The sequence below is a fragment of the Nostoc sp. genome (assembly GCF_036917635.1).
In the GTDB taxonomy this organism is placed as follows: Bacteria; Cyanobacteriota; Cyanobacteriia; order Cyanobacteriales; family Nostocaceae; genus Nostoc.
Map to the genome: position 1 here is coordinate 57,672 of NZ_JBALCW010000101.1, position 52,369 is coordinate 110,040.

General features: G+C 39.7%; 35 protein-coding genes and 1 pseudogene. 17 read left to right on the forward strand and 19 right to left on the reverse strand.

Translation table 11 applies throughout. From position 1 onward, the window contains the following. Positions 1–292: 292 nt before the first annotated feature. The 3 genes from V7K32_RS25305 to V7K32_RS25315 form a co-directional block, all read right to left on the reverse strand. Complete coding sequence (locus V7K32_RS25305) at positions 293–1,126, reverse strand: O-methyltransferase (protein ID WP_334997126.1); 834 nt, start codon at positions 1,124–1,126, stop codon at positions 293–295. Between the two features lie 4 nt (positions 1,127–1,130). After that, positions 1,131–2,360, reverse strand: coding sequence for a sedoheptulose 7-phosphate cyclase (locus tag V7K32_RS25310; protein ID WP_334997128.1), 1,230 nt, complete (start codon positions 2,358–2,360; stop codon positions 1,131–1,133). Between the two features lie 1,299 nt (positions 2,361–3,659). Beyond that, positions 3,660–3,812, reverse strand: coding sequence for a hypothetical protein (locus tag V7K32_RS25315; RefSeq protein WP_334997194.1), 153 nt, complete (start codon positions 3,810–3,812; stop codon positions 3,660–3,662). Positions 3,813–4,352: 540 nt separating this feature from the next. Here V7K32_RS25315 and V7K32_RS25320 point away from each other — a divergent pair. Next, the gene (locus tag V7K32_RS25320) at positions 4,353–5,180 is read left to right on the forward strand and encodes an ABC transporter permease subunit (RefSeq protein ID WP_334997130.1); all 828 of its coding nucleotides are present in this window, start codon (positions 4,353–4,355) and stop codon (positions 5,178–5,180) included. 118 nt (positions 5,181–5,298) lie between these two features. Continuing rightward, positions 5,299–6,066, forward strand: coding sequence for an ATP-binding cassette domain-containing protein (locus tag V7K32_RS25325; RefSeq protein WP_334997132.1), 768 nt, complete (start codon positions 5,299–5,301; stop codon positions 6,064–6,066). A gap of 338 nt (positions 6,067–6,404) precedes the next feature. Here the strand turns inward: V7K32_RS25325 and V7K32_RS25330 are convergent, their stop codons facing one another. The 3 genes from V7K32_RS25330 to V7K32_RS25340 all read right to left on the reverse strand — a co-directional run bounded on the left by V7K32_RS25330 (position 6,405) and on the right by V7K32_RS25340 (position 7,840). Beyond that, positions 6,405–7,223 (reverse strand): carbonic anhydrase, encoded by an 819-nt coding sequence (locus V7K32_RS25330; protein WP_334997134.1) that lies wholly within the window; start codon positions 7,221–7,223, stop codon positions 6,405–6,407. Between the two features lie 284 nt (positions 7,224–7,507). Then, positions 7,508–7,693, reverse strand: coding sequence for a hypothetical protein (locus tag V7K32_RS25335; protein WP_334997136.1), 186 nt, complete (start codon positions 7,691–7,693; stop codon positions 7,508–7,510). A 9-nt stretch (positions 7,694–7,702) separates the two neighbouring features. Then, positions 7,703–7,840 carry a hypothetical protein gene (locus V7K32_RS25340; RefSeq protein WP_334997138.1) on the reverse strand — a complete coding sequence of 46 codons (138 nt, stop codon included), beginning with the start codon at positions 7,838–7,840 and terminating at the stop codon, positions 7,703–7,705. Between the two features lie 599 nt (positions 7,841–8,439). Here V7K32_RS25340 and V7K32_RS25345 point away from each other — a divergent pair. Then, on the forward strand, positions 8,440–8,691 hold the full coding sequence (locus tag V7K32_RS25345) for a hypothetical protein (RefSeq protein ID WP_334997140.1): 252 nt from the start codon (positions 8,440–8,442) through the stop codon (positions 8,689–8,691). Between the two features lie 344 nt (positions 8,692–9,035). Next, complete coding sequence (locus tag V7K32_RS25350) at positions 9,036–12,302, forward strand: beta strand repeat-containing protein (RefSeq protein ID WP_334997142.1); 3,267 nt, start codon at positions 9,036–9,038, stop codon at positions 12,300–12,302. A 543-nt stretch (positions 12,303–12,845) separates the two neighbouring features. Here the strand turns inward: V7K32_RS25350 and V7K32_RS25355 are convergent. Together V7K32_RS25355 and V7K32_RS25360 are read right to left on the reverse strand one after the other, a co-directional pair. Continuing rightward, the gene (locus V7K32_RS25355) at positions 12,846–13,493 is read right to left on the reverse strand and encodes a response regulator transcription factor (protein ID WP_334997143.1); all 648 of its coding nucleotides are present in this window, start codon (positions 13,491–13,493) and stop codon (positions 12,846–12,848) included. Further along, entirely contained in the window at positions 13,471–14,706 is a 1,236-nt protein-coding gene (locus V7K32_RS25360) for a sensor histidine kinase (protein ID WP_334997145.1), read from the reverse strand. Before V7K32_RS25360 ends, V7K32_RS25355 begins: the two co-directional genes overlap by 23 nt. Before the next feature lie 470 nt (positions 14,707–15,176). On the opposite strand from V7K32_RS25360, the gene V7K32_RS25365 reads away from it, so the two are divergent. From V7K32_RS25365 to V7K32_RS25400, 8 genes and pseudogenes are all read left to right on the forward strand, one after another. After that, positions 15,177–15,557 (forward strand): hypothetical protein, encoded by a 381-nt coding sequence (locus V7K32_RS25365; RefSeq protein ID WP_334997147.1) that lies wholly within the window; start codon positions 15,177–15,179, stop codon positions 15,555–15,557. 154 nt (positions 15,558–15,711) lie between these two features. Then, positions 15,712–16,992: a S41 family peptidase gene (locus tag V7K32_RS25370; protein ID WP_334997149.1), complete on the forward strand. Its 1,281-nt coding sequence runs from the start codon at positions 15,712–15,714 to the stop codon at positions 16,990–16,992. 153 nt (positions 16,993–17,145) lie between these two features. Next, positions 17,146–18,126: an RNA polymerase sigma factor, RpoD/SigA family gene (locus tag V7K32_RS25375; RefSeq protein WP_334997151.1), complete on the forward strand. Its 981-nt coding sequence runs from the start codon at positions 17,146–17,148 to the stop codon at positions 18,124–18,126. Between the two features lie 371 nt (positions 18,127–18,497). Continuing rightward, entirely contained in the window at positions 18,498–20,030 is a 1,533-nt protein-coding gene (locus V7K32_RS25380) for an efflux RND transporter periplasmic adaptor subunit (RefSeq protein ID WP_334997153.1), read from the forward strand. Beyond that, positions 20,027–23,149: an efflux RND transporter permease subunit gene (locus tag V7K32_RS25385; protein WP_334997155.1), complete on the forward strand. Its 3,123-nt coding sequence runs from the start codon at positions 20,027–20,029 to the stop codon at positions 23,147–23,149. The genes V7K32_RS25380 and V7K32_RS25385 overlap by 4 nt, the downstream gene beginning before the upstream one ends. A gap of 180 nt (positions 23,150–23,329) precedes the next feature. Further along, on the forward strand, positions 23,330–24,310 hold the full coding sequence (locus tag V7K32_RS25390) for a HEAT repeat domain-containing protein (RefSeq protein ID WP_334997156.1): 981 nt from the start codon (positions 23,330–23,332) through the stop codon (positions 24,308–24,310). 189 nt (positions 24,311–24,499) lie between these two features. Further along, complete coding sequence (locus tag V7K32_RS25395; protein WP_334997158.1) at positions 24,500–27,622, forward strand: efflux RND transporter permease subunit; 3,123 nt, start codon at positions 24,500–24,502, stop codon at positions 27,620–27,622. A gap of 256 nt (positions 27,623–27,878) precedes the next feature. Then, positions 27,879–28,125: pseudogene (locus V7K32_RS25400) on the forward strand (ABC transporter permease); the annotation flags it as partial. Between the two features lie 220 nt (positions 28,126–28,345). On the opposite strand, the gene V7K32_RS25405 reads toward V7K32_RS25400, so the two are convergent. The 11 genes from V7K32_RS25405 to V7K32_RS25455 form a co-directional block, all read right to left on the reverse strand. Continuing rightward, positions 28,346–29,446 carry an ABC transporter ATP-binding protein gene (locus V7K32_RS25405; RefSeq protein ID WP_334997160.1) on the reverse strand — a complete coding sequence of 367 codons (1,101 nt, stop codon included), beginning with the start codon at positions 29,444–29,446 and terminating at the stop codon, positions 28,346–28,348. Positions 29,447–29,623: 177 nt separating this feature from the next. Beyond that, complete coding sequence (locus V7K32_RS25410) at positions 29,624–30,508, reverse strand: carbohydrate ABC transporter permease (RefSeq protein ID WP_334997162.1); 885 nt, start codon at positions 30,506–30,508, stop codon at positions 29,624–29,626. A 3-nt stretch (positions 30,509–30,511) separates the two neighbouring features. Further along, a complete protein-coding gene (locus tag V7K32_RS25415) occupies positions 30,512–31,423 on the reverse strand; it encodes a carbohydrate ABC transporter permease (RefSeq protein WP_334997164.1) in 912 nt (303 codons plus the stop codon). Positions 31,424–31,447: 24 nt separating this feature from the next. Next, entirely contained in the window at positions 31,448–32,812 is a 1,365-nt protein-coding gene (locus tag V7K32_RS25420; RefSeq protein WP_334997166.1) for an ABC transporter substrate-binding protein, read from the reverse strand. Between the two features lie 376 nt (positions 32,813–33,188). Beyond that, complete coding sequence (locus V7K32_RS25425) at positions 33,189–35,381, reverse strand: AAA-like domain-containing protein (protein ID WP_334997168.1); 2,193 nt, start codon at positions 35,379–35,381, stop codon at positions 33,189–33,191. A 184-nt stretch (positions 35,382–35,565) separates the two neighbouring features. Next, complete coding sequence (locus tag V7K32_RS25430; protein ID WP_334997170.1) at positions 35,566–35,973, reverse strand: response regulator; 408 nt, start codon at positions 35,971–35,973, stop codon at positions 35,566–35,568. A gap of 171 nt (positions 35,974–36,144) precedes the next feature. After that, entirely contained in the window at positions 36,145–41,616 is a 5,472-nt protein-coding gene (locus tag V7K32_RS25435) for an AAA family ATPase (protein WP_334997172.1), read from the reverse strand. 169 nt (positions 41,617–41,785) lie between these two features. Further along, on the reverse strand, positions 41,786–42,886 hold the full coding sequence (locus V7K32_RS25440) for an amidohydrolase family protein (protein WP_334997174.1): 1,101 nt from the start codon (positions 42,884–42,886) through the stop codon (positions 41,786–41,788). Between the two features lie 286 nt (positions 42,887–43,172). After that, positions 43,173–45,443, reverse strand: a complete 2,271-nt coding sequence (locus tag V7K32_RS25445; RefSeq protein ID WP_334997176.1) for a TOMM precursor leader peptide-binding protein — start codon at positions 45,441–45,443, stop codon at positions 43,173–43,175. Positions 45,444–45,836: 393 nt separating this feature from the next. Continuing rightward, the gene (locus V7K32_RS25450; RefSeq protein ID WP_334997178.1) at positions 45,837–46,724 is read right to left on the reverse strand and encodes a hypothetical protein; all 888 of its coding nucleotides are present in this window, start codon (positions 46,722–46,724) and stop codon (positions 45,837–45,839) included. Positions 46,725–47,423: 699 nt separating this feature from the next. Next, positions 47,424–48,791, reverse strand: coding sequence for an AAA-like domain-containing protein (locus V7K32_RS25455; protein ID WP_334997180.1), 1,368 nt, complete (start codon positions 48,789–48,791; stop codon positions 47,424–47,426). A 556-nt stretch (positions 48,792–49,347) separates the two neighbouring features. Between V7K32_RS25455 and V7K32_RS25460 the strand changes: the two genes are divergently transcribed. The 5 genes from V7K32_RS25460 (at position 49,348) to V7K32_RS25480 (ending at position 52,209) form a co-directional block, all read left to right on the forward strand. Continuing rightward, a complete protein-coding gene (locus tag V7K32_RS25460; protein ID WP_334997182.1) occupies positions 49,348–49,629 on the forward strand; it encodes a hypothetical protein in 282 nt (93 codons plus the stop codon). Positions 49,630–49,795: 166 nt separating this feature from the next. Then, the gene (locus V7K32_RS25465; protein WP_334997184.1) at positions 49,796–50,017 is read left to right on the forward strand and encodes a hypothetical protein; all 222 of its coding nucleotides are present in this window, start codon (positions 49,796–49,798) and stop codon (positions 50,015–50,017) included. A 105-nt stretch (positions 50,018–50,122) separates the two neighbouring features. Continuing rightward, positions 50,123–50,659, forward strand: coding sequence for a helix-turn-helix domain-containing protein (locus V7K32_RS25470; RefSeq protein WP_334997186.1), 537 nt, complete (start codon positions 50,123–50,125; stop codon positions 50,657–50,659). 506 nt (positions 50,660–51,165) lie between these two features. Next, the gene (locus tag V7K32_RS25475; RefSeq protein WP_334997188.1) at positions 51,166–51,351 is read left to right on the forward strand and encodes a LysM peptidoglycan-binding domain-containing protein; all 186 of its coding nucleotides are present in this window, start codon (positions 51,166–51,168) and stop codon (positions 51,349–51,351) included. Positions 51,352–51,702: 351 nt separating this feature from the next. Continuing rightward, entirely contained in the window at positions 51,703–52,209 is a 507-nt protein-coding gene (locus V7K32_RS25480; protein WP_334997190.1) for a 3D domain-containing protein, read from the forward strand. The last annotated feature ends 160 nt before the right edge of the window (positions 52,210–52,369 follow it).

Sequence of the window (52,369 nt, forward strand, 5' to 3'; positions counted from 1 at the left end):
ATCTTCTTAAATACTGTTGTATTTTATATAACAACTGGATTAAAAAAAAATAGCTTGGGGGAGATGAAAAAGCAAGCGAAAATTATTCCTTCTTATCTTCTTCATCCCTTTGATATCATGTCCGCTTGATTGTTTATTAAACCAGGAGTTCCCCAAAGAGCCAAAGCTATGCTTTGTCTCCCCTCCCGAAAAGCTCTTAGGGGTTGGGGGTGGGGTTATTTTATTATGGGTAATTTGGCGGACTTGATATGAAGTCTAAGCCAAGGCTTAGACTTCTCTGCTCATCTCTCAATTACACAACGCGTCTAATCAGGGTTACACCATCTCGGATGGGTAAGAGAACTTGCTCGACACGAGGATCGGCGGCGACAACACGGTTGAACTGAGCGATCGCTTCACCGTTGGCGGTGCGTTGTTCTGGTGGTAAGTAAACTTCTCCCTGCAATAAAGTATTATCCACGCAGATTAACCCGTCAAGAGCCAGTAAGTTATGATCCAAAATGGTCTGGAAGTACTCTACATACTCCTTTTTATCGGCATCAATGAAGATTAGATCAAATACTTCTTTTCTGGCTACTAGCTTGTGGAGTGTCTCTAGGGCAGGTGCTACTTCTACGACAATTTTTTCGCCGTGGGGAGACTCACTAAAGCAACTAACAGCAAATTCAGCGACATAGGGATCTACTTCGCAACCGATGAGTTGCCCATCACTTGGCAATGCTTCTGCCATTGCCAAGGCTGAATAGCCTGTGAACATTCCTACTTCTAGAATGCGCTTTGCCTTAGTGATATGAACAAACATTTTTAATGTCTGTCCTTCAAGATGTCCTGAGAGCATTTCTTGCTCTAGCTGACGCACTGTTTCACCATCACTGAAGCGTTTGCTCCAGTCTTCAATGCTAGTTTTTTGCGCCAATGCTGTCAATGCGCTCGATTCCGGTGTGGTGCAATCATCCAAGTAGGGATCTAAACCCGCCGCTAATTGAACTCCCTGGCGCAGAGAATCTAATATCTCCACAGGAATGTTGTTCTCTTGTGCTAATTTGAGAGTTTCCTGTAGCTGGGCTACTAAGATGCTGTGTGGCGTTATTGGTCTAGCTGTTTCTCGTCGTAAAACACTGGTCATGTCTTCACACCCCCAAGAGCTTGGCTTCTTGATTTTCAATGTATGCGTCAACCCCTTCTCCGCCACGAGGGTATTTAGCACAAAGATGTTTGTGTTCAACTAAGGCAGCATCAAGTTCTTCACGGGTCAAATCATTGACAAAGAAGCACTCACCAATAGGACAAGGCATGGCTGCACGTTGTTTACCATCTCGTGTCAAGCTAATAGACTGGGTAGCATACCAGAGCAAATCTCCATCTAATAGAGGATGATCGAGTGATAAACCGATACGACTCATCAAGTCTAGGATGCGATCGCGCTCCCCTGTTGGAATATAGCCCCGTTGTGCTGCAATGGTTGCAGACAAAGCCATATCTATATTCACCGCGTGACCATGATAAAGGGGTATGTGAGGTGCTAATTCTAGGGTAGGACTCCAAGTGTGACCGTAGGCAATGACGCGATCGAGGTCTATTTCATGCAAGTTAGGAGTCTCTAACTCCAGCATGGTTTTGATAGCTTCGTAGTTGAGTTTATGGGCAATCTCTTTGATTTCCGGTGTACCATTCACATGTCCAAAGTGAGTCGAAAGCAGTTCTTCGCCATATTCGTATAGCAGTTCAAAGACTTCAGAGTTTGAAACTACCGCAATTTTCACCAACTCTGCCATCCCATTACGAACTTGAGCCGTTGGCAAGGTTTTCAAAAATGAGAAATCGAGGATCACTTTTAAAGGTGCATGATATGCTCCTAAGCGATTTTTTTCCTTACGATGATTAACTGCAACCTTAATTGCTACACCTGCATCGATTAAACCAATCAACGTGGTAGGAATGCGGATGTAGTTACTCTTGCGACGGTAAGAAGCGCAAGCAAACCCAGCTACGTCAGTAATTAGACCACCACCAACGACTAAGACTGGTTCCTTACGAACTAAACCAAAGTCGGAAAAAGCGTCAATAATTTTTTCAAAAGTTGCAAGGGTTTTAGCTGGCTCTGTAATAATGATGGAAAATACTGTCAGTTCAATGTCATAGTGTCTAAAATATGACCTGATCTGTTCGCCATAAAGTTCATGGACATTGGCATCAATTACAGTCAGACAGCGACCAAATTTCGCATAGCTATCTGCTATTTCTCTGTTTTTAATATCAAATGCACCGTTCACATAGACAAGACTAAAATCGATTTTTTCGTACCCTTGCACGTGAAACGCAGCTTCGGTAGCTTCAAATGATGCTTGAACTTTATTCATGTGTGTTGACCTTATTCCAATTAAAAAGTTGTGAGACGGTAATAATTACGATTTACCCTCATGGATGCCAGCAAGAATTAATGCTCTTTATCCTTTAAGATTAAAGACAGTACAAAATTAGCTTTCTGTAAAAAGCTAACGTTTATTGCTGACTGGCAATGTTTTTAAACAACACCATTCATTTGAGTAAATTCTATAGATGGGTTAACCTTTAATTCGGTATAACCTCAAACTAGTCAAATAGCCCCATTCCCAATATAGTGGCATAATATTTGCCTGTTTCTTCCGGGGATTATTAACTTTCAACTTGGGAAATTCATCTTAATTCAGATTTATTCCACTATATTTAAATCTAGTGGTTTTCCAACTGTACGATTTTGCAAAAATTCTAGTCTACAAAACTGATTATATCGTCCATCTCCAAGCTTCAATTTGAGATTACAACCCTGATTAATTGTTAGTCCGCTGTTTTTTAACATTAGTATCAAACCTCGTATCACTAAACTCGCTACATTCTATTTAGTTTAGAATGACAGTGGATTTTTAGGAAGTTTATTTGAACCTTTTTTAACTCCCCTATGTTTGTCTGTCGCAAATTTCCCAATGTTAAACTTTGCATAACTCATATTTTACTAAACTACTTATATTGTCTATTTCCAGCTTAACATTTGAAATTACAGACATGATTAATCCTCTGCTCCCTGTTTTTTTCGATTAGTCTCAAACCCTAAAATGGTTAAAAACAAACATGATTCACTTCATTCTATTGAGAATAACCGTAGAATACCTCACTCAGTTAAGTTACTGTTCAGTATTCAACACACCTACCTCAGTAACTCCTGAAAATTCAGATATTAATTAAATGTATCTGAGTTACTAGTAACAAAAATTTATATTTAATAAGGAACGGTTGTGTGTGTTAAAAGCTTCTAAATTTGCTTTAATTGCCTTTTTAGTCCTAATTTAAGCTAAAAAAGCTTAAATTACCAACTAGTTACTAGTTGTTAACTTAAAACACAATACAAATCATAACATTAGAATAATACAAATCATAACATATGTAAATAGATTTAAGTCAATCCACCATGCGAAGTGTACTGGCTAACAAAAAAAATTTAAAAAAGTATGTCTAAAGATAGATATTTTCTACAGCAGGCATATCTCATATCTAAGGCACTTAGAGAATGTTTTAAAAATGGTTGGCTGTAATTTTAAGCACCGGTTGATCCCCCCTAACCCCGCTTTTTAAGGGGGAACCGAAGTCAAGGTCCCCCAATTTATCGGGGAGCCACTGCGGTCTCAATACTGTTCGGTTAAGGGGAAATAGGTGGTGGAGTCAAGAAGAATAAGTTCGCGTATAATATTATGAACATCAGTGTCAATTATCGGATAATCGAGGCTTGCTTTAATTGCCGCAGAACGGGAAGTTTTTAATCTGCTATATTCAGTCATGTTTTTTCCTTGAATAAATGAAAATTTTTCATCCTGTCTTCAGCAGTAATTGCGGCTGAAATACCGAATATATCTGAGCAAATAACAACATCCGAATTAGGGACTTCCGACAAATAAATTACCCAATCTTGTGGGGTATTTTTTTATTGGAAGTCCCTTATCCCTAGCTTGTATCTAATTACTAAGCCCAAACATAATGATGTCAACGAGCCGATTTGGGTGGGTTCTCTTTGCACTACCTTTACTTTCTAGTGAACTCACAGGAAAATCCTATAGCCCAAGCTGAAAAAGGAATATTCCCCACTCCCTATTCTTGGGAGTTGCTTTTTAGTTAATTTCGTGTAAAACTATCTTTAATCTACGGTAAGGTGCTAGATATATAGTATTTTAAAGAAGAAATACCCCAACTATTTGGGTTTGTTCTTCATTACTTTCTGTCCCTGTCTCCGTAAAACAAACATAGATAACGCCAAAGCTATTCAGTCCTATTGACGAAATAGCCTTTAATGAGAACTTCATAAAACAACTAATTGGTAACTTATGACTATTACTCTGAAAAAGACTAAAAACAGCGAAAAATCCCTAGAAGCAATATTCAACAACAAATACGCAGATAAAATCATCCCTTGGATAGTACCTTTTATAGTGCTACTACTTTGGGAAATTGCTTCTAGAACTGGTTTACTTTCCAGCAGAATTCTTCCAGCACCAAGTAGCGTAGTTTTTACGGCATTTAAGTTAGCTTCAACTGGAGAGCTTTTCCGACACATGGGAATCAGTGCCGCACGCGCTATATCTGGTTTTATCGTTGGCGGCGGAATTGGCTTTATTTTAGGATTACTCACTGGGTTTTCTCGCATTGCAGAACAATTGTTAGATAGTTCCTTGCAAATGCTGCGTACTATTCCCAACTTGGCATTAATTCCTCTAGTAATTTTATGGTTTGCGATTGGCGATCAAGCTAGATTATTTCTAGTTTCCATAGGTGTATTTTTCCCAATTTACCTTAATACCTATCATGGAATTCGTAATGGAGATCCCCAACTAATTGAAATGGGCAGAGTTTATGGCTTAAAAACATCGCAGATTTTGTGGCAAATTGTTTTTCCAGGAGCTTTATCTTCAATTTTGATTGGTGTCCGCTTTTCTTTGGGTATTATGTGGCTATCGTTAATTGTAGCCGAACAAATTGCAGCAGATTCTGGCATTGGTTATATGGCAATGAACGCCCGTGAGTTCATGCAAACAGATATTGTGGTGTTAAGTATTGTCATTTATGCACTGTTAGGTAAACTAGCAAATTCTATCGCCAAACTTCTAGAAAACAAATTCTTATCATGGAATCCAAATTACACATCTGCTGGGTAAAAGTTTACATCAAAATTTAAATATATGTTTAGTTTTTGCGTTCATTTATTATTTGCAAAAACCTCAAATAACTTCCTGCTTTAATAACTCAAAAATCATTAAACAAAGGAAAAAACACATGGGTTCAACTATACAAGGTTCACAACTCAATATTTTGGATTTAAGCAAAGTTTTTGGAAATAAAACTGTCTTAAAGTCATTAAATTTAGAAGTAGCACCAGGAGAATTTATTGCGATTGTGGGACGTAGTGGTTGCGGTAAAAGTACTTTACTGCGCCTAGTGTCTGGGTTAGATAAACCCACTACAGGGGGCATATTATTAGATGGAGAACCACTGCGTAAGCTTAGTCATTCTGTAAGAGTGATGTTTCAAGACCCCCGGTTACTACCTTGGAAAAGTGTAATAGATAATGTGGGTCTGGGTTTGCAAGAAAATTGGCGTGCAAAAGCTGCGCGGGTATTAGAACAAGTAGGGCTTAAAGATAGAGCTGGTGAATGGCCTTACGTCTTATCTGGAGGGCAACGACAACGAGTAGCATTAGCCAGAGCCTTAGTGAGTCAACCACAACTATTACTACTTGATGAGCCTTTAGGAGCATTGGATGCGTTAACTCGCTTAGAAATGCAACATTTAATCGAGGATTTGTGGCAACAGAGAGGCTTTACGGCGTTCTTGGTTACCCATGATGTAGAAGAAGCTGTGGCGCTGGCAGACAGAGTAATAGTAATTGAAGAAGGACGGGTTGCTTTAGATTTACCTGTAAGATTGTCGCGTCCACGAGACAGAGCTAGTGAAGTATTTGTAAATATCAGAGAAGCAGTACTAGAACAAGTTATGAATAATGAAGGTACTCACGCTCATCAATTATTGCAAATGAGTCATTAATACTCTTGCTCAAAAGAAAATCTCAAACTTACTGAAGGGAAAAAAGTCTAGTGTATAAATATTTAGATAAGTTGTAGCTATCCGCTTATAGAACGAAAACACTTTGTGAACTACTGAAAGTCAGTTATTTGACAGGCAACCGAGGGTTGCCTCTAACTTCCTCTTTCTTAATCATAATTATTACGATCACACTTCTGGCGTCTGTTACTCCTAGTCAAGCAACTTCTACCCTTAAAGGATGTTTGAAAAGGTTTGGGCGAATAGAATAGAACCCAGGTAAGTAACATATTAGACTTTTCAAACAACCTCTTACAAGGCATTTTCCGTACTCTAGATTTTTACTTTGTTGTCGAGCCTCGATAAATTCGCTCCATTTGCTCTGGAGAAAGCACTGTCATTGGAAACCATTCATGTGTAGAAATAGGGAGTTCCTGGGAAGATTCAAACGGTCGTTGTTGAGTTTTAGTGAAATGTATTTCCACATTGCTATTTACAGTTGGGCTAAGTAATGTCTCATCCATCTCCGATGGGAAAAGCTGATTTTGTGGCAAGACATAGGCGTGCTTTTGTGGATCGTATCCCAAAATTTCTCCTGTCTCAATTTGATAAATCCAAGCATAAATATTTAGTTGCCCTTGGTGGAGCTTAGAGTGAATCACCGGATAAGTGCGTAAATTTTCGATTTGGGTGAGTACATTCTCAGCAATAATTATTTCTAAGAGTTCTTCCCCTTCGTAGTGGCTATAATTGTCTTTCACCAGTCGTCGGGTTGCCTCTGCATATTTGAGCCAGTCATGTACAAGCGGCATTTCTACCCGCAAGCTGTCTAACTTCATTAACCCTTTCATAGCACCACAATGCGAGTGACCACAGACAATAATTTGCTGAATACCTAATGCTTGAACAGCATACTCAATTGTTGCCCCTTCACCGCCATTAGTCGCACCAAATGGTGGAATAATGTTGCCTGCATTGCGGATAACAAACAATTCGCCTAACCCGGCTTGTGTAATCAGGTTTGGATCGATACGCGAATCTGAACAAGTAATAAATAGCACTCTGGGTTTTTGACCATGAGAAAGTTGTTCAAACAGTTCTTCATTAGCAGAAAAATAACTACTTTTGAATTCGCGCAAACCTTTAATCAATTTTTTCATAGAAGCACCTAAATCAACAAGTAATACTTGAAACTTTTCGTAGAAATTGAGTTTTCAAATTAAGGAAGTAGGGACGGGTTAATAATATCTGTAAACAGATTGACGTAATTGATAGGCTTTTGCTATTGCACCTAAGGCTTAGTTAAAGGGTGAGATTTATTCTTGTATTGTTTAAGCAATCTTCCTATACCGCTCACTACAAACTAATCTCAATATTTTTTACATTACTTAATCTAGTTTGATTTATTTTCACCGACTTACTTGTGCCTAATTTGTGTAAACTATTAAACATCACATCTGGCAACACACATAAGCGACAAGGCTGCAAGTAGAGAATTAGGATTGATCCCAGAGCATAATTGAGCCAAACGATAGTTCTTGTCAGATTTACCATAATTGCCAAGCAATTCTTCTGCACCAACCGTATGATTATGGGGATAAACCTTGATGCCAAAGCCAAGCGGCTCCAAAATTTTATACTAAAGCTCTGGCGTTACTCCATCCCCAGGTCGGTGATGAACCTCTGTTGCTAATCCCCAAGTTTGCTCTGCGGCTGTTGTATGACCTCCTCGTTTGATTAGCCGATATAGCCATAAGCGTAAATTCCATAACCACAAACCTAATCCTTAGAAGTTCCAAGCACTCAACTGAGGTCTGTAATCTGTGATTGAAATGCCGCTGTTTTTAGGTAGTATTAACAACATATTTACTTTTAAGTTTTCAAAAATCTGTCTTCAGATAGATTAATTACCCTTGTTCCGGGTACTTGCAGTAAGAAAGACTAAGTATAACAAATCCATTCTCAGTTTGAACTCATACCAAATCTATGTGAGCCTGCATAGAGGAATTCCCTTGCTTGGCATGGAGTTGACGTTTGTTTAATTCAGTGTATTTTAAAAAGTTAGTATAAAAAAATACACTCGTTCAGCATTTAAAACTTCAAAATAATTTTTGCACTCACTACTCCTCCCACATCAATCGCTTCTCGAAAATCAAATATGAAGTTTTGTTAAACAATGCATAACTTTTACACAACAGACTGAGTAAGTAAGTAAGTGTGAAGTTGAGGAGCTTTAGAAGCTTAATTATTTCGTAACCTTCTAGACCCTAGATGCTGAATTCTTTGATTTCCAGAATTGACTCATAGAACTCGCGTTATTTAATACATCACAAAATCAGTTCATACATCTATTAGTCTGAAAGGAAAGCAAAATTCATGGAATCTCAAAAATTAGAGTCAATAGTTATTGATTTGCAAAGGCTACAGCAGTTACAAGACGATAAATCTCAAAAATTAAAGTCAATAATTATTGTTTCACAAAGGCTACAGCAGTTACAAAATAATATTAATAAAGAAATTATTGAGCTACTGAATAGCTCTAATGTGAGTAAGAGATTCGACAAATCCAGTATATCAGGACAGAAAAGCCTGAAAGTTGAGTGTTCACTCAACTTAATTCAATTTTAAGCTAGAGATAGAGCCATTAAAGCTTGCTTTTTTAATGCTTGTTCACTGATTGATACTGAACAAGAACAATTAAAAAAGCCTAAAAGGAGCGATTTTCTTGAAGGTACACCCTGATGATTCTATCTAGTGATTAAGACTTAAATAGTTTGAGATATAAGAATCAGTGCTATTGAAAAGGTTTTTCATAGGGTGAATCTTTGACGAATATTATTATTTCTCACTTTTGAGGTATAAAGTATGCCGAAAACGTCAAACTTCGGCGAGTTTTTTGTATCCAAAAACAGCACTTAACTAAAGGTTGAGAACTGAAGTTACTGAAAAAACGGTTTAGTCAGGTAAAAATTATGGCAAATATCATTGGAACCAAGGGTAATGATACCCTAGTGGGCAGCGAATTAGCGGACACGATTAATGGTCTTGCAGGCAACGATATCATCACAGCTACTGATGGTAACGACACATTAACTGGTGGTGGTGGCAAAGATCAGTTTAAATTCGTTAGCATATTCAACGGCACCGATACCATCACCGATTTCGGTGGCGTCGGTAAAGGAACAAACCCGACTTCCGCAGTCATTGCCGAAGTGGACACCCTAAAATTCGAGGGCTATGACTTCTTTCGTCCCGAAAATTTGCTGCTTACCCAGAATGGCAACAATTTGGAAATTGCGTTTGAAGGGGTAGGTGAAACCACAGTCATTCTGCAAAACTTCAAATTAGAAAACTTAGAGAATCAGAAAGCTTCTGGAGCCAAACCAGAGATTGGTAATATCCTGTTTAATGGGCAAAGTAGTATCACCGACAGCTTTGATGTCTTTGATGCCAACTCCACTGAAACTAAGCTGGGCATCAAAAATACGGTAACCTTCCTTAATGACCTATCCAACAACATTACGGGTTTAGACGACTCAAATGATGTGGTTAATGGTCAGGGCGGTAATGACAAAATCGACGGCAAAAGTGGCAACGACTTGCTGCGGGGTGGTACGGGCAATGATACTCTCATTGGTGGTGCGGGGAAGGATACCCTCATTGGTGGTACGGGCAATAACTCCCTCGTTGGTGGTACTGGTGACGATGTATTGAATGCTGAGGATTCAACAGGCAATAGCACCCTTAACGGTGGTGCTGGTAACGATTACTTGAGTGTTGAGGGTTCAACAGGCAATAACCTGCTTTCTGGTGAGGATGGCGATGACAGCTTTTCTTTGAGGGCTTCATCTACTGCCCCCTCTTTCTTAGTAACTCAAACCGTAGATGGAGGGAAAGGGGATGATTTTTTACAAGCGTATTATACCAATGCTACGGGGAGAATGACTTCCACATTCAATGCAACCACTAACATTGGTTCGATTACAGCAGGCACGAATCAGGTTAACTACAAAAATATCGAGCGATTAGATATTAGAGGTACTATCTACAATGACTTGATTGTGGGGACTAATGGCGACGATTTTCTCTGTGGGGGCAGTAGTGGCAATGATCCAAGTTATGGTAATGATACGATTTTTGGCGGTAAAGGTAACGATGACTTGAGTGTTGATTATTCAACAAGCAATAACATCCTTAATGGTGGTGTTGGTAACGATCAATTGAGTGCTACCTCTTCAAAAGGTAATAACCTACTCTCTGGAGGCGATGGCAATGATAATCTCTCCACTTCTGGGACTCACATCGACTACGACGGGGGAAATACCAATGCCGCCTCTGGCAATAACACCCTCAACGGTGGTGTTGGTGACGATAGTTTAAATGCTAACTATTCAACAGGCGATAATCTACTTTCTGGAGGCGATGGCAATGATTATCTTAGTACCTCTAGCTCCGCTTCCGACAGGTACGCATTTGCCACCTCTGGCAATAACACCCTCGACGGTGGTGCTGGTGACGATAGTTTAAATGCTAACTATTCAACAGGCGATAACCTGTTGTTTGGAGGCGATGGCAATGATTCTCTCTTTGTCTCTAGCTACTACGACTACTCTGGAAAGTCTGATGGTGGCTTTGGCAATAACCTACTCTCTGGAGGCGATGGCAATGATTCCTTCTCTTTGCTTCTATATACTTCCCCCTCTGACTTGGTAACTCAAACAGTAGATGGAGGGACAGGTGACGATTTATTGAAAGTCTCGTATATCTATGGTACTGGGGGAATTACTTCGACATTCGATGCTGCTACTAACACTGGCTCGATTACAGCAGGCACGAATCAGGTTAATTACAAAAATATCGAAGGATTAAATATCTCTGATACAGCCTACGATGACTTGATTGTGGGCAGCAGTGGCAATGATACAATAGATGGGAGCGGTAGTGGAAATGATACAATAGATGGGGGCGCTGGTGACGATTACTTATCGTTCTCTTACTATAGTGCAACCCAGAGCATGACTTCGACATTCGATGCTGCTACTAACACTGGCTCGATTACAGTAGGCACGAGTCACGTTACTTACAAGAATATCGAAGGATTAAATATTTATGGTACAGCCTACGATGACTTGATTGTGGGCACCAATGGCAACGATTCGCTCCACGGGGGTAATAGCGGCAACGATACCATCGATGGAGGCATAGGTGACGATTTGTTGTCGTTGTATAATTATACTACTAGCGACGGAATTACTTCGACATTCGATGTTGCTACTAACACTGGCTCGATTACAGTAGGCACGAGTCACGTTACTTACAAGAATATCGAAGAATTAAATATCTCAGGTACACAGTACGATGATTATATAGTGGGGAGCAATGGTAACGATACGATAAATGGGGCAGCTGGAAATAATACGATTTTCGGCGGTGCAGGTAAGGATTACTTGAGTGCTGATTATTCAAATGGTAATAATCTGCTTTCTGGCGACGATGGAAATGATTCTCTGAGCATCTCTGGCTCCTACAACGACTACCGAGGCGAGTTTTCTCTTGATGCTGTCTCTGGCAATAACACCCTCAATGGTGGCGCTGGTGATGATAACTTAGTTACTAACTATTCATCAGGGAATAACCTACTCTCTGGGGGCGATGGAAATGATTCTCTTAATGCCTCTGGTTCAGCCTCCTTATACTCCTCATACGGAGTTTATACTGTCTCTGGCAATAACACGCTCGACGGTGGTGCTGGTAACGATCGCTTGAGTGTTGACTATTCAACAGGCAATAATCTCCTCATTGGTGGCGATGATAATGATACTCTCACAGCTTCTGGCGCTTCTGGTAAGAACACACTCATGGGTGGTAATGGCAATGATATCCTCATAGGTGGCAAAGGTAATGATAGCCTAATTGGAGGAGCTGGTACTGATACCTTTGCTTTCAATAGTTACAATAATGGAGGTGTTGACAGTATTTCTGACTTCAACGCCACTAATGAACTGATTCAGGTGTCGGCTGCTGGTTTTGGTAGCGACTTATCACCAGGTTCACTCAAAGCTACTCAGTTTACCCTTGGAACATCTGCAACCACTAACACTCAGCGATTTATCTACAACAGCGCTACAGGTGGATTGTTCTTTGACCTTGATGGGAGTGCGTCTCGGTTTACTCAGGTACAATTTGCACAAATATCTGGTGGAGTGACACTAACCGAAAAGAATTTTGTGGTTGTTTAATCGGAATTAGCGCTCTGCCATTACCAACTGCTACGGTTTGCGAGGTATTATTTTTAGTGACAATTTAGGAACTGGGGGATACACAATCTACATACCCCCTTGTTTTTTGTCTTTGTCTATGCAAATCTAATAATATTATACGGCAGCTTTACCGATTTAACGTATAATTTTCCCCGTGCAAAAATAAAGTTTCATCCTCTTGAACGTTGAGAACCGTAGTTCTTGCCCTCACCCTAAATCCCTCTCCCAAATCTGGGGGAGGGAGTTTGAAATTCTGGCTCCCCGAATCCCAGATTTGGGATTCGGGGTTGGGGGATGAGGGCAAATCCTTTTGATCATGGAAGAACTATAGGTTTCAAGATAAGTAGGTCGGCGAGAAAAAACAAAACTATGTAACGAAAAGTAAAATCTCTGTATTTGGCTCGTAGTTGCGCTGTAGCGAAGACAGCGCAACTACAAACCAGTGATGATTATTTGCACCGACTTACTTAGACGTGGTTTATTTGTCTTTCTATGAATACATATTCCTTGCCCAAGCAGACTCTATTTAAGTCCACCAAACAAGGAATGAGCAAACAAAGCGGCTTGAGTGCGATCGCGTAAACTCAACCGACTCAGAATATTAGTAACATAATTCTTAACAGTATTTTCTGAAAGAAACAGTGATTCAGCAATTTCACGGTTATTGGCTCCACAAGCAATTAACCGCAATACATCTAATTCTCTGGGTGTGAGTTGCGCCAATTCTGGAGGAGTTTGCACAGACGAAACAGGTGCGGCAATAGGCGTGAGTGCTTTTTCAAACAATCCTGGACCGAGTAGGGTTTGTCCCTTGTAGACGGAGAGAATTGCCAACATTAATTCATCTGGTTCGGTGTCCTTGAGTAAATAGCCCTTTGCACCCAGCCGCATCGCCTGGAAAACATACTCATCATCATCGAAGGTGGTGAGGACGAGAACCTTAATATCAGGATATTGTTGAGCGATCGCTTTTGTTGTGGCAACTCCATCCATTACGGGCATTCGGATATCCATTAGCACAATATCGGGTTGCAGTAAGGCAATCTGTTCGAGCGCCCGTTGCCCATTCTCCGCCTCACCGATTACCTGCATCTGGTCATTCGACTCAAGCATACTCTTAAGTCCCTGGCGAATCAGATGCTGATCGTCAACTAATAAAATCTGAATCATAAGCTAGCTTTGGTAGTGGCAAAGAAACAGAAATACAGCAACCGGTTCCTAGTTGACTGTGGACATTTAATTGACCGCCCAGTGCAACCGACCGTTCTCGCATCCCTTGTAACCCAAAGCCGGTTGTATTTTGAGTGGGGTTAAACCCTTTTCCATTATCTTCGATTGACAAATGAATCATTCCAGCGTGAGCCAGTAGTCTCACGGTGACACTCGTTGCATTAGCATGTTTGCAAATATTTGTCAAGGATTCTTGCACAATTCGGTATAGGGCGGTGTTTACTTCTGTTGGTAAAATGTACGGTAGATCAATTTTACAGGACGGTTCAATACTTGTGGTTTGCTGAAAATCTGTCAGTAGCTTTTCAATGGCTGATTTGAGAGATTGCCCTTGCAAAGGATTTGAACGTAATACAGAAAGCGATCGCCGAATTTCTAGCAGTGCCTCAGCCCCCAATTCTTTCGCCTGTTTGAGAAATGTCAAGGCTTTATCATTATTTGATTGCCAGAACAACAGAGTATTATTAATCTGAATGGTTTGGGCGGCGAGAGTGTGTCCTAACCCATCATGAATTTCGCGGGCAATTCGGTTGCGTTCCTGCAAGGTTGCCTGATCTTCAATCCGTAGCGCATACTGGCACAGTTGTTGATTGGTTCTCTCTAATTGTTGATGGGCAATTTCTAACTGCTCTCGACTTTGGCGCTCTGCAAGCAGGGCATTAATTAACAATAAAGCGAATACTAACGTTAAGCTAAACAATAATATATTACTTAATCGCCAATCCCAGGACATGGCGATCATTTTATCTCGCATAAAATTCTCAGGTTCAATTGGTCTTGACAAAAGCAGTGTTCCATGAGAAAGCAGAGATAAAATCAAGACAACCAACTGTCCCGATAGCTTAAATATCAGACAACTCCGCATCACCAGTACCAGACACAGCAGCAAAACGGAGCGAGGAGATAAGCTATGTTGAATCGCTGGTAGCCAAATTAAACCGAATTCCAAGGCTGTATAAAGTAATTTTTTTTCCAGCCTAACCATTGGTAGCCTTAACCCCATCAAGCTAAAAATTGCGATCGCTACAACTCGTAGCAGCAACGACCAGCACAACTGAAACGGCAGCAGAACTTCCATGAACACTGCCGTGGCTAAGAACAGCCACTCTAGGTAAAGCAACAGACGGAAAGATGGGTAGATCAAGCGAACCATAGAATTACAACTCAATGGTCTTTGTAACAAAACCATAGGTATTTTCCCAATTTTAGAGGTAAATAGGTGGAGAAGACAGAAGGCTTAGAGATGGGCGCTGTTGAGATGAAACTCTCTTTTCTATATAGCGAATCTGTCTTTAGTATTGGTAGAGCCGTTCCGACTAATTAATTGTTTCTAAATTAGGAAAAAAGTCACAATAATTTAAGTACTTTTTTACTGGTAAGGTTAGGAATTATAGCTCATGTGTAAACTAACTCTAGCTTTTAAGATTAGCTTGTGTGAGTAAAACAGCGACTTTTTAAACATTTTATAAACAGTTAAGTAGGTAGACGTAATTAAACATAAGAAAAAACCTCACCCTCAATCCCTCTAGTTCGGAGAGGGAAGCCGGAGGCAGGGTGAGGTTTTATATTTAATTCGACCCACTTACTTATTCGTATTACACAGAACAAAAACAAGAGAAGTAAATGATTAAAAAACAGATAATTTTACCAACCCTACTATTTGCAAGTATCCTGATTGGAGGAATGACAGGTTGCAGCAGTTCTAAGTCTCCAGATGTATCTCAAGGGAATGACTCAGGGACAAAGGTAGCTGATACTTCTACGACAAATTCGGCATCGAATACGCCAGAACGCGCCCAGAAACGCGAAGAAGTTCGCAAGCAAGTTGAGGCAGTTCTGACCCCTGATCAGGTAAAGGAATTGTCAACAAAATTACAGCAAGGTGAAAAAATGCGTAAAGCAGTGTTCAGCCTGAATCTCACGGCTGAACAAAAAACTAAAATTCAGGATATATTTAAGACTGCCTATCCCCACCGCAAAGGGCAATCCCAAGGTAACTCCTAGTAGTTTTCTTAAAACAGAATTCAGGAGTCAGTTGTCAGAATGGGCTACGCCTGGCTACGCTAACAGAAATAATTATCTGCGACTGGGGGTATTCAATCCTTCGTTGATTACATTCTGAATTCTGTATTTTGTATTATTCTTCAAGAGTTAAAGCATGTTTAAACATAAATTGTTCGTCAAGATAGAACTCGCCGTTATCTCAGCAATCCTTTTAGGAAGTAGTTTTTCCGCTTCCAAAGCTCTAGGGAAACCCCAAACTAGCCCCCAAAGAATGGTGGATGAGGTGTGGCAAATCCTAGATAAAAATTATGTTGATGTCAGCTTTAACCATCAAGATTGGAAAGCAATTCGCCAGCAGTATGTTAGCCGTTCCTATAGTTCTAAGAAAGAGGCTTATGGAGCGATTCAAGAAATGGTGGCGAAATTAGGCGATCGCTACACACAGTTTTTCGACCCACAAGAATTTAAAGCCCTAAATAACGACATTTCTGGCAACCTCAGTGGCGTAGGGCTGGAACTTGCACAGAATGAAAAAACTAAAGCCTTAACCGTTGTCGCCCCGATCGCAGGAACGCCTGCTTTTAAAGCGGGTATTTTGCCAGACGATGTAATTGTCCAGATTAACGGTGAAAAAACTCAGGGGATGAAAATTGACGATGCCGTTAAGCGGATTCTCGGCCCCGTCGGAACCAAGGTAGTACTCATGATTCAACGCGACAATAAATCGCAAAGTTTCCAACTTACCCGTGCAAATATTGCTATCCATCCTGTAACTTACAACACGCAAACAACAGCAGCAGGTAAGATTGGTTACATTCGTTTGCCAGAGTTTACACAAACTGCTCCCGCACAGATGCATCGGGCAATTCAAGCATTAGAAAAACAGCAGGTGCAGGGCTACGTTTTGGATTTGCGTTCCGATCCAGGTGGACTGCTGGATGCGAGTTTGCAAATTGCCAGTATGTGGTTGAAGGAAGGGGCGATCGTCTCTTTGGTAAATCGAGATCAAGTTAAAGAGAGCTACAACGCATCGGGACATCCTCTCACCGACAAACCCCTAGTGATACTGGTTGATAAGGGATCTGCTAGCGCCAGCGAAATTCTATCGGGAGCGCTGCAAGACGATCGCCGCGCCACCTTAGTAGGGACTCGCACTTTCGGTAAAGGTTTAGTTCAAGCCGTAGAGCCACTAGAGGATGGGTCGGGGCTGAAACTAACGATCGCCAAATACTACACACCCAAAGGTCGAGATATCAATCATGTCGGCATTGCCCCAGATATTAACGTGGCGTTAACCCAGGCACAACAGAAAGCATTAGTGCAAAACCAAACTTTGGGGACATTAGCCGATCCTCAGTATGCTAGCGCCGTTGCTGGACTGAGCAAATTGATTCAGTCCGGGGACAATCATCTGAGTTTACAGCGTGGGAAATAAGTATACGGAGCTTTTGACAATATCTCTTATCGTCAACAAGTCATGATAATTTGTAATTCGTAATTCGTAATAGAGCCTATGAATTACGAATTATTCGGTGCTGTTTTTCCTGAATAAAAAATACCCTAATTAATAGACAGAGGCTAACTCAATATGAGTAAGTTAACATTCCCAGATACCAAAGCTATTAACACAACCCAAGCATCTCAATTTACAACTGATACAGTCCGTGTTTATCTTCAAGAAATTGGACGGATACCTCTGTTAACCCACGAGCAAGAAGTTTTTTTTGCCCAACAAGTTCAGCAGATGATGAAAATACTTGCTGAATCAGAAAAACTGACTGTTGAATTAAAGCGTACACCCACACTGCCAGAATGGTCTAACCAGGTGCAGTTAAGTGAACAAGAACTACTTCAGCAGCTAAATCAAGGGAAAAAAGCCAAGCAGAAAATGATTGCGTCTAATCTCCGGCTTGTGGTGTCAATTGCCAAGCAATATCAGAGACGTAACTTAGAGCTAATGGATTTAATTCAAGAAGGTACATTGGGTTTGGAGAGAGGAGTTGAGAAATTCAATCCGGCTCTAGGATACAGATTTTCAACCTACGTTTACTGGTGGATTCGTCAAGGAATTACCAGAGCGATCGCCCAGCAAGGACGATCGATTCGATTACCCATTCACATCAACGAAAAGTTAAACAAAATTAAGCGCGTTCAGCGAGAATTATCTCAAAAGCTGGGACGTATTCCCACCACTAATGAAATTGCTCATGCACTTTCTTTAGAGCCTACTCAGATTAGAGAATTTCTCCTTTTATCTCGTCAAACTATCTCCCTTGATCTGAAAGTGGGGTCAGATAAAGAGATAAAACTAGAAGATTTAATAGAAGATAGCAGATATTCTGAAAATGGCTATACTAATGAGCAATATCTCAATGATGAAGTTGAAAGCTTATTGTCAACTTTGTCGAGACAACAACAAGAAATCTTAAATTTGCACTTTGGATTGACAGACGGACACGAATTTACTCTAGAAGAGATTGGTCGGCGAATAGGTATTAGTCGGGAAAGAGTTAGACAGATAGAAAAACAAGCTTTACAAATTCTATATCGGCAGTTAAATAAGTCATAAACAAATACAAAGATAAGTAAATATCAAAGAAAATTGTGGGAGCATCTCAAATATGCAAAAAGCTTGATAGCCCTCATCCCCTAACCCCGAATCCCATATGAAGGGATTCGGGGAACTAGAATTATGTCTCCCCTCTCCCATCTGAAGGGAGAGGGGTTGGGGGTGAGGGAAAAGATTTAAGCACTCATTGGGATGCTCCCAAAATTGTAGGTTGGTAGAACATTCGTGTTACCCAACAAAGTTACGGAAGTGTTGGGTTTCGTTCCTCAACCCAACCTACATAGAAGTTGAATTTTAGGCTTAACTAAACTGGATTGAGTCATAAACAAACACAAAGATAAGTAAATATCAAAGTACTATTGGAGGTTCTGATGAACCATGAAATTGAAAGTTCTAACGAGAGTTTGACAGACAAAAGTATAGAACCAGAGCTACCGCGATCGCCAAAAAAGAAAAAGATTAGGTTGGTAATATTGGGGGTGCTGTTGCTGGCTGGGTTAGGTTTTTTTGGTGTCTATGCAGGTGCAGCCAAGTCAGACAAATCTGAAAAATCTGGGCGTAATCGGCAGCAAGTGACACCTGTAACCGTGGCAATGGTGACACAAAAAACGGTTCCGTTACAATTACAGGCGATCGGTAATGTGCAAGCGGGGTCTACGGTAGCGATTACGCCCCAAGCTAGTGGGCGGATTGTTGGAGTTTATTTCAAGAAAGGTCAAGATGTGAAAAAGGGACAACTTTTGTTTACCCTGGATGACCGATCGCAAGCTGCTGCAATCCAGCAAGCTCAAGGAACTGTAGCAAAAGACCAAGCCTCGGTACAACAAGCTAGAGACGCATTAACTAGAGATTTGGGTCAGGTAGATCAAGCTAGAGCCACTTTAGTCAAAGACCAAGCCTTAGTGCGACAAGCCCAAGCGAATTTAGCCAAGGATCAAGCGCAAGCAGAATTTGCTAAAGGACAGAGCAATCGCTATGGTGCATTGTACCAGAAAGGCGCTATCAGTTTAGATCAAGCACAGCAATACGTTTCCAATAGCAAATCGGCTACAGCAACCCTACAAGCAGATCGAGAAGCGATCGCTAATGCTGAGGCTGTTTTGAAAAGCGATCGAGTGGCGCTGACTAATGCTGGCGCAGTTGTCAAAGGCGATCAAGCTGCGATCGCTAATGCTCAGGCTGTTGTAGTTTCCGACCAGGGAGCATTAAACAATACCAAAGTGCAATTGTCTTACGCCAAAATTTATGCCCCGATTGATGGTCGCGCTGGCAATATTCTGGTGACTCAGGGCAATGTGGTACAAGCTAACAGCACAACTCCATTGGTAAACATCACCCAAGTTCGCCCGATTCAAGTTGCTTTTTCCATTCCCGAAACAAATCTGCCCCAGGTACAAAAGTATATGCAGAATGGCAAGCTGAAGGTAGATGTGACCTTCCCGGATAATGAAGCTCATCCCTTACCAGGTGTTTTGACATTTGTCAATAATACGGTTGATAATACCACGGGAACAATTCAATTGATTGGCGACTTTGATAACACTCAGGGACATTTGTTTCCCGGTCAATTTGTCAACGCAACGCTAACACTGACTGAAGAACCGAATGCAACGGTTGTTCCTTCCCAAGCCGTGCAGAATGGCCCCGATGGACAGTTTGTTTTTGTAGTTAAGCCAGATATGACGGTAGAAAACGTTCCAGTTACAATTAGCAGCACCATTCAGGGGCTAGATGTAATTCAGAAAGGACCGCAACCAGGCGATAAAATTGTTACCGATGGTCAAGCGAATCTCGTTTCGGGTAGCAAAATCCGCATCAAAACAAGCGGCAATAACTCGAATGCCGATGGAACATCGAGAAGAGGAAGAGGGGCAGGGGACAGGCAGCAGGGAGGTGAATCATGAACCTCTCAGAACCATTTATCCGCCGTCCAATTATGACGACTCTGGTGATGGCGGCGATTTTGATTTTCGGTTTCATGAGTTATCGCTTGCTGCCAATCAGCGATTTACCAAGTGTAGATTATCCCACAATTCAGGTAAGTGCTTCCCGACCGGGAGCCAGCCCGGAAACGATGGCAGCCTCGGTTGCCCGTCCTTTAGAAAAGCAATTTTCCAGTATTGCTGGACTCGATTCGCTCAACTCAACTAGCACTCTGGGACAGACTCAAATTACCCTGCAATTTAACCTGAGTCGGAATATTGATGATGCGGCGCAGGATGTGCAAGCCGCAATATCGGGAGCATCGGGGCAAATTGCTAACGATTTACCCAATCCTCCCACATACAGCAAGGTTAACCCCGCAGATCAACCGATTCTTTACCTTTACCTGGATTCTCCCACACTGCCCCTTTCCCAGGTAGATAATTATGCCGAGACTTATCTGGCGCAAAAGCTATCTACAATCAATGGAGTAGCACAGGTAGCTGTCTACGGTTCCCAAAAGTATGCGGCTCGAATTCAACTCGATCCGCAGCAATTGGCAGCGCGGCAAATTGGACTAGATCAGGTGGCGACGGCGATTCAACAGGGTAACGTCGATTTGCCCACCGGCAGTCTTTCGGGAAATCACAAGAATTTTACAGTCCAAACCAACGGGCAACTCCAGGATGCGGCTGCTTATCGCCAACTGATTGTATCTTACAAAGATGGAATGCCCATCTATCTCAATCAACTAGGCCGGGTCGTTGACAGTGTAGAAAATAACAAGGTAGCAAGCTGGTACAACAATACTCGCGCCATTATTCTCACCATTCAAAGACAGCCCGGAACCAATACGGTGCAAGTCGTAGACACGATTAAGAAATTGCTCCCTAATTTGCGAGAACAGATTCCGGCATCCGTGGAAATTGGGATTCTCTATGATGCGTCTCAGTCAATTCGAGATTCGGTAGATGATGTCAGATTTACGTTGATTCTGACGATCGCTCTAGTTATCTTAGTGATTTTTATATTTTTACGGAACCTATCGGCGACAGTGATTCCCAGTTTGGCGTTACCTGTTTCGCTGATTGGCACCTTTGCGGTGATGTATTTGCTGCACTACTCACTAGATAATTTATCACTGATGGCGTTGACCCTTTCAGTGGGTTTCGTAGTGGATGATGCGATCGTTATGCTAGAAAATATCGTCCGTCATATCGAAATGGGGGAACGTCCCCTAGAAGCGGCGTTGAATGGGTCCAGAGAAATTGGTTTCACAATTCTGTCAATGACCCTTTCCTTAGTTGCAGTTTTCATCCCCATGTTATTCATGAGTGGAGTGTTAGGACGATTATTTCATGAATTTGCTGTAACGATCGCAGTTGCAATTCTGGTATCTGGTTTTGTATCTTTGAGTCTGACTCCCATGTTGTGCAGCCGTTTTCTGCGTCCTGTGGATCATGCTAATCAAAGTCGTTTATATCAAGCCTCCGAATATGTCTTCGATCGCTTCCTGGGTTTATACGATTGGAGTCTCAAAAAAGTCTTAAAATATCACCTGACCACGATGATTTTATCAGCCGTGCTATTGGTGGTGACAGTTGGGTTGTTGGCGATCGTTCCCAAAGGCTTTATTCCTAGCGAAGATACCGGACAAATTACAGGCATTACCCAAGCAGCCCAGGATGCATCCTTTGATAATCTTGTCCAGCATCAGCAGACAGTTGTTAACCTGATTCGCCAAAACCCAAACGTCGATGCAGTCAACTCAAATATTGGGGCTGGATCTAGTGCTAGTGGCGGTGGGGCAGCAGTTGCAGCCAATTCCGGCAGTTTGTTCATTCGGTTAAAAGAGCGATCAGAGCGCCAGCTAAGTGCTGATGAAATCGTTCAACAGTTGCGAACCCAACTCGCTACTGTTCCCGGCATCCAAGTATTCTTACAAAATCCCCCAGCCATACCTATCGGCGCCGGGCAAAGTACAGGACTTTATCAAATCGCACTTCAAGGCTCTGATGTCAAGCCCCTACAGGAATATGTTCCTCAACTTGTTCTAAAGATGAAAGCCTTGCCAGAACTCCAGGATGTCAACAGCAATTTAAAGTTTGCTTCCAAAATTCAAATCGATATTGACCGCGATAAAGCCTCAACTTATGGGATTACTGCCCAACAAATCGAAAATACCCTAAAAAGTGCTTACGGTTCTTATCAAGTGTCAACCATCTATGCAGCCACCAATGAGTATCAGGTAATTTTGGAATTAGTACCCCAGTATCAGCAGGATATCAACGCTCTGTTGACATTGTACGTTAACTCCAGCACTGGAGTTGCAGTTCCTCTGAAGACATTCGCCAAACTATCTCAGGGAGTCAGCCCGTTAATGGTCAATCATAACGGTAGGATGAATGCCGCCACTATTTCCTTTAACCTCGCTCCCGGTGTGTCCTTGGGAAATGCCAACGAAGAGATTGAAAAACTGATTAATCAGGTGATTCCTGCTAGCATTAGCAGCAGCTTTCAGGGCGCAAGTCAGGTATTTCAAAGTTCACTACCGAGTTTGGGTTTATTGTTAGCGATCGCCATTCTCGTAATTTATCTGATTCTGGGCGTTCTCTACGAAGATTTCATTCACCCAATTACAATTCTTTCCGGCTTACCCTCAGCAGGATTTGGCGCATTATTAACGTTGATCATATTCCATGTTGAACTCAACGTTTACTCCTTCATCGGCATAATTTTGTTAGTGGGTATCGTCAAGAAAAACGGGATTATGATGGTAGACTTTGCGATCGAAGCCCAGCGAAATGAAGGGAAAAAACCCTCAGAGGCAATTTATCAAGCCTGCTTAGTCCGTTTCCGTCCAATTATGATGACCACAATGGCAGCATTAATGGGAACGTTACCCATAGCGATCGGATTTGGGGCTGGTTCCGAATCCCGCCGCCCTCTTGGGATTGCAGTTGTAGGGGGACTGGTGTTTTCTCAGATATTGACCCTGTATTTAACACCCGTATTCTATATATATATGGAATCGTGGCGGAAGAAGCTCAGTCAAGTTAAATTCCGGCGAGTATTTTCATTTTCAGGCGAGCGATCGTGATGTTTAACTTTTTTAAACGAACCGCTCCAGACGCAGAGGACACAGAGAGTTAAGAAATTTAAATGTAGGGTGCGTTAGCTAAAAGCCTAACGCACCGTCAACAATTCAAGGTGCGTTAGCTAAAAGCATAACACACCATCTTTCTGATTTTATCAATTACGAATTACGAATTAAACACTTATGTCAGATATTAAAGATGCATTAGATCGAATTGATTACTGGTTCAAAAAAAATCATCCAGCAAAGATTGCATCATTGGCATCAGGTTTAAGTCCATTAGAAATAGATAATGTGTTGAGTAGCCTATCTTTTAAAGTATCTCAAGAAGTTCAGGAAATTTATGAATGGTCAAATGGATACCCAATGGATGGCTGTGCAGATGATTGGATCTTTGATTATATGTTCCTTTTAAGTTTAGATTCAGCAGTGAAAGAGGCTCAAACTTGGGAAGATGAACATGAAGAAATAGCCCTGATGTATAAGTATGCAGGTAAACCTATCTTGCCAGTCTGCATGTCGGATATCGAGTTTTTAGCAGTTGTCGCAACGGATGATGAACAAACAACTTCTCCTGTAGTTCATATCTCCGAAATTGTAGAAATTTCACTGCAATACGCCAATTTAACAGCTATGATGTTAACCCTAGCAGAATCTTATGAAACTGGGGGATTGTTCATTGATTGCAAAGGTTACATAGAGAAAGATGAGAAAAAATATGCTGCTGCATATCGAAAGTATAATTCAGGAATTACAGACTTAGCTCTCGAAAGATTTCTGAAAATATTTCCTGAAGATTCCTCTTGGAAACCCGTACAACTACTTCATGGCGACCTATATATGAGCAATAGCTATGGAATAGAAATTCTATCAAGTAATCTGAAAACTAAAGTAGTTAATACTCTTGTTAATCTGCTGCAAGATGAAAAACATGATTCAGGATTTTCGGTAGTACTAGTACTCGAAGAACTTCGGGCAGTAGATGCATTAATTCAAGGACTTAAACACCCTAGGAAATGGGTTCGGAGTAGGGCGGCGTTTGCTTTAGGAAAAATCAAAGCATTTGAGGCTGTGGAGTTTGTATCGCAGCTTTTAGAAGATCCAGATCCAGTTGTTCAAGAAGCAGTTAAGGAGGCGTTAGAGATGTTTAAAAATCAGAGATAAAACCGTTGTATCTATCACACATTTATCAAACTCACGTTGACATTCTATCTCAATACAGTTCAGCTAAACATTTCTTCCTTCTCTTTCTTCTCTTCCTTTGCGCCCTCTGCGCCTAGAAAGGTTCGTTTAAAAAAATTGAATTTGACAAATTAAGCCTTAACCTCACCACATTTCTGGGAGAACACACTCATGAACCTTTCAGAATTCTTCATCCGTCGTCCAGTCATGACCACCTTGGTAATGATGGGTATCCTTATCTTCGGTCTGATGAGTTATCTACTATTACCCATCAGTGCGCTACCCAACGTTGAATATCCTTTTATATCTGTCTCTGCTAGTCTCCCTGGTGCCACCCCAGAAACAATGGCTTCTTCAGTCGCCGCACCCCTAGAAAGACAGTTTACCGAAATTGCCGGACTAAATTCATTCAATTCCACCAGTTCCACAGGTAGCACTAACATCTCCCTACAATTTGACTTTAGCCGCAGAGTGGAAGATGCCGCCAAAGATGTACAGGCGGCCATCTCAGCCGCCGCAGGACAACTGCCAGCCGGAATGCCTCACCCCCCTACGTACCGCAAAGTTAACCCGTCTGTCTCGCCAGTTCTCTTTCTCTATATGTATTCTGAGACCCAGCCAATCTCGACAGTAGATGAATACGCGGAGGTAACAGTTGGTCAGCCAATTTCAATGATTGATGGTGTTGCTCAGGTACAGGTCTTTGGTCAACAGCAATATGCAGTCCGCGTCCAGCTTGACCCGCGAGAGTTGGCATCGCGGGGAATTGGTCTAAGTCAGGTAAAAACTGCAATTCAACAGGGAAATGTCAACTTGCCAACCGGCAGTCTCTCTGACACTTACAAAAGTTATACGATTCAGGCGAATGGTCAACTCACCGATGCTGCTAGCTATCGCCAGCTAATTGTAACTTACAAAAATGGTGCTACCGTGCGGCTCCAGGATTTGGGACAGGTGATTGATAGTGAACAAAATGTCAAAGTCTCGAATTTGTATAGCGATAACAAGGTGACAAACCGTCATTCTGTTGTTCTGGCTGTACAACCGCAGCCCGGAGCTAACACTGTAAAAATTGTTGATGCCATCCAGGAACTTTTACCTACACTCCGCGAACAAGTTCCCAAATCCATTGAGATGGGGATTATGTACGATCGCTCCCAAACCATCCGAGCCTCTGTCAACGATGTAAAGTTTACCTTAGTTCTCTCGGTTTGTCTAGTAGTATTGGTAATTTTCTTATTTTTACGTGACATAACAGCTACCCTAATTCCCAGTTTGGCGCTACCTGTAGCAATCATTGGCACTTTTGCTGTAATGTATCTGTCGGGTTTCTCCCTAGACAACCTTTCACTCATGGCGTTGACCCTCTCCGTGGGCTTTGTCGTGGATGATGCGATCGTTGTATTAGAAAATATCGTCCGTTATCGGGAAATGGGCGAATCTCCCCTAAATGCGGCATTGAAGGGATCAAAAGAAATCAGCTTCACCATTTTGTCAATGACCCTCTCCCTAGTGGCGGTGTTCATCCCGATCATGTTTATGAGTGGAATAATCGGTAAATTATTCCATGAATTTGCCGTGACGATCGCAGTGGCAATTTTGGTTTCGGGTTTTGTTTCCCTCAGTCTTACCCCCATGTTGTGCAGTCGCTTTCTGGGTTCACATCAGCAAAGACCAAATCTGCTGTATCGAGTTTCAGAACGGGCATTTGATTTACTACTGCGGGGATATGATTGGACACTCAAGCCCGTCTTAAAATACCGGCTGATGACACTGATTGGTTCTGGTATTCTGCTGGTAATGACTGTTTATTTGTTCGTCATCGTTCCCAAAGGATTTATTCCTACGGAAGACACCGGACAACTAATGGCGAACACCAAAGGAGCGCAAGATATTTCTTTTGATGATATGCTACGTCACCAGCAAACGGTTGTTGAGATTATTCGTAAAGACCCCAATATTGAAGCAGTTAACTCGACTGTGGGTGCAAGTGGCCCTAACGCATCGGTCAACTCCGGGCGAATTACGATTCGGCTCAAGCCACGTTCTCAACGTCAACTGAGTGCTGACGAAATCATTCAAGAACTAACTCCCAAGTTAAGACGTACAGTTGGGATTAAAACATTCCTGCGCTCTCCGCCAGCTATTCCCATCGGTGGGCAACAAACTAATTCTACTTATCAGTTCACGTTGCAGAGCTTGAATTTACAAGACCTGCGTCAATACGTTCCAAAACTTGTAGATAAAGTCAAAACCCTACCAGGACTCCAGAACGTTGACAGCGATTTACAACTCAGCACTCCCCAAATCCAAGTCCAAGTTGACCACAACAAAGCCGCAACCCTTGGGATTACCGCCCAACAAGTTGAACAAACCCTTAGCGCTGCCTATGGTTCCAGCCAGGTTTCTACTATCTATACCCCAAATGACCAATTTTATGTAATCTTAGAAGTTAAACCGGAGTTTCAGCGAGATCCTAGCGCCCTCTCACTACTATATGTGCAATCGAGTACTAAAAAACTGGTTCCTTTGAGTGCGATCGCTAATATCACTCAAAATGTCGGTCCCCTCACCGTCACTCACGTTGCTCAACTCCCTTCTGCAACTATCTCTTTTGACACACTTCCAGGAACATCTCTAAGTCAAGCTACACAAGCCATCAAGCAAGCAGCCAGTGAGTTGCTACCCTCAACAATTACCCCCAGCTTTCAGGGTTCAGCCCAAACCTTCCAACAGTCCTTCAACGATTTAGGCGTGCTGTTGTTAGTGTCGATTTTAGTCATCTATCTGATTCTCGGTATCCTCTATGAGGATTTCATTCATCCAATCACCATTCTTTCCGGTCTACCGTCGGCGGGTTTTGGTGCATTATTGACGCTGCTGATTTTCCAGGTTGATTTAAATCTTTACTCTTTCATCGGCATCATCCTGCTAGTGGGTATCGTCAAGAAAAACGGCATTATGCTCGTGGATTTTGCAATTGTTGCCCAGCGAAAGGAAGGGAAAAATTCCTTTGATGCCATCTATGCTGCTTGCTTGATTCGCTTCCGCCCAATTATGATGACGACGATGGCAGCTTTAATTGGCACACTCCCCATTGCTCTGGGAACAGGAGTCGGTTCAGAAGCGCGTCGTCCTTTGGGGATTGCGATCGTTGGTGGATTGGTATTCTCTCAGATATTGACTCTCTACCTGACTCCAGTGTTTTACATTTACATGGAGGCATGGCGGAAAAAGCTTAGTACACAAAGTAGAAAAATTGAAAAAAAGCATCTGCCAGCAGTTAAAAGTTAATAAACTTCCGCACTTTTTTGTCCCCTGGAGGAGTCGCTCAGGCTATGGGAGGAGTTTTAGCGTTGATTGCTACTCCTACCCGTCCACCCAAACCTCCCGGAAAGTCTCCAGGCTGGACTCTAAGAAAAACTTGGCTATTTCAGGCAAGACGCATTGCAAACATTGATAGATAAATATCCTAATATTAGCGATCGCCTCTTTGCCCTGGCATCATACTTGCGTTAATCACAGCCTTCCTCTTGTGGGTATTATTAGTGCGATCGCGGCTTTAATTTTTGGTAGATGGCATCCTTTAGGTAGTACTTTGGCTTGTTTTTTGTTTGGTGCTACAAAAGCTTTACAGTTACGAATTCAAGCACTAGGTGCAAATATTCCTTATCAATTTTTAGTTATGTTACCACTGTGCGTTCGCTTTATTTGCATTAGTAGGATTAGCTAGTAAATCTATACCGCCCCAAGGGTTAGGTGTTCCTTATTCGCCAGAAAATCAGCAAGACAATTAAGAGAAGCTACGGTAGATGTTTTGCGGAGAGGGGCATTCCAAAGCTTGGTTTTAGGGACTGACAAATAAAAAAATGTTCCAAAACTGACGCAAAAACTCTCTCTATTTCTTCTCTCTGCGTTCTCTGTGCGGCAGTCGCTCATGGGGGAAACCCCCAAGACCGCGCTGCCTTGTCTCTGTGGTTCGTTTATTGGAATAATTTATTTCTTGTCAGTCCCTTACTAGCTCCTAACACCTAACATTTGTCTTTTAACAAGAGCATGGCCAGATTGAACATCAAACCAGTGAATATCCTCAAGAGGCAATGCTAATGTAATATCTTCAGCACTCCAATTTTGGTCTGTTGGCAACAAAGCACGTACCGTAATCGCTCCGGTTTGTGAACCCTCAATCCTGACACTGACTAAATAGTGCATACCCAAGTTTTCCACTAAAAATACTCGCCCTTGGATAGTCTGGGTATCACCTGGTTGAGCAATGCGGACATCTTCTGGGCGGATTCCTAGAACAATATGCGGTGGTACTGTTGGTATATCTGGGAGAAGTACTTGGAAGTTACCCACGATCGCATATTCTCCCCGACAAGGTAAAGTCAGTAAATTCATTTGCGGACTACCAACAAATCCAGCCACAAATAGATTAGCGGGATGGTTATAGATCCTCTCAGGCGGGTCTAGTTGCTGGACATAGCCATCGTTGAGCAATGCAACTTTCGTGGAGAGCGTCATCGCTTCGGTTTGGTCATGAGTAACGTAGACAACTGGCACTTTTTGTGCTGCAAAAATTTGCTTGATATCGGCTCGGACTCTTTCTCGCAGTAGTGCATCCAGGTTGCTTAAAGGTTCATCCAGCAGGTATACATCGGCATTACGCACCAAAGCACGACCGACAGCAACCCGTTGCCGTTGACCTCCAGACATTTTACCAGGCTTGCGGTTCATTAACTCTGTTAATCCTAAAACTTCTGCCACTTCTGCCACTCGCTGTTTAATTTCTGTAGGTGGTACTTTTTTCAGCTTGAGTCCAGAAGCGAGATTTTCGTATACACTCATGTGAGGATAGAGGGCATAGCTTTGAAATACCATTGCAATATTGCGATCGGCTGTTCGTTTATAGGTGACATCCACCTCCCCAATCTTGATCTGACCGCGAGTAGGTTCTTCAAGACCCGCAATCATGCGTAGGACGGTGGATTTGCCACAGCCAGAAGGGCCAAGTAAAGTGAGAAACTCATCGTTATCTACAGTTAAGCTAACGTCTTTGACAGGGACGACTTTAGGATTATAGGTTTTGTTTAAGTTTTTGAGTTCGAGTTTAGCCATTTTTCTATGAGACTTCCAAGAAATAAATTATCCAAATAAACGAACCACAAAGCCACAGAGAGAAGTTGCGTGCGCGGGTTAAGAGCGTTGAGCAAACTTCGGGAGAACACAGAGGAATAAGAACCAGAGAGTTTTTTCGCCAGTTTTTTGAGTATTTTTTTATTTGTCAGTCCCTATTTATCCTTTCACAGCACCAGCAGTAAGACCTTGGACAATCCGGCGCTGGAAAAACAAAACTAGTAAAATCAGGGGTAACGTTCCCACAACAGTAGCAGCAGCGATCGGTCCGTAGGGAATTTCATATATTGTCGCACCACCTAACTGAGCAGCAGCAACGGGAATTGTCTTCAATTCTTCACGAGTCATAAATGTCAGGGCGAAAATAAACTCGTTCCAAGCAAAAATAAAGGTGAGGATTCCTGTAGTCACTAAGGCGGGAAGGGTCATAGGCAACACGATTTGCCATAGTAGTTGAAAGGTATTATAGCCATCGACTCTAGCAGAATCTTCCAAATCTTTTGGTAATTGTTGAAAAAAGCTTCTCAGCACCAAAATTGTTAGCGGCAAATTGATGGCAGTATAGGGTATAATTAGCGCCAGATAATTGTTACCCAATCTCAGCGCTTGGATAATTTCTAACAGTCCTAAGAACAAGAGAATTCCAGGAAATAAGGTAACAATTAGAACGCCCTTGAGGATAACTCGTTCACCCCAAGGGCGTAACCGTGCGAGGGCATAAGCCGCAGGTGCGCCGATCGCTAAAGCTAAAGTTGTGGAAGTAATTGAGACAAAGGCGCTGTTGAAGATGTAGCGCCAAAATGGACGACGAGTGAATAACTCAATGTAGTGATTGAAAGTGAATCGTGTGGGGAAATAGACACTAGGAACGCCGGCAATATCCTCATTCACTTTAAATGAGGTCAGTAATTGCCATAAGGCTGGCGCGAGGCTGAACACTACTACTAATATAACTATTATGGGTAGCAAGATTTTTTTAAGAGAAAACTTGGTTTCCCGTGTTGGTTTTGGGGTCGTTGGAACCGCTTGTGGAGTTACACTCATGGGTTAAATGGCTCCTGATGTTTTGGCACGGTATTTGTTTAACAAGAAACTAGCGATCGCTACCGCAGCAATCAATATTAAAAATGTCACTACTACAAGGGCTGCTCCATAACCAAAATCTAAGTAGCGCATCACCGTAGAATAAATATACAATGACACCACTTCCGTAGCGCCGCCAGGGCCACCCCCGGTCATTACAGCAATCAAGTCGAAAATTCCGAAAGCTTGAGCAAACCGAAATAGCACTGCAATTAAGATTTGCGGCAGCAGCAGTGGCAGGGTAATATTGCGGAAGCTTTGCCAAGCATTTGCCCCATCGACTGAGTAAGCTTCATAAAGGTCTTGTGATATCGATTGCAACCCAGCTAGCAACAGGATACTGATAAACGGCGTAGTTTTCCAAACATCAGCAAAAACCACTGCGATCATCGCCAGCGTTGGATCTCCTAACCAGTTAATCCCAGTCTCGATCAGCCCCAACCGCCCCAGAATATCGTTTACAACCCCAAATTGGTCGTTAAAAATCCAAGCCCACGCCAGACCAATCAGAGAGGTAGGCAAAGCCCAAGGGATGATGGCAATTGTACGCACTATGCCCCGCCCAAAAAACGCCTGATTGAGAATTAGGGCAATCCCCAGTCCTAGCAGTAGTTCTGAGATTACGGATGCTGTTGTGAACACGGTTGTCGCCCACAAACTCTGCCAGAAACGACCATCTCCCGCCATCCGCACATAATTGTCTAAACCAGAAAATACAGGTTGTAACTCTGTTCCCAAATTTCTAGTAAATACGCTTAACCAAAATGCTCGTAAAATCGGGTAGGCAAATACAAACAACAGTAGCAGCAATGCTGGTGTTAGTAATATCCATGCTGTCTGTTGTTCTCGACTTCTAAGTGTATGTAAATTAGTCATTAGTCATTAGTCATTTGTCATTTGTCATTTGTCATTAGTCATTGGGAACTGGCCATTAATTCTTTTCCCCCTGCCCCCTGCCCCCTGCCCCAGCAATCGGCGCGTTTCCGCAGCAGCAGCTTGCATTGCTTGTTCAGAATTCATCCGACCGGATAAGGCGGCGCTGAGATAACGCTGCAAAATATCTGATGTTTGAGCATATTGGGCGATGGGGGGACGTAAAACTGCATTGTCTACGACTGCCAATAACTGCGGATAGTGGGGGTATTTAGCAACAATCTCTGGGTCTGTAAACAATTCCCGGCGGCTTGGCACATAGCCTGCACTTAAAATGAATCGGCGCTGTGCTTCCCGACTGGTAAAATACTGAATTGCTTTCCAAGCTTCTTCAGGATGTTGAGAAGATTTTGCAATCCCTAAACCCCAGCCTCCAAGACTTGCTGCTCCCGTCTTACCAGGAGCATGAACCATCGGTTTAATCGCAATTTTGCCCCTGATTGGCGAATTTTCTGCCTGGGCTAAAGGCCACGCATAGGGCCAACTGCGTAAAAATGCTACTTCACCACTTTGAAACAAGCGTCGGGTATCTTCTTCTTGGTAGGTTGTGACTCCAGGAGGCGAAATACCTTCTTTAACGGTACTACGCAGAAACTCAATGGCTCGTAATGTTTCTGGTCGATCTAATCCAACTTCGAGGGTGTCGGGATTAACCCAGAAGCCACCAAAGCCATTGAGGACTTCTGCAAACATTGCCACAAGTCCTTCATATTGGCGACCTTGCCAAACATAGCCCCAATTTACCTCCTTTTTCTTTTGCAAGACTTGAGAAATTCGGATCAAATCATTAAAGGTTTCTGGCGGTTTTAATCCTGCTTGTTTGATTAAATCTTTCCGGTAGTAGAGCATTCCTACGTCGGAACGCACTGGAATGCGGTACAGCTTGTCTTGATAACGTCCCCCTTCTACATCCTGGAATGAAAATGCTGCCAACTCCTTTTTAGAAATGCGATCGCCTAAAGGTAACAACCATCCAGCAGCAGCAAACTTGGATGTCCAAATAACATCCATATTTATCAGGTCATAAGGGGATTCACCCAAGATAAAAGATGAGGTATACAGGTCTTCGAGCAAATTTGTGGCATTAGGCCCTTCAACCAGGTTAATGCGAATACCTGGGTTCTCAGTCTCGAAGTCTTTAATCAAACCCTGCCTCCAAGGTTCGGCATCAGGGGCAGTCATTAATATATTGAGGGTAACTGGTTGCTGCGAGAGTGCTACCCAACTGAACAATATGATGCTCAATAGAGTTGCCAGGAAAACCCCTATATGTAAATAACTTGGTTTTTGGATGAATTTTTGTAACTTGTTTATTGGCTTTCGGTACAACATTCTCAATGTAGCGATCGCTAATGGGAATTATTAGGAAATAAAAACATAAAATATCTCAAAAAAGATGATGTTGTATTATTTGTTATCAAAATGCTGAGTAATGAACAAGCAAGTCAATAAAATTAACATCAAGCTGGCTCAAAAATAAGCAATTTGATTGTAAATCAGCGTCAAATGTTGTTAACGGGGCGACGAAATGGGCTGGAAATGGTATAACCCCCTTGTGGAAGCAATTACAACCTCTCTACTCTACATACGTAAAATAAATACCTAAAATCCTTAACCCAAGCCTATTGACTTATATAGCAGTCCTAAATCATTTATAAAAATTATATATCTCTAATTTGCACAATTACTAGCTTATACGTCCCAAAACTCAAACAACTTTCCCCATGCAACTCTCAACCCAAGTACTATCAAATATCAGTTCATAAATCCGATTATGAACTTTCAACACCCCCTGTTTCTTAACTACTAACCCCGACAACAGCAACTCCCTCTCTTCTGGGCTATCGATAACACCCATTTGCCCATGATGGAGAATTTGCTGATATAGTTTTAGTAACCCAACAGGGTAGAGAGTATTTTTGAGGATGCGATCGCGGATAGTTCGCACATGCTCAGGCTCATCTTGAGATTCCCAATTGTCAATTATATGCGATCGCACCAAATTATCCAGCCAAACTGCTTCAGAGTTTGTCGGTATCACCGATGTACAACTACGGATAATTTTACAAAGCTTTTGAGTTAAAAAAGGTTGCCCATTTGTCCAAGCTAATACTTCTTTTAGCACTACTTGCGGATTGCTAACTTTTGGTGTTAATCCTTGTAGTAAAGGTTGAGCTTCGTGTAATTGAAAGCCATCTAATTGAATTATTTTACCAATATTAAATGGTGTTATTTGATAATCAGTAATTAAATTTGAGGGTGTCGCCACACCAAACAAAGCAAAGGTTAAACGCCGATATTCTGGGTTAAGACTGCGCTGATTATAACAAAAACGAATCAAGGCAAAGAAATCATTAACAGGGAATTTTAAGGCTAAAATGCTATCAATTTCATCAATAAAAATAAAAATCTGCTCAGTTGTCACTTGCTTAAGTAATATATCTTCAACAAATCGACTTAAACATTGGACAGGTGATAAATCTTTTTGCTCACACCACCAATCTTTAAAATTAATTTTGTCTAATAAATTAAAACTCTGCCACAATTCCACTACTAATCCCTTATACCATTGAGCAGGAGTAATATTTTCGCTACCCAAACGAGTAATATCAACTGCTGCACAACTCAATCCTTCTTGCTGAAGATGGTGTATCATACGTACCATCAAGCTTGATTTGCCCATTTGTCGGGCATTTAGGGTATAACAAAACTCTCCAGATTTTAATGCTTTATAAAGGTAACGGTCTGCGGAACGCACCACATAAGTCGGTGCATCCATAGGTAAGCTTCCCCCAACTTGATAATCAAAATTTGAAGATTGTTCCGCACTTCTTAGCAACGCGTTTTCAAATATCAGTTCTGCTTGGGTAGCTTTCAGAATTTCAAGTGTTTGTGATAATTCTTGAGTGCGTTCTTTAACTTTTTGTTCTAAATTTTGGTTTGATTTTGCTAATTCTTCTTTTGCATCTTGCAAAGCAAAATTTTTGATTCCTAACTCTGCAATTAACCGTGTCCGCTCTGCTTCTGAGCGTTTACGTTGTGTGATATCTTGAAAAGCAGCTATAGCATAGATAATTTTTCCCTTTTCATCAAAAATTGGCGTAGCGGACACCTCAAGAGGAATAATATTGTTAGCTTGGTGAATGTCCATATCATCGACAGTGGTACTCTCACCGTTCAATGCTTGCACAATCGGGTGCTGTTCTGTGGGATATAACTGTTCTTTCTCTGATATATAGGCTTGATAAATTTCACTCAATTTAGAGGCTGTAGTTTCTAGCACAATTCCTTTACCAAGTATTTGCTTGGCGGTTTGATTGGCGTAGAAGGGTTGGCCATTGCCATTAACAACAAAAATGCCTACTGGGACAGCTTCCAGAAATTGAGCTAGCTTGGCTTCGCTGGCACGCAATGCTTCTTCTGCTTGTTGGCGCACTCTGACTTCTTTTTGTAGACGAGTTAATAACTCCCCTTGAGCTTGTTGTGCTAAAAGTTCCTGTTCCTTAATGGCTTTCATTTTCTGCACATGTTGCAGAGTTTTATGAGTAGTAATTTCTAAATCATGAAAATTAATTGGTTTAGTTAAAAAGTCAAAAGCACCGCGATTCATTGCATATCTGATATTCTCAATATCACTATAAGCAGAAATAATTACTGCTTTAAGCATCGGATATAATTCATTAAGTTTAGTTATTAAAGTTAACCCATCCATCTGAGGCATATAGATATCAGTTAATACTATATCTATATCTGGCTCTACTTGCAATTTGTCTAATGCTTCAACACCGTTACGCGCAAAAAATAAATTAAATTGCTTTTCTCTAATTTTTTTTCTAAATTTTTGGCGGAGCAAGATTTCTAAATCAGGCTCATCATCCACAACCAGGATTTTAGCTGGCATAGTTTTTTACATGATTAAGAGTATTTATAAATTAAGGCTATTCATTACATTTTATACTAAATTATCTTCCAAGAAACCATAAAATCATTACTAAACAAGAAAAATAAACATTATTTACTAATCTTTTAGGCATTTAGTAATGATTTTGGCTTTTGAGCTTTATTTTCAAGCCTAGTTTTGATGTCTAACTAATAATTTGGCACGGCATAACAGCTACTGAAGAACCTAAATTAAGTATTTTTGTCTTGAGTTGATTAAATTCAATTGGCTTGGTAATATAGCCATCAGCACCATACTGTTTCGCAGTTAAATGATAATCTTCATCATCATAAGCAGTAATAATAAATACTTTTAAATCTGGATATTTTTCTTTAATCAGTTTGAGCATTTCTAGCCCATTCATCCCAGGCATATTAATATCCGTGACAATTAGGGTTAGGCAATTAGTTAGCTTATTTTGTAAAGAATCTAGTGCTTCCTCTGCTGAAAAAGCGAAATACAATTTAATTTGATTTTCTTTGAGTTCTCTCCTAAATTTTTGTTTAAACAATAATTGGATATCTTGTTCGTCATCTACAACCATTATTTTCATATCACATATCTTGACAAATTACATATTTTATGTAATTTAGAAAAGCCTCAACTACAATACTTATACAAATATTACCGTTAAAGCTAGAGCAGATTATACAAAAATGATGTACATAAATAGTTAAACATAATTAATTACACACAGTGATTACGCACCCTGTCAGTTTTAGAGCTATTTCCTCTCACCAATCATCTTAGGCAAAGTGATAATAAATTCAGTGTAAATATTTACTTCAGTATTGACTTTGATTTCCCCTTGATGCTGCTGGACAATAATATCATGAGTAATAGATAGCCCTAAGCCTGTTCCTTCACCAGTAGGCTTTGTAGTAAAGAAGGGATTAAAAATTTTATCTATTACCTGTGGCGGAATACCTTCACCGTTATCATGAATGCGGATTTGTACTTGGTCATCTAAATCTTTTGTACTAACTGAGAGCGTAGGTGAAAATTCCTCAGCTAGAAACTCTGACTCTTTCTGCAAACGCATTTTCTTTTGATGTACCGCGTAGCAAGCATTATTAATTATATTTATTAAAGCGCGATTAATATTTTGTGGCATAATATTTATCTGACCAAGGCGACGATCGTAGTCTGTTTTTATAATTATCTTGAAAGCCGCATCTTTAGCACGCATTCCGTGATAAGCCAGGTCAATAGTTTCCGCCAGTAAAGTGTTAATTTCTGTGGTTTGACGCTCACCAGTTTGCCCGCGTGAGTGCATGAGCATTCCACTAACAATATTGTCAGACCTTTTGCCATGCTCATATATTTTTTGAGCATTTTGTTTGAGATCGTTTAATATTTCATCTATATATTCTTTACTATCAATATCTAAACGGTCTTGTTGATTATTAATTTCTACCTCTAGTTCTTGAGTCAATTCTACAGAGAGTTCAGCAAAGTTATTTACAAAATTTAGGGGATTTTTGATTTCATGGGCAATACCAGCTGCTAAAGCCCCTAAAGAAGCTAATTTTTCTTGGGCAATAATCTGAGCTTGTGTAGCTTTTAATGTTTGCAGGATACTTGCCAATTCTTTATTTTTATCTTGTAATTCCTGAGTTCTTAGCTTTACTTTTTGTTCTAAAGTCCGACTATGATCTTCTAGCTGTTCATAAAGACGGGAGTTTTCTATAGAAATTGCAGCTTGAGCAGAGAGAATTTTTAAAACTTCGACACGCTCTGGAGTAAATGCACAAGTTGTTAAATTATTTTCTAAATATAAAATGCTGCTTAATTTGCCTTGATAAAGCAAGGGAGTACAAAGAATTGATTTAGGTTGACTTGCAATAATATATGGATCGTGAGTAAATTCTCCATCATAAACAGCATCATTTAAAACTACATTTTTATGTGTGTTAAATACATAGTTGATGATAGTAGTTGATAAAAGATGTGTTCCGGTATAAGCATCAACAGAATCTACTGGAATTGATTGTAGTGTAGTAACTTCTTCAGAATCAACTGAGCCTTCTGCTTCGATGACTAAATTACTATCTTTGTCGAGAATCAATAAACCTTTTTGAGCGCCTGCATTTTCAATGATGATGTTCATCAGTTTTTTTAGCAGTTTGCTGAGAATAATTTCATCAGCCAGAGTTTGGGATGCTTTAATAACTGTTGTTAGGTCTAACACTTCTGTATTACTGTTAGTGAGAGAGGAAATAGGATTGATATTGTCAGCACCCGTTTGTTTTATTACCCCCACAAAAAAATGTGGATATTTGGATTCTAAGTCTTTAACTTTAGCCGTTGCTCCCCAGTAAACATAACAATGGTGGGCATTTTTCATGTATAACTGCCCTATCTCCTCTTTGGCAAGATAGAGGTAAAATTCTGCTGCACGTTCATAAGCTAGAGCTTCCTCATGAAGAAATCCGTACTTTTTAGCTCCTTGAATAGCATGCTCATAAAATTCTTGGGCTTCCCATTTTTGTCCTAATACTCGCGCTTTCTCTGCTTCTATCAATTCATATTTATGGCGACAATTTTCTGGACAATGACCAGCCCATATCTTCATTTTTTCCTGGTTTAATGATACTTTTTTTAAAACTTCCTCTGGAAACTTATTTTCTATATTAAAGCAACAAGCAAGCAAAGCCAAAGAATAGTAAAAGTTATGTTGGACTGCAACTATATAAGAGGCAGAACTTTCTGAGTTATTTTCTGCTTGAATAGCATAACTAACAGCTTGCTGATACTGATGAAATAGATAATGTAAAATTGTTTTTGCTAAATAAGCACTAAACAGTAGCCATACAGCTTTATTTTGAGTCCACTGTTTTAGTAATTTTTCTTCTTCTGTTAGAGAATTTCCAATAAATGCAAAATTTTCTTCTTGAGATGTACTCACTAAATTGTCAACAATAATTCTACAATTTTTCATGTAAAATACTGTATATTGTTGTTTCAACTTACAATTCAAATCAATATATTCTTGATACTTATGATTTAATTCTTCAAGATTATACCCACTAAACATTAAAAATAAACAATATGCTGAAGCTGCGTAAGAAGTATATTCTATATGTCCAGTATCTAAACCAATATTTACAGCTTCTTGCAAAGTTGCAATTATCTCACCGTCACGAATTGGTTCTTTCCAGTGGCGAATAAAACCACTAGTATAATGTAGTACAAGAGGGTGAAATTTTTTGATATTAGATTTTTCTAATAAATGTAAAGCCAATTGACCAAAACGGTATCCAGTATCAATATCTTGCAACATCCCACACAAAAGCTTGCCATAAAAAGTATAAACACTAGTAGCTTGAGGCGGATTACCATACTTAATACAAAGATTAACCGCAGTTAATGTCACCAAAGAAAATAATAAAGGATTACTAATAATTGCGGCTGTGGTCATAATCATTAAGATTTTGACAGATGCAAGTTTATATGGATCTGTCATTGTTGGCAAATCAGATAAATCTTCAATTTGCCTATCTTGCAATAGTAATTTTATTGTTTCTTGTTCTTGATTAATATGATTTATATCTAGTATTGGAGGTAAATTAATTCCTAATTGTGCTAAAACTTGGCGTGCAGTATCTATAGCTGATTGCATTTGAATTTCAGCAATATAAGACTGAATCTTTAACTCATAAATTCTAACTTTTTCAAGAAGTGATTTAGCTTTTTTTAAAACAATATTAGATATATTTTCAGCTTCTACAAACTGAGTATTGATGTATTGTAATTCTACAGCTTCTACATAAAGAGCCAATGTTAAGTCATACTGAACTTCCCAACTATTTGATAACAACAACTTTAAGCCAATTTCTATATATCTAATAGCCGTTTCGTAAGCTGCTGCATTCTTAGCTTTTCTTCCAGCCATTAAATTTAAATGAGCTAAACGATCTTTTTCTATTTGCGTTGTAATTAAAGATAAACTGATATTTAGATGATTAACAATATTAAATATATATTCTGATAATTTTTTTTGTGTAGTATTTTGTAATAAAAGTTGACCTACTTGCAAATGAACTGCTTGTTTTTGCTCATTTGGAATTAAAGTATAGGCAGCTTGCTGAACTCGGTCATGCAAAAATTTGTAAGATATAGAAGATGGAAAAACAGGCATAATGGCAGAAGATGTATCTGAGCGATCGCTATCCTGTTCATGCCATAGAATAGGGATTTTGTAAGCCTCACTCAGAGGTATAATTAGACCTTCTTGAATAGCTGGTAAAAGTTCAATAGCTGTATCTACAACAGATTTTTGATTGACTACAGAAAGTATATTTAAATCAAATTGGTTTCCGATACAAGCAGCCAATTTTAAAGCTTCTTGGGTACTATTATCTAATTTTTCAATTTTAGTTACCATTAAATCAACTACATTATCAGTTATGCCTACTCGTTGAATTTCTTCAATACTCCATTGCCAACGACCAGTAATAGGATTAAATAATAAAAAATTTTGTGTATATAAAGTTTGAAGCAGCTGGGTCAAGAAAAAGGGATTACCATTAGTTTTATTAAATACTAATTCCGCGAGATATTTTGATTCTTCTATTGAGCAACCAAGTGTGTCAGTAATTAATTGCTGGACATCATCTAAAACCAAAGACTGGACGATAATTTTGCTGAAAATGATACCATTACTTTGAATTTTCTCCAAAGTTTGCATTAAAATATTAGTTGAACTTACTTCATTATCTCGATATGCCACAATCATTAAAAAGTATTTACTATCGGCATTAGTTATGAAAATTTCAATTAACTTTAAAGAAGCAGAATCGGCCCACTGTAAATCATCCAAAAAAATAACTATCGGGTGTTCTTTTTTGGTAAAAACGCCCAGGAATTTTTGTAAAACTAAGTTGAACCGATTTCGAGATTGAGTGGAGCTTAACTGTGGTATTGAAGGTTGTTTCCCAATAATTAGTTCTAGTTCTGGAATCACATCAATGATGACTTGACCGTTATTTCCCAATGCTCCTAATAGTTTTTGTTTCCATATTTGCAGTTGCGTTTGATTTTCTGATAATAACTGCCGAATTAACTCTTGAAATGATTGTATTAAGCAAGTATAAGGAATATTTCGCTGAAACTGGTCAAATTTACCAGAGATAAAATATCCTCGTTGTCGGACAATAGGTTTATGAATTTCATTAACCAAAGCAGATTTACCGATACCAGCATGACCAGCTACAACAATCATTGCTGTGGAGCCTTGACTGACTAAATCAAAAGTCATTAATAGTTGGTCTATTTCCTTTTTTCGGCCATAGAGTTTTTGAGGAATTTGAAATTTGTCGCAAATATCCTTGCGTCTTAAAGTAAAATTATAAACTTCTCCAAAATTATTTAGATCATTAAGGCAGGTTTCTAAGTCTGCTATTAGTCCCTGACAAGTTTGATATCTCTCTTCTGGAGTTTTTGCCATGAGTTTCATGACAATATGAGCAACCATCTTTGGACAGAGTTCTTTTCCAGTTAAAACATGAGGTGATACAGGCAATTGAGCTATATGAGAATGCACTAACTCCATCGGATCATTTGTAGAAAAAGGCAAATGATGGGTAAGTAACTCATAAAAAGTAACGCCTAAAGAATAAAAGTCAGTCCGGTAATCTATCACCCGATTCATTCTGCCAGTTTGTTCTGGTGAAATATAAGCTAAGGTTCCTTCTAGGTGGTCAGGATTCCGAACTATCGGGTTTTCTCGTGATAAAACAGTAGAGATGCCAAAGTCGATAATTTTAAGTTGTCCGGTTTTTGCGTTAAAGACAATATTAGATGGGTTAATATCTTTATGGATAATTTTGGCAGTATGAATAGCACTCAAGCTCTCTGTAATTTTGATGGCTAGAGCCAATAACTCTCTCAAGCTAAACTGTTGTTTTAGCAATAACAGTTGTAAAGATTCACCACCAAAATCCTCTAAAAACATGACTAAAGTAGTTTTATATCTGTGTAATTCATAAGCTTTGATTGCCGCATCCAAATTTAGAGAACTAGTGATTTCAAATTCTTGTTTATATCTAATGAGTTCGGATGGAATAGGATAATCTTCTTTTAGAATCTTCAGAATTACAGGCTGAGCATTCTGACTGCGTATAGCTCTATAAACTAAGGAGTTAGAACTTTCATAAAGTTTGGTTATAATTTGGCAGCCAGCAATAGCATTCATACTTTATATCCACTCTTTTGGAAGTCCTGCTTTAAGTCTTTATCAATTAGACAATGTAGTAAGGTAATGTGATAAATCACATAAACAGGGCATGTAAATCTCTATTTTCAGTCCCCAGTCACTATTTTAAATTCAGAAAAATAATTTTGCCGAAGTATTTAAAAAAAAGTTATTGCAAACCATAAAAACGAGCCGGATTATCCCAGAGAATCATTTTGACAATTTCTTTGGGTAGCCGCTCATGAAGAACTTTTTGAATGTGGAAACATTCCGTTTCTCCTTCTTCTTGCCCCCAATGAACATGAGGATAGTCAGAGCCAAAAATTAGCTTATCGGCACCAACATACTCAATTACTTGCTCAATACCAGGTTCTCCTAACTCATACCCAATAAAACATTGGCGTTGAAAGTATTCTGAAGGTTTCATCTTGACATTATCCTTAACCTCCCAGTAATGGCACTTATATTCTTCATCCAAACGCCATAGCCAGTAAATTAGCCAACCACAACCAGACTCTAAAAAACCTACCCTCAACTTTGGGTGACGCTCTAATACTCCTCCTTCAATTAAGGCCAGTAGTGCCATCATTTGCTCCATAGGATGAGAGCAAGCGCGCAAAGCAAAACGAGTGTTAAACCTATCTGCACCAACAGTTGGCAAACGGCTATGAGTTCCTTCGTGAATGCTCACTGCTATTCCTAGTTTTTCACATTCTGTCCAAAAAGGCTCGTAGGCAGGGTCACTCAGAAGTCTTCCTTTAACTGGGTTGGGACGTAAACAGACTGCTTTGCAGTTAAATTTTGCAATGCGGTACAACTCTGACACCATTTCTTCGGGAGCATGAAGATTAATCATACCCACACCTTTGAGAATTTCTGGGTCATAACTACAAAAATCTTGATACAACCAGTTGTTGTAGGCGCGGGTAAATGCACCAGCTAAAGTAGGCTCCATTGTATCAATTGCTGTTATTGACATTCCCAGTGTTGGGTAAATAAATGAAATATCAACCCCCATCTTTTTTGTTTCTAGCACATGAAGCTCATTAGTAAAGCCATTCAGTCGAGCCAGAGGATGAGCTTGCATAATCTGCTTATTCCATTGGGCTACAACTTCATTAGAGGTCTTATAATAGATTGCTTCACCTTGAATTTTCATATCCAGCGATGGTGCAAAGCTCTGATAAGCAGGTTCTAAATGCTTTTCCCACATATCAAAAGGCTCAAATATATGGGAATCGGCATCAATGATTGGATATTCTTTCACCATTATTTTAAAAGTTAGTTTTTCTTAACAATACTTATTTAAATTACTGCATTGCCAATCTAGTTTTGAGGTTTTCTAGTCAGGACTAAAATGCTTATAAGGGACTTCCAAGAAATAAATTATTCCAATAAACGAACCTTATTAGACGCAGAGAACGCAGAGAGAAGAAATAGAGAGAGTTTTTGGGTCAGTTTTGGAACATTTTTTTATTTGAAAGTCCCTAATCATCAGAAATAAAGTCCTTACTACAAAGTTGTGTACCCATCAATTTCAGCTTGGCTAACTATTATTACATCCACATCGGAAATGGATTAAGTTGATTTTCCTTGAGTGGCTGTTTTAACCAACCCATGTTTACAGGAATATTATACAATCGTCCTGAACCTAAACGTCTCCACCAATGGCGCATTCCCGGAACAATCACTTTAACTACCCTCAGTTTAATATCAGCACGAGTTTGATCTAAAACTAGCATTTCCATACCGTTTTTTTCCACTAGTTGCTGACAGAGCATTACATCATCTAGTAAATCTTCGCTCCAATTGTGGGGATAATCAGCAGATAATTTGGGTGTAAGATTTTGATCTGAAAGTAGATAAGATTGATTTTGCACGGTTGCTGTTTGCCACCATTTAATAGCAAGGGAATCTGAAAAAGCAGGATATTTAGTGCTACCATCGGCATTGGCAGATAAAACGTTAGGAAGAATTTGGTTGATCTCACTTAAAGCTCTGCTAATGGCAATCTGCGGATCAAAATGAGTCCCAAAACCAAGGATAATATCTTCTACTGCTCGATCGGTTCTGCGGCTGATGGCAACGAAGGTTGGTATGTTTAAATCGCTAGTGATATCTAAAACCCACAGTTGCCGATCAATTCTTTGGTAATATTTCTTCATAGCTTGAAAATAAGGGTCATCAAAACTGTCTAAATCTACCTGCGGTTTTTTGAGGCGATTATACCACCATAGGGCAACGCAGTCACGCTCCACCAATTCCATGAAACCTTGTAGGATTGCTTCTTCTATAGTATTACCAGCAGCACAGCCATTGGAGTCAGCCCAACAATCAGGCATTGGGAAGTTAGGATAGCCGTAGTAGCAGTAGGCGGTTGGTAAATACTTAAATTGTTGATGGGTTAAAGACCAGACTGGTGTCCACTCAATTTGTTTTTCTTCATCAAAAGGTTCTGGTATTTTTTGAAACCAGCCAGAACAATTTGCATTCCAGTTGTGGCGATCGCTATATTGTGATTGACTAAAATTCATACAGGCATAAGGATGAATGGCTTGGCTTATCAGTTGTTCATAACTCCCTTTCTGCCTGATTTCGTTTCCTTGAAACACACCAGAATATCGTTCAATGGCTTCGCACAAAGCACTAACCTTCCCTTGCTGGTCAGTTTTTCCTTTTCCCGCACTTCTACCGCTAATATTTTGGCGTAAAGCATTTAAATCATCAAATACCGTAGCGAAGTGATGCCTAGCTACATAAGTATGGATTAAAGTATGAGAATTTTGATCTATCTTACCTATTCCTCTGACTACTCCTGTTAAGGGACTAATGTGGTGTTGATATTTCTTGAATGTTTCTTCTGGCGAAAAACAACGGTGTCCCCCATCTAATGTAAAGTTTTTCTGCCGATGTCCTAAAACCATTGGATATGGCTCTGCATTAAACCCAATTCTATCACCACAACTTGGGCATTGAGGACGCTTCACTAAAACGTGGTTTTGCGTTTCAAAAGAAATAGTATCATGGGTTACTAGCATTCCCTCCAGGCGTTTATTTTCCCCCTGGACAATCCATTTAAAAATTTCAGTGGCAGCCATTCCCAACGCAGTTTGAGAGGTGGCAGTAAGCGAACCGAGAGGAGGGGTTAAAGAAGTAGAAATTCCTTGATGTCTTTCGATAAACCTTTCCACAGGTTTGTTGTTTCGCAAACGTTGAGCTAGGCATTGCCAACAACCTGTTTTACCGGGAATGAATATCGGCCCTATCCAAACTATTGTGCCTACAGGTTTTATCAACATCCAAGATTTGGCTAATTTTAAAGCTTCTTCGTTGAAACTTTTTAAACCATTTTGCAAGTAGTCATCTGTTAAAACTACCTCTATATCTCCTGCTGTGGATGATACTTGGATATGTAAGGATTCTAGTATCTTTCTAAATTCATCACTAGGAAGATGGGAGCCAAAAGATTTTATTGCTACTTTAGTTGTTTGTAATCGTTGGTAAGCAGTATGTGGATCGATGTTTAAATGTTGGCAAAATATTGATAAATTAGATGGTAAAGATTCATCACTATCAATAATATATCCCTTCTGCTCCATCAACATGAGAGCATAATAAATTTCACTAGCAGATACATTTGATTGGATTAGCAAGTCAATAATTTGATCAACTGTATGTTTACCGTTAAGCAATGGCATTAATATTTGATATATATGTCCATTGACAAAATTAGCATTTCTTTCAGAAAGTAATAATGTATTTTCTGAATCGGTGTTGATAAAATTATAATATTCAAATCCTGCTTTTAATTTTGGTCTACTTAACATCTTATCTACTCTCAAGCTAGGTGTAAATTTTATATAGTAATGATTAATTTAAAAAAAATAGCTTTATCGCTTTATTCTTATTAAGTAAGTGGGTCAAATTAAATATAAAACCTCACCCTACCTCCGGCTTCCCTCTCCAAATTCACGGAGAGGGATTGAGGGTGAGGTTTTATATAGATGTTTAATTACGTCTACCTACTTAATTTAAAAAAAAATATTTGATTAATAAGGGAATAAAAGAATATTATTCCCTCCCTATTACTATCACTTGCAATTAAGTATAGAAATCCTATTTAATGTTTGAAAAAATCTAGTGCAGATGACAAAGCTTCTTCCCCACTTCTTATCTACGCAAGTAAGTTCAAAAATTAACATTAATTCCTATATTTAGCATCAGCAAGTGTAAGGAATCCATTCATTTGTAGGTGTCCAAGGAGCAGAAGTTGAGTCATTTTCTACCCACTCTCTTAAAACATTTTCTGGTAAATTCTCACTACTAGGTCGTTGAGGATATGGTACGTTTATCTTGTAACCATCTGGTTGCGGTGTTATCCCTCCTTTATATTCACGTGGCGGTAAATCTCGCTCAACATGGATATCAATATGAAATTTAGCCTCAAATTCAGAGATAATTCCATTGTTAAGGAGAAACTCTTTATCGATATTAATTTCCTTATTTTCTAGCCAAGATTTGGCAATAAGCTGTGAAAGCCTTTTATTGGGAATGAGAGTATTAAAGGGTTCTATTTCTACTACTTCTTCTTTATACTCTACTTCTTCTCTTTCATGTTTTATTATGCTGCTATCAGCACCCTGGAAAACTTTTACAGTTGGTAGTAAGGGAACTTGTAAAGTTTTGATTTCGCTGGTATTTTCATTTAGCAACTCCTCTTCATTAGGTGCGGAGAAAATTATTGGTTTTCCTGGCTGTGTACTCACCTCTGACTTTGGCGGTGGCGGCGCTATCCAAGGAGAGTGTGTTGGGTTACTCGTAACCCAATTATAAAGCCAATCTCTTATATCTGGGTCTGCCAATACTTCCGGTTCTGGCCGATAATTTGGCATCAAAATTTTCTTATCTATTTCGTCTATTTCAACTTGATTTGTTTCTACTAAAAATACACGAAAAACTTCAGCCTCGTCTTTAGATAGAATTTTTTGGTCGCTCAAAAAAGTTTTATCTGCTAAAGGAATTTGCTTGTTATCTAACCATGACTGAGCAATTAGTTGGGATAGCCTTTTTTGAGGAATAAGAATGTTGTAAGCGTTTGGTACACTCATAGTTTATACAATCCTGAAAACGAAGAAAGAGTACACTTGAGAAATAATTATCTACGTTGAAAAAGTACTTATTATTTACCGATTTTTGATTTATAGCTTTAGCTTTATAACATATATAGCAATCATAAATGATTTATAAACACTCATTTTGTAAATTGCTCATGCAGAGGCGCAGAAAGAATTAGAGAGATATTTACAATTCATTTGTGACTGAATATAGGCTAGAAAAAGTCACCTGTATAGGGAGCATCTCAATGAGTGCTTAAATCTTTTCCCTCACCCCCAAGCGATATTTATAACAGCCTCAACAACGATCGCCGCTTATCAAAGCTAATCTAAATTGGCTTAAGTAGGTAGGCAAGATAAAACCAAACTATGTAACAAAAAGTAAAATCTCTGTATTTGGCTCGTAGTTGCGCTTTAGCGCTAAAGCGCAACTACGAGCCAGTGATGATTGCGCCCACTTACTTAACTACAATTAATAATATCTTTTTAGTATTTGTTTGCAACATAAAATCTCCAAAAATACACGTTTTTTAATAATTATAATTCTTATGAGTTTTACAAGTGTTTTATATGAGATATATGAGTTTTTATATGAGGAAAATATATCTTCATTTTCAGAATACTTGTTATGTAAAAAATACTCAAATCTAGCAGTGATTATCTTTAACCGCAGTTTTTAGCCAATATTTGTTTTTATTTAGTCAGAAGCTTTGACTGAAAATACTGTCTATATAACTGACAACTAGGTGTGGCTTGGTTATTATCTAATTTGATCAGCCCCATACTGCTTAACTTGTAAGCAATAATAGGTTCCAATGGTATTGGTTCAGTGGAATTGATGACAGTAGCAAGAGCGATCGCTAATTCAGTCTGCTCTTGTAAGGTTATCCAATGACGTTGTAAGTGGTGAAAATAAACCCCAGTGGAAGTAGAAGCACTTTCTAGTAATTGTGGGAGAGTTACCTCACCACGATTGAGATAGTAGAGTGCTATGTTCACTAATGCCGGATGTCCCCCAACTATATCCATAAGTTGCTTAGCTTCATCCCCATCAGTCCAGTTAATTCCATATTGCTGGGCTAACTGTTGCACCTGTTCTAAACTGAAGCTAGTTAATTTAATTGGTAAGCCTACATTGAAAGGAGACTGCTGAAGTTGCAGAGGAACATAAATTTCAGTTGAGTGAACTATGATTAGGCGCAGCTTTTGCCAAATAGGTAATCTTTTAGCATCTTCATACCAAGAACGCAGCAGGGGTAAAAAATCTTTAGCGACTTGGGGATACTCAAAAATCTGGTTTACCTCATCCAATGCCAAAACCAAAGGAGAATCTATTTGCTCTAGTAAATAATTTCTGATATACAAACTACAGCTAACTTTGCTACCAATATCCTCATCCCAATATTTATCTAATTTCGGCTCTAACTGAAGCTGACTAGTAACGTTGGCACACAACCAGCGCAAAAAACGATTCAGATCGCTCAATATTACTTGGTCGGTTTGTTCCAGATTTAAGCTAACGGTACGGTAGCCCTCATACTTTGCATAGTCGAGAACTCTTAGCAGTAGTGAGGTTTTACCCATTTCTTTGGGAGCTTTAATTCGCACCAATGCCCCTGGCTTTCTAATTTCTCTATAAACCTGCTCCTCAATGGAAGAACGTTCAACATAAATGGGAGAATCAGGCGGAACCGCACCACTAGGATAGGGAAGTGAAGACTGTGAATACTCTTGACTAGTTTCTGAGGAGATTCTTTTGAACTGATGCCTTTGAGCCTGTATTACCGATACTGGTTGGGCAACAGCATAAGATTCCAACAATATACGACAGTTTTTTTTAGTCACGCGCTGGCCGGTCAAATTAGAGAGCCGTTTACACAACTCTGGGGCAACTACATTAGTTAAGTATCCAGCACTATAGCCACCCTCTTCAGCAATTTTGCCATAGGTCTGATACTCCCAGATGCCCCGAAAAATCAGAACTTCTGTAGAATTGAGAGGGCGATTCTGGCTCTCTATCAACTTGCGGTTTACTATCTCAATCAGAGAATCAAGGTTCATAGCGGATCAAAGCTTATCTCGTGCTTACAAATTGACCTGCCCATAATCAAAATACCGTTTTTTGGCATAACCCTGATATAAATCTTAAAGATATAGAAAATTTTTCCTTATATCAATTTGATTCTACCTCAATTCTCGTCGGAGCTAATACAGCACGGCGTAAATAAAAAAACATTTCAAATTTCTGGAAACCTTATGCTGTTGTCATTTTGAATTTTTAATTTGGCGTTGCGGTACTAGTTGCTCACTTATAATAATGATTATCATTAATTTTAAGATATGTTTTCTATGAGGTTGCAAACTTATATTAATGAAATTAATATGAGATTTATGGATTTTATCTTGAATAAAATCTATTTAATATTAAAGATAGAAAGAAAAAGTAAATAGGGACTTGCAGAGAAATAAGATACCCGGTAGTTATTACTAACTGTTTATCTATTTTCGCGCAAGTTGCTTGGCTCAAACATGATAATTTGAATAAAGCAAACCAATAATTATATCACACAAATCGGAGACTCATCAACTCATCCTTTAGCACCTGAAATAATCGATTATGAGCACTTCAAATCAACCAATTGACTCTGATAAACCAGAAGCAAAAAGTATATTTGCTAGTAGAACATTTTGGGGAGCCGTCTTAGCAGGAGTAGCATCTTTAGTTCCACTTGCTGTGAAGGATATCAAGGCTCATGAAATCACCGTTGACGATGCTGGGCAAGCAATACTAATTCTATGTGGCGTAGGGACTGTGATCGTCGGACGTGTGAACGCTCAAGCACCAATCTATACTCCTGATGCTCTACCTGGTCGAAATAAGTCAGATTTTGAAATGTAAAAAACATTTAATACTTCTAGTTCGCTGATTTTCTAAAGAAAAAAGACGGAATGGAAGAATAAGGATTATAGCGCAATACGCTTGGGTTAGAACCAAAAACCTTAAACTGCGTAGGTGGGTTGAGAAACGAAACCCAACATTTTTCCGGGTTTATCGGGTAACACGAATGTTAAACCGTTCAACCCAAGCGTATTGGGTTATAGCATTTGTCCCAGATTGCGATCGCTATTCTGGAGAATTAATCTTGGCTATTGGTTCACCACTCGCCACCATCCAAAAACCTGATTTTTCCCAAATCCTTATGACTATCTTAAATTCACACCGCTCCTCAGTTATTTGTTGCTTGTCAAGTACACCTATAAATTCAGAGTTCAAAGGGATTATTTGACTTATCAATTAATAAGCTTTTTTTAACCCTAAAAATTGAAAGAGAATAGATTTGAAGTAATGAAATTATATAAATTAATAAATCTATTAAATATTAGGAGATAAAATGACAGATATTTTAGTAAACGATGCTGAAAATAAAACCAAAAGCCTCTTAATTAAATGTTTATATACAGCAGGCTTTGAGGTGAGCATCACAGAAAATGGTCTTATTAATGTTCATCTAAAAAATGAAAAATTCTCTACTATCACCGAAAGTAAAAAATCAAATACTCAAGAGTCCATATTTCCATCTATTCCTCGGCTGCGTAAGATATTTGAGTTCATTGAATTAAATTATCATCAAAGTATTAGTTTGAAAGAAGTAGCTCAAGCAGTTGGTTATTCTTCAGCTTACTTAACCGACTTAGTGCGAAGACTTACCGGTAAAACAGTCAATAATTGGATTATTCAGCGTCGGATAACCCAAGCAAGCACTTTGCTTTTAGAAACTAATTACTCCGTTGATGAGATTGCTTTAAAAGTAGGCTATCAAAATATTAACCATTTTTACTGTCAGTTTCGTGATTACTATAAAATTACTCCCCGTGCTTGGAGAGAATCACAGCGTTGTCAAGGAACTTATAACTCCACACAAACCTAAATAAAATCGTACAATTGCCTCAATTATCAATCGCTAAAAAAAGTAGATTTACTAAAATGTAAATTATTGTAGCAGTGAGTAATTGTTTCAGCCGTTACTCACTGCTGCTTTTTCATAAAGGTTTTTACATTCCTCTATTTATCATGTTAAAAAAACTACACCATATATCAATACTGCTCGGATAAGACCAAAAACCTTGTGTAGAGACGCGAAATTTCGCGTCTCTACAGGTGTAAAACACTATCGAAAAATCCAAAAACCGAGCAGTATTGACACCATATATAAACACAAATAAAATTTTATATCTAAAAATAATTAATTATTGCTTTTATAAATACCTAAAATTATTTAATTATCAAACTAATTAGGAAAGAATAGGATTGATATTAAGAAAGAGCGAAAGTTTTAAACAAGCTAAACCTTGCCTTTCCCAAAAAACAGAAAGATGCAAGTAAATTGCTACTTTCTGTTCAAGACAACTTAGCAATCAAAAACAAGGAAAAAATATGTCTACAAAACAAGGTACTCCTGCCTGCACACATCGCGTAGGAGAGGGGGATACATTTTCTGAGCTTGCACGAGCCTATTATGGTGATGGCAGCGATAGACTGGCAAGAAAAATTCAAGATGCTAATCCTGGTGTTTCCCCTACAAGCTTACAACTTGGTCAAACACTTAATATTCCTGTGTAAGTTTTAGTAGTTGGACAGAATTAAATACACCAATTTTAGGCTGAAATATTTCCCTAGCAAGGAATCAGTATTGTAATTAATTCTGTCTGCTTACTTAAAGAGGAAAAAGTAGCAAGCGTAATATAAACTGTCATGCAATTTCTAAAACTCCTACTAACAAAGGGTTATAAAAATGACCATCAACATCATTAATGGTGGTATCGAATCTGGGAAGTAGGAGCAGATTTTGCAGGCTCAACATAAAATAGAATACCAAAAGTTTGCTGACGTGTTGGGTGTTATCTCAGGCGAGAACCTCTCGTGCTAGAACACCGATTGAGCCATTGTACAAAGTTAACTTAGGAGAAAATTATGTCTACTCAATTGAATCTACAAGCTACATTTTACAGCAGAGAAGAAACACTTGGACACGCACCTGCAACTGGCATTTTTGCATCTACATTAAGTGAAGCACTTAGTGGTAAAGGGCTTCTACAGTGTGCTGTAGATCCAAATGTTATTGCCCTAAAAACAAACTTTACTTTGATACTTTGGGATGGAAACCAGATTGAAGCCGCAGCGCTAGATACGGGTACAGCAATTATAGGTAACAAGATTGATATTTTTGTTGATACCAACAGCGAAGCTATTAATTTAGGTGTAAAGTCCGTCACGGCAGTTTTAGATAATGGAGCAGGTAATCATCCTGGTAGTCAAACCTATACTGTACAACCAGGTGATTTTCTCTCTGCGATCGCCCAAAAATTTTATGGAGATGGTAGTGAACAATCGTGGAGAAAAATCTACGATGCTAATAAAGCCGTGATTGGCCCCGACCCTAATCAGCTTCAAGTTGGGACGATACTGACCATTCCCTAATGCCACATAGCTGAGAAAATAGCCTTCAACACGCAAAGTGAAGACTTGAAGCGCCCAGCAGTCTAATACCCGGATTTCTCACAAGACCTTAAAAAAGAGGGGTCAAAAACTGCCAAAATGTATATTGCAAAACAATCCCAGCAGCTTTATTGTATGACCC

Coding starts and splice junctions, on each gene's coding strand:
- V7K32_RS25450 (WP_334997178.1), bottom strand. CDS start 46,724: ATGAGTGTACCAAACGCTTACAACATTCTTATTCCTCAAAAAAGGCTA.
- V7K32_RS25425 (WP_334997168.1), bottom strand. CDS start 35,381: ATGCCAGCTAAAATCCTGGTTGTGGATGATGAGCCTGATTTAGAAATC.
- V7K32_RS25360 (WP_334997145.1), bottom strand. CDS start 14,706: ATGGTTCGCTTGATCTACCCATCTTTCCGTCTGTTGCTTTACCTAGAG.
- V7K32_RS25455 (WP_334997180.1), bottom strand. CDS start 48,791: ATGAACCTTGATTCTCTGATTGAGATAGTAAACCGCAAGTTGATAGAG.
- V7K32_RS25305 (WP_334997126.1), bottom strand. CDS start 1,126: ATGACCAGTGTTTTACGACGAGAAACAGCTAGACCAATAACGCCACAC.
- V7K32_RS25315 (WP_334997194.1), bottom strand. CDS start 3,812: ATGACTGAATATAGCAGATTAAAAACTTCCCGTTCTGCGGCAATTAAA.
- V7K32_RS25465 (WP_334997184.1), top strand. CDS start 49,796: ATGTTAAACCGTTCAACCCAAGCGTATTGGGTTATAGCATTTGTCCCA.
- V7K32_RS25390 (WP_334997156.1), top strand. CDS start 23,330: ATGTCAGATATTAAAGATGCATTAGATCGAATTGATTACTGGTTCAAA.
- V7K32_RS25380 (WP_334997153.1), top strand. CDS start 18,498: ATGAACCATGAAATTGAAAGTTCTAACGAGAGTTTGACAGACAAAAGT.
- V7K32_RS25440 (WP_334997174.1), bottom strand. CDS start 42,886: ATGGTGAAAGAATATCCAATCATTGATGCCGATTCCCATATATTTGAG.
- V7K32_RS25410 (WP_334997162.1), bottom strand. CDS start 30,508: ATGAGTGTAACTCCACAAGCGGTTCCAACGACCCCAAAACCAACACGG.
- V7K32_RS25350 (WP_334997142.1), top strand. CDS start 9,036: ATGGCAAATATCATTGGAACCAAGGGTAATGATACCCTAGTGGGCAGC.
- V7K32_RS25395 (WP_334997158.1), top strand. CDS start 24,500: ATGAACCTTTCAGAATTCTTCATCCGTCGTCCAGTCATGACCACCTTG.
- V7K32_RS25310 (WP_334997128.1), bottom strand. CDS start 2,360: ATGAATAAAGTTCAAGCATCATTTGAAGCTACCGAAGCTGCGTTTCAC.
- V7K32_RS25355 (WP_334997143.1), bottom strand. CDS start 13,493: ATGATTCAGATTTTATTAGTTGACGATCAGCATCTGATTCGCCAGGGA.
- V7K32_RS25420 (WP_334997166.1), bottom strand. CDS start 32,812: ATGTTGTACCGAAAGCCAATAAACAAGTTACAAAAATTCATCCAAAAA.
- V7K32_RS25405 (WP_334997160.1), bottom strand. CDS start 29,446: ATGGCTAAACTCGAACTCAAAAACTTAAACAAAACCTATAATCCTAAA.
- V7K32_RS25415 (WP_334997164.1), bottom strand. CDS start 31,423: ATGACTAATTTACATACACTTAGAAGTCGAGAACAACAGACAGCATGG.
- V7K32_RS25370 (WP_334997149.1), top strand. CDS start 15,712: ATGTTTAAACATAAATTGTTCGTCAAGATAGAACTCGCCGTTATCTCA.
- V7K32_RS25480 (WP_334997190.1), top strand. CDS start 51,703: ATGTCTACTCAATTGAATCTACAAGCTACATTTTACAGCAGAGAAGAA.
- V7K32_RS25325 (WP_334997132.1), top strand. CDS start 5,299: ATGGGTTCAACTATACAAGGTTCACAACTCAATATTTTGGATTTAAGC.
- V7K32_RS25330 (WP_334997134.1), bottom strand. CDS start 7,223: ATGAAAAAATTGATTAAAGGTTTGCGCGAATTCAAAAGTAGTTATTTT.
- V7K32_RS25365 (WP_334997147.1), top strand. CDS start 15,177: ATGATTAAAAAACAGATAATTTTACCAACCCTACTATTTGCAAGTATC.
- V7K32_RS25385 (WP_334997155.1), top strand. CDS start 20,027: ATGAACCTCTCAGAACCATTTATCCGCCGTCCAATTATGACGACTCTG.
- V7K32_RS25445 (WP_334997176.1), bottom strand. CDS start 45,443: ATGTTAAGTAGACCAAAATTAAAAGCAGGATTTGAATATTATAATTTT.
- V7K32_RS25375 (WP_334997151.1), top strand. CDS start 17,146: ATGAGTAAGTTAACATTCCCAGATACCAAAGCTATTAACACAACCCAA.
- V7K32_RS25345 (WP_334997140.1), top strand. CDS start 8,440: ATGGAATCTCAAAAATTAGAGTCAATAGTTATTGATTTGCAAAGGCTA.
- V7K32_RS25435 (WP_334997172.1), bottom strand. CDS start 41,616: ATGAATGCTATTGCTGGCTGCCAAATTATAACCAAACTTTATGAAAGT.
- V7K32_RS25470 (WP_334997186.1), top strand. CDS start 50,123: ATGACAGATATTTTAGTAAACGATGCTGAAAATAAAACCAAAAGCCTC.
- V7K32_RS25430 (WP_334997170.1), bottom strand. CDS start 35,973: ATGAAAATAATGGTTGTAGATGACGAACAAGATATCCAATTATTGTTT.
- V7K32_RS25320 (WP_334997130.1), top strand. CDS start 4,353: ATGACTATTACTCTGAAAAAGACTAAAAACAGCGAAAAATCCCTAGAA.
- V7K32_RS25475 (WP_334997188.1), top strand. CDS start 51,166: ATGTCTACAAAACAAGGTACTCCTGCCTGCACACATCGCGTAGGAGAG.
- V7K32_RS25460 (WP_334997182.1), top strand. CDS start 49,348: ATGAGCACTTCAAATCAACCAATTGACTCTGATAAACCAGAAGCAAAA.